Source organism: Streptomyces sp. NPDC001401 (assembly GCF_042895385.1).
Lineage (GTDB): Bacteria > Actinomycetota > Actinomycetes > Streptomycetales > Streptomycetaceae > Streptomyces.
This window is the reverse complement of sequence record NZ_JBIAWI010000016.1, coordinates 55964-109382: the sequence shown is the minus strand read 5'-3', so window position 1 is coordinate 109382 and position 53419 is coordinate 55964. Positions and strand designations below refer to the sequence as shown.

The following is a 53419-nucleotide window of genomic DNA, read 5'->3' as shown; positions in this document are numbered from 1 at the left end:
GGAGTGGCCGGCCAGCCCCGGGCCCTCGCCGTCCCACTTCAGGCCCGCGCACCACAGCTCGCGGCCCTCCTCGAAGGCGTGGATGTCGGTGCCGATGCCGACCTGGGGCAGCGGCGGAAGCGGCTCAGAAGCCATCGTTCAGCCTCCTGCGGGCCAGGACCGCCTCCGCCAGGACCAGGTCCAGCGGGCGCGTGACCTTGAAGGCCTCCTCGTGGCCGGGTACGACCACGACCTGCAGGCCCAGCTGCTCGATCATGCTGGCGTCGTCGGTGACGTCGTCGGTCACCGTCTCGTGGGCGCGGATCAGCGTGGCCCGGTCGAAGCCCTGCGGAGTCTGTACGGCGCGGAGGCGGGCCCGCTCCGGGGTGGCCACCACCGGCTCCGGCTCGCCCGGTGTCCGAGCCGGCTCGACCTCCTTGACGGTGTCGGCAAGGGGCAGCGCGGGCACGACGGCCGGTGCTCCCTCCCGTACCGCCTCGATCACCGCGTCCACCGTGTCCACCGGAACCAGCGGCCGTGCGGCGTCGTGCACCAGCACGATGTCGTAGTCGGGCGGCAGCGCGTCGAGGCCGAGCTTCACGGACTCCTGGCGCGAATCGCCGCCCGGGACGACGAGAAAGTCGGTCCGCTCGGGCAGCGCATGTGCGTCGAGAAGCGACTTGACCTCGGGCGCGCCGTCGGGCGGCGCCACGACGACAACCAGCGAGACCGCGCGGGACGCGGCCATCGCACGCACCGCATGGATGAGCATGGGGGTGCCGCCCAGCGCGCGGAGCGCCTTGGGGGCGCCCGGACCGAGGCGTACGCCCCGTCCGGCGGCCGGAATCACGGCAGCCGTCCGGGTTGCCGCGGGCGAAGGGCGCGAATCGTCAGACATCGGTTCCTGTCAGGTTTGTGTGCTGGCCTTGCGTGGGTATGGCCTGGGAAGTGCCGGGCGCGACGCCTTGACCGGACCCTTCCGTGACACCGGTCGAGCCAGCAGCCCGGGCCCGGCACGCCAAGCAAGGGGTCCCAACCACCCCTGGCAGTGACGACGTACGCAAGGCGCGCCTGTATACGAACATGCCGCAGCGCCCGGCGACAGGAAATACGTCATCGGGCACCGCGGCATTTCAATGTACTGAGTGCTGAAGCGGGCTTTCGCCTGCGACAGGTTTCAGGACGCGAGAACCTCGTCGAGCAGGGCCTCGGCCTTGTCCTCGTTCGTGTTCTCCGCGAGGGCGAGCTCGCTCACCAGGATCTGGCGGGCCTTGGCGAGCATGCGCTTCTCACCGGCGGACAGTCCGCGCTCACGCTCACGACGCCACAGGTCACGCACCACTTCCGCGACCTTGATGACATCGCCGGAGGCGAGCTTCTCCAGGTTTGCCTTGTAACGACGGGACCAGTTCGTGGGCTCCTCGGCATACGGCGCGCGCAGCACCTCGAAGACCCGGTCCAGCCCGTCCTGACCGACCACATCACGTACGCCGACGAACTCCGCATTGTCCGCTGGCACACGTACCGTCAGGTCACCCTGGGCGACCTTCAGCACCAAGTAGGTCTTGTCCACGCCTTTGATCTGGCGAGTTTCGATGGCCTCGATCAGCGCGGCCCCGTGATGGGGATAGACCACGGTGTCGCCAACCTTGAACGTCATGTGACAGGTACCCCTTCCGTGGCTATCCAGGGTAACACGGAAACCGCGGGTTCTGAATGGCGTTTTCGCAGGTCAGGGCATATCTCGGGGCTTGACAACAGCAACAGGAACGTGCTTCGCGGCCCGAGCGGAAGAAGGTATTCGCAGGTCGGAGCGGCTCTCCGGGGGAGGTGAAACGCGTACGTTACACACATCCGGAGGCCTCTCCAAGAGGACGAACGTCCCCATATGTCCGGTTCCAAGTGTGCGACTTCCGCTACTCCGTTCGGTGCCGGGAGTCGCTTCCGCGTCGATTCCGGAATTGATCACAGGCACCCGACTACGTGGCCTGTTGTTCCGCCGCGTGATCAATTCCGGGGCGATCGCGCATTCCTTCACGGAAATTTTGCGCACCGCCGGACGGGGTATGCCGGAGGGACTTATGTGAATGGCGGACGGGCGTGGGCCACCCCGTGTGGAGCACCCCCTGGTGGGCCATGCCGGGGCCAGAGGGAGGGTCGGGTGCGGTGACTCGGGAACGGCTCGGTAACCTAAGGCCGCTGACAGACACTTAGGGCGGCTTTATGAGTCGCCACGCTCGAGTCAAGGAGTTGCCGCCGCCGTGAGCAGCAGCCTTCGACGCGGCGCACTCGCCGCCGCCGCCATCGCGTTCTCGATCGCCTCGCTCGCCGCGTGCGGTGCGGGCGGCGATGCCCAGACGTTGGAGGTCAAGCCGGACAACGCGGCGGCCAAGGTCGGGTACCTCAAGGTCCAGAACGTCCTCATCATCACGCAGCCCGACCTGGAGTCGACGGGTCCCGCCGCGATCTCCGCGACCCTCTTCAACAACGGCGCCACAGCCCAGACGCTGGACTCGATCACGCTGCCCGGCACCGGCAAGACCGCCGAGCTCAAGCCCGCCAAGGGCAGCGGACCGCTGACCGTCCCGGCCCACGGCTCCCTGGTGATCGGCGGCACGGGCAACGCCTCGGCCTCCCTGGCCAGCGGCCGCGACGCCATCCAGGACGGCAACGCGCAGAAGATCACCTTCACCTTCAGCGAGACCGGCGCGGTGAGCCTGCGCGCCTTCGTGGTCCCGTCCGACAGCTACTTCAAGAAGTGGGGTCCGAGCGAGGTCCCGACGGGCGCCCCCGCCACCAGCCCCACCCCGTCCAAGAGCGCGACGACGTCCCCGAACCCGTCCACCTCGGCGTCGAAGCCGTCCACCTCGGCCACCCCGACCGACGCGGCCTCCGCGAGCGTGTCGGCGTCGAAGTCGGCCGCCGGTCACTGAGCAGTCCGTACGACGCACGACGAAGGGCGGGACCTCCTGGAGAGGTCCCGCCCTTCGTCGTAAGGCCTGGTGGACGGCCTACGGCTCGAACTTGTAGCCCAGGCCCCGCACCGTCACCAGATACCTGGGCGCGCCCGGGTCCGGCTCGATCTTGGCGCGCAGGCGCTTGACGTGGACGTCGAGGGTCTTGGTGTCGCCCACGTAGTCGGCGCCCCAGACGCGGTCGATGAGCTGCATACGGGTCAGTACGCGGCCCGCGTTGCGCAGGAGCATCTCCAGGAGGTCGAACTCCTTGAGCGGGAGGTCGACCTTGGAGCCGGAGACCGTGACCACATGGCGGTCCACGTCCATGCGGACCGGGCCGGCCTCCAGCGCGGCCGGGGTGACCTCCTCGGGCTCGCCGCGGCGGCGCAGGACGGCGCGGATGCGGGCGACCAGCTCGCGCGAGGAGAACGGCTTGGTGACATAGTCATCGGCTCCTATTTCCAGGCCGACCACCTTGTCGATCTCGCTGTCCTTGGCGGTCACCATGATGACGGGGACATTGGAGCGGCCGCGCAGCTGGCGGCAGACTTCGGTGCCCGGCAGGCCGGGCAGCATCAGGTCGAGGAGGACGAGGTCGGCGCCGTTGCGCTCGAACTCGTCGAGTCCGTCGGGCCCGGTGGTCGCGACGGCGACCTCGAAGCCCTCTTTGCGGAGCATGTACGACAGGGCGTCGGAGAAGGACTCCTCGTCCTCGACGACGAGCACACGGGTCACGGAAGGACCTCCGGGGCGGGAAGCGGTTCGTACGGGGATGACTGGGGGGTGCTTTGGCCGGCCTCGTCGTCGAGATCGTCCAGGTCGGGGTGTTGGTGCGCGCGGTCGCGGGCAACCCCCGCCTCCGGCAGCCTCAGGGTGAAAGTGGAGCCCTGACCCTCGGAGCTCCACACCGTGACCTCCCCGCCGTGCGAGGCGGCCACGTGCTTGACGATCGCGAGTCCCAGGCCCGTGCCGCCGGTGGCACGGGAGCGGGCGGGGTCGACGCGATAGAAGCGCTCGAAGATGCGCTCCTTGTCCTTGTCGGAGATGCCGATGCCCTGATCGGTCACGGCGACCTCGATGTGGTCTCCGCCGGGCGCGGTCACCCGGCGGGCGGCTATGCCCACACGGGTTCGGGCGGGCGAGTAGTTGACGGCGTTCTCGACAAGGTTGCCCAGGGCGGCGGCCAGCTGACCCCGGTTCCCCCAGACGTGCAGGTCGGCGGTGCCGCCGGCGGCCATGGTGATCTGCTTGGTGCCGGCCTGGTGCCGGCAGCGGTCGATGGCCTCGGCGACCAGTTCGTCCACGCGGACGGGTTCGGCGTCCTCGAGGGGGTCGTCGTTCTGGACCCTGGACAGGTCGATGAGCTCCTGCACCAGGTTGGTGAGCCGCGTGGCCTCGATCTGCATACGGCCGGCGAAGCGCTCCACCGCCTCCGGGTCGTCCGAGGCGTCCATGACGGCCTCGGAGAGGAGGGAGAGAGCGCCGACGGGTGTCTTCAGCTCGTGGCTCACGTTCGCGACGAAGTCGCGCCGGACCGCCTCGATGCGGCGGGCCTCGGTGAGGTCCTCGACCAGCAGCAACACCAGCCGGGAGCCGAGGGGGGCGACGCGCGCGGAGACGGCGAGTGCCTCGCCCCGCCCGGTCCCCCGCCGTGGCAGATCCAGCTCCACCTGGCGTATCTCCCCGTCCCGCCGTGTGTCCCGGGCCATCTGGAGCATCGGTTCCACGGAGAGCCTGCCGCCGCGGACCAGGCCCAGGGCGTACGCCGCCGAGCTGGCCTTGACGACCGCGTCGGCCTCGTCGAGGACGACGGCCGAGGAGCGGAGCACGGACAGGACGGTGTCCACGCCCGGCGGAAGCACCGGGTCCGTGTGCAGGGAGGTGCGGGTCGGGCGCTTCTGCTCCCGCTCGCTCCAGCGGAACGCCAGCATGGCGATCACGCCGGTGAGCACCCCGGCGATCGCTGCCGCTGCGGCGACCGCCGCGTTCACGTCCATGCAAACAGGTTAGGCATGGGGTACGACATCCCCACAGCCGTCGAGGTGCGACCTCGAACACTCGTCGCCCAGAGTTCACCTAGGAGCTAGGGATGGTTCATTTGTGGTGACGGAAACCGACGCGTACAGGCCGGATCGTGGGAGCGTGGGGTGCGAAGCGCCGGTTTTTGGACGACGGATTTTGGACGACTGACGCACGGGCCCCTGCCCCCGGCAGCCCCGAAGAACACGTAAGAGAGGGATCCCTGATGCGGGACGCGTACCACGAGGAACTGGATTCGATCGGCGACGGTCTGGTGGAGATGGCCCGGCTGGTCGGGTCGGCGATCGGGCGCGCCACGACCGCCATCCTCGACTCCGACCTCAAGCTGGCCGAGAACGTCATCGAGGCCGACAAGAGGGTCGACGAGCTCCAGCACGACCTCGAGGCCCGGGCCATAGCCCTGCTGGCCCGCCAGCAGCCGGTGGCCACGGATCTCCGTATCGTCGTCACCTCGCTCCGTATGTCGGCCGACCTGGAGCGTTCGGGCGACCTGGCCCAGCACGTCGCGAAGCTCGCCCGGCTCCGCTTTCCGGAGCGCGCGATCCCGCACGACCTGCACGCGACCATCCTCGAGATGGGCCAGCTCGCGCAGCGCCTGATGGCGAAGGCGGCCGAGGTGATCATCACGAAGGACGTCGACCTGGCGCTCCAGCTGGAGCAGGACGACGACGAGATGGACCTGCTGCACCGCACCCTCTTCCAGCACCTGCTGGACGACCGCTGGCAGCACGGCATCGAGACGGCGGTGGACGTCACCCTCCTCGGCCGCTACTACGAGCGGTACGCCGACCACGCGGTGGCGGTCGCCAAGCGCGTGGTGTTCCTGGTGACGGGTGAGCACGCGGACGAGCTGCAGGCCGACATCCAGCCGGAGATCCAGCCGGTGGCCGGGGGCGACGGGGCGTAGGGCCAAAGGGCATCGAGGGGGCGTAAAGCCTGAGACCGGGGCGTGTGGGCGCCACAGTGCGCCGTTGATGCGCCCGGCGGGGCGGGCATCCAATGGGCAAAGGCACCAGCCCTCAGGCCTCCAGGAGGACCCATGGCCGAAGCCCCCACCACGCCCGACCCGACGCAGGAGCGCGAGACGGACCAGCCCGCCGAGATCAAGAGCCTCCCGCTCTTCGGCGCGTGCGGCTGCGGCTCGGGCTGCGGCTGCGGGTGCCAGTCGGGCAATCCCTGTCAGTGCGGTTGACGGCGTACGACGCCGGTCCATCAAGGCGGTCAGCCGGTCTGTTACGGCGGTGAAGGGTCCCGGTGATTGTGCCGGGACCCTTCGTCATGGGTGGGGGTGCCGGATGTTGCCGCGGTCGACCCGGACGCCGTACGAGCGCAGCATGGAAGCAGTGGGAGCAAAAGAGTCGGCATCGGAAGGAGGTGCGATGCCATGGCGCAGTTCATGGACGTACACCACGGGATGAAAGGCATCACGGCCGACCAGCTGCAACAGGCCCATCAGGCCGACCTCGCCATAGAGAAGGACGAGGGCGTCCACTTCGAAAAGGCCTGGGCCGACCCCGAGTCCGGCACGGTCTACTGCCTCTCGGAGGCCCCCTCGGCAGAGGCGGTCCAGCGCATCCACGAGCGGACGGGGCACAAGGCGGACGAGGTGCATCCGGTGCCGCTGTCCGTCTGACGCAGCACGTCAGCTTCGAAATACGAAATATTCGAACGGCCCTCTGCCTGCGGGAGTACGCGGGCAGGGGGCCTGGCTCATTGGTGTCTCATCGGCCTCTCATTGCCCCTTCTCGACGAACATGCCGATCAGGCCGCGGGCGGTGTTGCCGTCGGAGTCGATCCCTTGCACCTCGACGCCTTCGAAGGTGGCGGCCTCGGCGCTGCGGGGGAACATGGCCTGCTCGTACTCGGCGAGTGCGGCCTCGGTGTCGTCGGGGTGCGCAGCGAGGGCCTTGCCGAGTTCGGCGCCGTCGAGCATGGCGAGGTTGGCGCCTTCGCCGTTGGGGGTCGCGAGATGGGCGGCGTCGCCGAGCAGGGTCACCCCCCGCACCCGCTCCCACCGGTGCCCGATCGGCAGGGTGTAGTGGGGGCGCAGCACCGGCGCGGTGTGGCTGTCGGTGATCAGCGCGGTGAGTTCCGGTGCCCAGCCCTCGAACTCCGCCGCGATCCGCGCGGTCGCCGCGGCGGCATCGGTGAAGTCGATGGCGGCGAACCAGTCCAGCGGCCTGGCCAGCGCCAGGTACGTGTGCAGGGTGTCGCCGCTCTCCCGGTGGGCGAAGATCTCCTTGCCCGGCGAGGGCGCGATCATCATCCCGCCGCCGACCGCCTTCGCGGAGGCAGGGTGCCGGGTGTCGGCGTCGAACAGGTAGGTCTCGACGAACGACGTGCCGGCGTACGAGGGCACCGCGTCGGAGAGCAGCGGCCGAACCCGTGACCACGCACCGTCCGCGCCGACCAGCAGGCCCGTGACGACGGTGGTGCCGTCGGCGAAGCCCACCTCGTGGCGCCCCTCGCCGAGGGCACGGACGTCGGCGACCTTGTGTCCCCACCGGACGGTGCCGGCCGGGAGCGAGTCGATCAGCATCTGCCGCAGCTCGCCGCGCATCGCCTCGGGGCGTCCGCCCGTGCCGTCGTCGGCCTTGTCGAGCAGCACGGTCCCGTCCGGTTCGAGGACCCGCATCGCCTCGCGGCCCTCCAGGACTATGGCGCGGAACTCGTCCATCAGACCGGCCGCCTGGAGGGCGAGCTGCCCGTTGTAGTCGTGAATGTCGAGCATCCCGCCCTGCGCGCGCGCCGACGGGGAGGGCTCCGCCTCGTAGACGGTGGCCGGGATGCCGTGAACGTGCAGAACGCGGGCCAGTGTGAGCCCGCCGAGTCCGGCGCCGATGATCGTGACGGGAGTGTGCATGGTGGCTCCTTCGGGATCGGGCCGCCCGGTGAGCTCCGGTCGGCCGTGCCTCGAAAGCTGTCAGCCCCCGCCGACGAGCCACCTACATCCGCCCGACAGCCACCGACAGCCCATCGACAGCCGCCGACATCCGACCGACAGCCCGCCGGATGTCCACAGGGCCGAGCCCGTGCCGCAACTGATCCCGGATTCACGGGTGTTCGCCGCAGAGGCCGTCAAGAGCTGAGGTCCGCACGCCCGTTGCGTCGGCTGTGAAAATCGCTGTCGGATGGTGGGACTGCGGTGATAGATAGTCACAGTGACAACGACACTTGAGTTCGCCGTTCTGCTGCGACTGATCGACGAACGATCGACCGCCTTCCGCGCCGCGGTCGCCTCCGCACCCAGCCTCGACGTGCAGGTGCCGACCTGCCCCGAGTGGACGCTGTTCGATCTGGCGCAGCACATCGGCGAGGGGCGCCGCGACTGGGCCGCCACCGTCGCCGCAGGGCCTGCTCCGGCCAAGTCCGCAGCGGAGGGCGCCCCGGCCGCGCCTCGGGAGCGCGAGGCCCTGCTGGCCTGGTTGGCGGAGTCCACGGAGCAACTGGTGGACGCATTGCGGAAGGCCGGCCCGGATCGCGGTTGCTGGACGTGGTGGGGGACGTCGCAGTCGCCGCAGACCTCCGGTGCCGTAGCTCGGCACCAGCTCCAGCAGATGGCGGTGCACACGTACGACGCCCAGATCACCGTAGGTGCCCCGCAGCCGCTGCCGGACGAGGTGGCGCTCGACGGTGTCGACGAGTTCCTGTTCACCTGCGTCGCAACGACAAGTGCCTGGCCGCACAAGCCCGCTGCCGTCGACTTCCACGCCTCCGAGGGCCGCTCCTGGCGCCTCTCGCTCTCCGCCGACGGCGCACGGACCGCTCGCCTCCCCGCGCCCGGCACGATGCCCGCTGCCGACGCCTCCCTCCGCCTCCGAGGCACGGCCGATCAGCTGGTCCTCGCCCTGTACGGCCGTATTCCGGCGGACTCCCTGAAGCTCGACGGCGACCGAGAACTCTTCGACCTGCTTGAGGCCTGGGAGCCGGAGGGCTAAACCCATGAGGCCCCTGCCTACGGGAAACCCGCAGGCAGGGGCCTTGACAGGTACGGCTTACTTCTTCTTGCCCTGGTTCTTGACCGCCTCGATCGCCGCCGCAGCCGCCTCCGGGTCGAGGTACTTGCCGCCCTTCGTCACCGGCTTGAAGTCGGCGTCGAGCTCGTAGTACAGGGGGATGCCCGTCGGGATGTTCAGGCCCGCGATGTCCGCGTCCGAGATGCCGTCCAGGTGCTTGACCAGGGCGCGGAGGCTGTTGCCGTGGGCCGCGACCAGGACCGTGCGGCCCGCGAGGAGGTCCGGGACGATGCCGTCGTACCAGTACGGGAGCATGCGGACGACGACGTCCTTCAGGCACTCCGTGCGCGGCCGCAGCTCCGGGGGGATGGAGGCGTAGCGCGGGTCGCCGGACTGGGAGAACTCCGTGCCGTCCTCGAGGGGCGGGGGCGGGGTGTCGTACGAGCGGCGCCACAGCATGAACTGCTCCTCGCCGAACTCGGCGAGGGTCTGCGCCTTGTCCTTGCCCTGGAGGGCGCCGTAGTGGCGCTCGTTCAGGCGCCAGCTGCGGTGGACCGGGATCCAGTGGCGGTCCGCGGACTCCAGCGCGAGCTGCGCGGTGCGGATCGCGCGCTTCTGGAGGGACGTGTGGACCACGTCGGGGAGGAGGTCGGCGTCCTTGAGGAGCTCACCGCCGCGGACTGCCTCCTTCTCGCCCTTCTCGTTCAGGTTCACGTCCACCCAGCCGGTGAACAGGTTCTTCGCGTTCCACTCGCTCTCGCCGTGGCGGAGGAGGATCAGCTTGTACGGTGCGTCGGCCATGTCCCAGAGCGTAATCCACGCATTCGGGCCACAGGGTGCCCGCCCAGCAGGCGGACAGTTGACGGCATCTGTTAATTGAGTGGTCGGGGACGTCGGCCCGTGCGTAAGTTGTGCTTGCTGTCTGCGCCACTTACGTCCATGGGGGATTTCGATGTCAGTCGTCGGTCTGAGACGCGCCACCCGGGAGACCGTCTCCGGACTGCCCCGCGAGTTCTGGTGGCTGTGGACCAGCACCCTCGTCAACCGGCTCGGGGCTTTTGTTGCCACTTTCATGGCTTTGTACCTGACGGTCGACCGCGGGTACTCCGCCTCCTACGCCGGTCTCGTCGCGTCGCTGCACGGGCTCGGCGGAGTCGTGTCCTCGCTGGGTGCCGGCGTGATGACCGATCGGCTCGGACGGCGGCCCACCCTGCTGATCGCCCAGTCGTCCACCGCTGTTTCCGTCGCCCTGCTCGGGTTTGTGCACGACCCAGTCGCCATCGCCGCTGTCGCGTTCCTCGTGGGCATGGCGTCCAACGCCTCCCGGCCCGCCGTCCAGGCGATGATGGCCGACATCGTGCGGCCCGAGGACCGGGTGCGGGCGTTCTCCCTCAACTACTGGGCCATCAACCTCGGGTTCGCCGTCTCCTCCATGGCCGCCGGGTTCATCGCCGAGTTCAGCTATCTCGCCGGGTTTCTGATCGAGGCCGGGATGACGGCCGTCTGCGCGGTCGTCGTCTTTCTGAAGCTGCCGGAATCCCGGCCGGCCGCCAGTACTGCCAAGGGGGCGAGGGAGGACATCGGCCTCGGCGCCGTCGTCCGCGACAAGCGGTACATGGGTGTCGTCGGGCTGTCGTTCCTGGTCGCCCTCGTCTTTCAGCAGGGGTCCGTCGGGTTGCCCGTCGCCATGGGGCAGGCCGGGTACACGCCCGCCGACTACGGCATGGCCATCGCCGTCAACGGTGTTCTGATCGTTGCGCTGCAGATCCCCGTCACCCGGTTCATCGAGCGTCGGGATCCCAGGCGGCTGCTCGTGGTCTCGTCCCTGCTGGCCGGGTACGGCTTCGGGCTCACCGCATTCGCCGGGTCGGTCGGCGTCTTCGCGCTCACCGTGTGCGTGTGGACTCTGGGCGAGATGGTCAACGCTCCGACGCAGACGGGGTTGGTCGTTCGGCTGTCGCCCGTGCACGGGCGTGGGCGGTACCAGGGTGTGTACACCTTGTCCTGGTCTCTCGCCGCGCTTGTTGCCCCGCTGATGTCCGGCCTCGTCATCGACCGGTTCGGGGCCGAGTGGCTGTGGGGGCTGTGCGCGGTCGTCGGCACGGTGGCGGCTTTCGGATACGGCGCCCTCATGCGGCGGCTTCCCGCGGCGGAGCCCGCGGCAGCGGTTCCGGCCGCCGCCGGAGCGGAGGTCGGGGCGGGCTGAGGGGTGTCTGCCGCGTAAAGATTCCCGCCCCGCACCGAGAGCGTCACGGTGCGGGGCGGGGAACGAAAGCGTGGCCCGGCGGTCAGCGGCCGGTGGCCCAGTCGAAAGTGCCCCCGGCCTTGCCGAAACCAGTTGCGCCCGAGTCGAAATCGGCCTTGCCATGAGAGGCGGGCCCGAAATCGCCACTGTCGTTGCCCATGACGTTGCCCACGTCGCTGGTGGGCACGTCGTCGTTGTTGTCGGCGATGGCCTGGGCCGCGCCTCCGAACAGAACGGTCCCGGCCAGAGCGATGGCGGCCAGCACGGTAGGTGCACGCATGAGCGTCTCCTTCGGTAGGTGTGTGCTTGCCGGAGGTATGCCGCCCAGCCCCCGTGCGAGAAGCACTGCCGTGCACACATGCACCCGAATGCGGCGCACATGGCGCCACCCGCGTTGGAGTCGCAGGAGACACGACCGAGCCCCCCACCTGTGGTTCTCCACCGGTAGAGGGCTCGTTGCCGTGGCTGTCGATCGGTGCCGGCGGTCAGGTCGCCGACCGGGCGATCAGAAGCTGGCGTTCAGGCCGACCTGGTGCGGAAGGGCGCCGAGGGTGCCGCCCAGGCTGCCCAGGGCCGTCGCCTTGAGCGAGTCGAGCTCGGCCAGGGCGTCCGCGCTGCTGAGCGTGGTGGAGCCGGCGGTGAGGGAGATCTGCGGGCTCAGGCCGCCGGAGACGTTGTCGAGCTCGGCGTCGGAGATCTCGAGGGTCTGAACCTGGGGAGCGGAGTTCATGGTGAAACTGCCCTTCGCATGGATGTGCCAGAGGGGGAGCGGCCCCGCGGGGGACAGAAGGCGGGGCTCGGTGCGCAGGATCAAACCACGGAGCGTGTCCGGCATCCAGTGCACAGGCCCCCGCAGCAGGGCCTTTGAAACGGTCTGCCACCGAACCGTGTGGGCATGCACACCAATTGGGGGCAGCTTCTCTACAGCAACCGCTGCACAGGAAGCCGACAGGTATTGCCCCGGCCGCTCCGAACTGGACAACTCCGCACCAACAGAACCCACTCGCGTCACGGTTGCGCATTCACTGTGCAGATTCGGTCACGGATGCATCCGCGCACCCTTCAGTACCTTGTCCACCGCGTTCTTCGGCCCGTAGACCGCCATCCCCACCAGATCCAGCTCCCCCGTCCCCACGGCCCGTACCGCCGCCCGGTTGTCGCGGTCATTGCCCGTGGTGAACAGGTCGGACGTGAAGACCGACCGCGGGAGGGCGCGGGACAGCGCCCGGCCGTGGGCCGCCGTCAGCGTCTCCTTGGTGCCCTGGAAGACCAGTACCGGCTGGCGGAACATCGGCAGGTACTGGACGCCGTCCGCGTCCTCGTACGGCTCGCCGATCACCTCGGGAACCGTCGCCCCCAGCCCGCTGACCAGGAACGCGGTCACGTTCAGCCGCTGCCAGGGCTCCAGGTCCTCCCGCAGCAGGACGGCGATCTTGGTGTCGAAACGGATGGGTTCAGTACTCGTGCTGCTCATGCACCGAGACTGCCGACCGTCGTAGCACCCCGTCTTGTACGTTCTTTGCATGGCCGCTCAGCGCCCCCAGCAGGAGGTCTCCGCCTGGCGCCCCCGGATACCCGGCGTCGTGGAGGTCTTCCACGCGCACTTCACCGAGTACGCCTACCCGATGCACGTCCACGAGGCGTGGACGCTGCTCATCGTGGACGACGGGGCCGTGCGGTACGACCTCGACCGGCATGAGCACGGGACGCCGCTCGACACGGTCACCCTTCTTCCGCCGCACGTCCCGCACAACGGGTCCCCCGCCACGCCGCACGGCTTTCGCAAGCGGGTCCTCTATCTCGACGGAACGCAGCTGCCCGACGGACTCATCGGGGCCGCCGTCGACCGGCCCGATCTGCGCGATCCCGCGCTGCGGCTGCGGGTCGGCCAGTTGCACACCGCGCTCGCGCACGCCGGGGACGAGCTGGAGGCCGAGAGCAGGCTGATGTTCATCGGCCGGCGGCTGCGTGCCCATCTGCGGCCACGCACCACCGCCGACGTCCCCCGTACGGATCCCGCCCTCGCCCGGCGTCTGCGCGAACTCCTCGACGAGCGTGTCGTCGACGGTCTCACCCTCGACGAGGCCGCCGGGCTCGTCCATGCCCATCCCGCGCATCTGGTACGGGCGTTCAGCACGGCATACGGCATCGCGCCGCACCAGTACCTGAACTCCCGCCGTGTCGACCGCGCCCGACGGCTCCTCCTCGACGGCCGGTCGCCGGGCGAGGTCGCGTCCGCCACCGGGTTCTTCGACCAGTCCCATCTCACCCGGCATTTCCGGAAGTTGGTGGGGGTGACGCCGGGGCGGTATGCGCGGACGGGGCGCAACTGATCACCGTACGGCGGCCCCGACTCCTCCCTCGGACGGCCTTTCCTCGCCCCCGCCGCCCCTACCCGTCCCATCCCCCAGGGGCTCCGCCCCTTCGACCCCGCCGGGGGCTCCGCCCCTGACCCCACCGGGGCTCCGCCCCGTACCACGATCGGTCTGAACGGCCTCGTCCTCAAACGCCGGACGGGCTGAAAGACACGGACCCACCCATGACGCGGTTGCCATATGTACACGGATGGTTACAGGCACTTACCGTGGTCCGGAGCAGCCAGTCTCGCCGATGGGGGGCACGGTGATATTGACAGGTGCAGCGATAAGGGGATCGGTGGCCGACGGGAGTTTGGCCATAGAACCGTTCGACGATCGTCACATAAACCCGAACAGCTACAACGTGCACCTATCAGAGAGGTTACTCCAGCGGGACGAATGGAGTCCCGACTCAGAATTCCGTACGATCACGATACCGCCTCATGGTCACCTTCTCCGTCCTCATACACTCTGCCTGGGCTCAACCGTGGAACGCTTTGGCGGAAACGGACACGTGACCTGCCTCATCAGCCGTTCCTCCGTGGGCCGCCTCGGCCTCTTCGTACAGCTCAACGCCGACATGGGGAACATCGGAGCCATTCACGCCTGGACGCTGGAGTTATACGCGGTCCAGCCTATTGTCCTCTATCCATTCATGCGGGTGGCCCAAGTCATGTTCTGGCATCCGACCGGCGACCGGGACCTGTACCAAGGCGAGTACGCGAACCATGACGCACCCCGGCCATGCCGTTACTCGGCCAGGGGCATGGTCGCAGAAAACAGCGGAGAACCGGTGGGCCAGCCGTGATACTCACCGGTAGTGAAATACGTCGACAGGTTGAGAAGGGGCGCATCACGATCGACCCCTTCGATGATCGGCAACTCAATCCAAACAGCTACAACTTCCGACTCGGGGACACGCTCAAGGTATACACCAACTACGTCCTCGACCCACGGATCCCGCAAGACACGGAAGACATACCGCTGAGATCCGCCGGACACATTCTCGCGTCCGATCGAATTCATCTCGGCCACACCGCGGAAATCATGGGAAGCGAACACTATGTACCGATCATCAAGGGCCGGTCCTCCTCGGCCAGACTGGGGCTCTTCGTCCATGTGACAGCCGATCTGATCGACATCGGCTCCATCGGGCAACTCACCTTGCAACTCTTCGCGGTACAGCCGGTCAGGGTCTATCCCGGAATGCTCATCGGTCAGGTCACCTTCTGGGTGCCCGAGGGCCCCATCGACCTGTACGAGGGAAAATATCAGGGCAGCAGAGGACCCGTTCCCTCGCTGATCCACCGCGATTTCACGCCCCTATCCAATGGCGCAGGAGACGAACATGTCGAATGACCGCGCCCTGCCGCCCATGTTCGACGCCGTACACGGGCCGATAGAACTCTCCGACCCCAGACTCTTCCGGAGCGAGGACATACTTCCCATCCTGCTGGAGTCTCCCGAACTCCAGCGACTCCGCCACCTTCAGCAACTGCCATTCGGTTCGTACGCCTTCCCGTCAGCCAATCACACACGATTCGCCCACGCCATCGGCACGGCACACTCGGCCCTGAAGGTACTGCGACAACTGCATCGGAACCAGTTCTTCGACAGCGCAGCGATCAGTGCTCTGCGGACCAGTCTGAAAGAACTGTCCAAGAAACACAGGAGCGATACCGACTTCATTTGCTCGGTCGGCGAGCACATAGTCATAAGCGGGCTGCTGCAGGATATTGGCGAACTCCCCTTCAAGGCCGCCACAGATTTATTCTTCCAAGCCGACACCTCCGTCGTGGGCAGAGTCTTGGAGGACCTTGACATCAGTGGTCACGACCTCGGACACAAAGATATCTTCACCCTGCACGGCGTGATCGATCTGTTCGGGAACCGAGGCGAACTGGCGGATCGTTTCGACATCGACCTGATCGCGCATTTGATCACTGGAATCCGGATCGGCGACATCGTTCCCAGCGCGCCGCTGGCGGCACTCCGCAACATCCTGGACGGAGTGGTGGACGCCGACCGCTTGGACTATGTCCACCGCGACGCCCACCACACAATCGGCGTCGGGAGCCTGACCTCGATGGGGCAGGTGGTCAGCTCCATCATCACCTATGACGAAGACGGACCGATCTTCGACGAGAAGGGCCCCGTCTCGAACTTCCTCATGCTGCGGGCGATACTCCGCTCCCAGGTCTACTCCGCACCCGAAAGCCGTTTCCGGTTCACGCTATTGGCCGTCGTTCTCTCCTATTTTCTCCGCCGACAGCCCAAGTTGATGGAGAAGATATTCGATGCTCCCGACGGCTCACTGACGGCCAACGGGTTCAACCGCCTGGACGACGAGTTTTTCCTGTCGGCGCTCATGGATTTTCGCAGCCGCCGGGAGTCGGAACGGCTTCCATTCGGGGTCCGGCACGCCATGGAGCTCATGGACGCGCCAGGAATGGACTACCAGTACTACTGGGCCGAACGACCGCAGATGCCCAGCGCCGGGTCAGTGGCCAAACTGCGTTCCGATTTCTACGTCGACACATACTGGGACCAGGAGAAACACACCCTGTACAAGCAGGGGTCCGTGCGCGTCCGAGCGGAACCGTACAGACTCTTGGGCGGCACCATTCCACTGGAACGGGCCGGCGGCCACGTCAGTCAGTTCTTCGAGGAGTTGTGGAACTCGCCCATACAGCGCAACATCCTGCTCTTCGTCCCTCGGAATCGGATGAACTGGATCGCCGAGCAGCAGAGCGAGCCGGAGACGCGGGCCGCCTTGTACCATGCGGCGGTCGTGCGAGATGCCGAGACCAGGCTGTCCACCGTCACCGATGACACGCGCACGGTACAAGGGTTCACGGGGCCCGCGGTATTCATCTCGTTCTGCTGGGACGACATAGCCACCATGCAGGCGGTTCTGCGCCTCCTCTACGACCGTAGGCGCCGCTATTTCGCGTTTGTCAAGGAGTTCCACGGGCTGGGGGTCGGGCCCAACGAGAACGGAGCGTCGTACGCCGGCCAGTCGGATGCCGCCATCCTGCTCTTCTCCCGCAACTACCTGAGGAATTTCCAGGACCGGAACGGCGCCATCGCCGCCGAGTTGCACGCCCTGGCGCGCAGGCTGAAATCGACCCACATCGTTTCGTTGACCCTCGATCCGCTGGACTCCTTCACCGAGGACGTCCAGAACGGACCCTGGTCACTGCTGGGCTTCCAGGAACCGCCGTTTCTCGGCCAACCGCTGCGCGGCGCCACACAGGAGGTCATCGAGGCCGCTCTGGTTGAAGCACTCAAGTTCATCGACAGGAATGTGACGAGCCAATGAGGACAGAGCAAAGAGGAGAGACCATAAGCCAGTGGGGCGAGAAGCGGCTGGTCCGCGATCTCATCCGCCCGCTGTTCAACCCCCAGGCAGATCCTCACGGTGTGGGCGACGACTGCGCCGTCTACGTCCCCCCACCGAACCGAGCGGCGCTGCTGAGCACCGACCGCGTTCCCGCCGACCTCATCGCCTTCGCCCACGGCCTGATCGACTACCGGGGATTCGGTGCGCACCTCGCCGCACTCAACATCAGCGATGTTGCCGCCTGCAGAGGTGAGCCCGTACTTCTGCTCCTGAACACCGCACTGCCGGCGCACATGCGCGTCGCGGACTTTCGGAGCCTGTGCGAGGGCGTCCTGGACGTGGCCCGCCCCCTGAGCTGCCGAGTGAAGGGCGGCGACATGAGCTCGAGCCCCGAACTCAGCTGCTCCGCAACCATCGTGGGCATCTGTCCGAAGGATCAGGTGCTGTTACGCAGGGGTGCCAAGGTGGGGGACATCGTCTTCGCATCACGTCCAGCAGGCATGACGCCGACGGCATTCCACGTGTTGGCGGGGAAGCCCGGAGCGGATGAGGTACCCGCTGAGATCCGGTCAGAGCTGTACGAACTGCTCCGCTACCGGCCGCCCATGGTGGAACTCGGCCGAGCACTGGCGACCAGCGGTTACTGCACCTCCTGTATGGACCAAACGGATGGGCTCGGTCAGACGCTGTGGGAGCTGGCCGAAGCCAGTGACGTCCGCTTCGACATCGACCCGACGGCGATGCACATACCTGATGCGGTTCTGCACGTAGCCCGGGCCGCTGGTGTCGACGCCTGCCAACTGGCACTCGGACCGGGGCACGACTTCTCGTTGGTCGGTACCTTGCGTGCCGACACCCCCGACGGTGTCCTGAGCGCGCTGCGCGAGCACGGCCTCCACCCGATTGGGGCAGTGACGTACGGGAACGGGATCTGGTTGTCCACGCCGGACGGGCCGCCGACGGCGTTCGTTCCCGAGGGATGGAACTACTTCACAGACACTGAGCGTTCGCTCACCGAGCCACTGAAGAGGGACTGAAACGTGCAGACCTGCCATGGCACAACGGAAGAGCGGATGTGCGCTCCGGCCCTCGTCCTGGACATCGACGGAGTACTGGTACATGTACGGGGGCAGAACCGGGGGACCGCCTGGTATGCCCGCCTGCGGGAAGACCTCGGGATCGATCCACAGCAACTGCACGACGAGTTCTTCAGGAAGAAGTGGTCGCAGATTGTCTCCGGTCAGGCCGATCTGCGGGAGGAACTTGCCTCCTCCCTGCAGCGGATTCGTCCTTCGGTGTCCGTCGACGAGCTGACGACGTACTGGTTTCGCAATCACTCCGAGGTTGATCACGAGGTGCTTGACGCCATCACCGAATGGGCGGACCGCACGCACGGAAGGCTGTTCCTGGCCACCAACCAGGAGAAGTACCGCGCCGATTACCTGTGGCACAACCTAGGGCTTCAGCGCTACTTCACGTCCATCTTCTACTCGGCCGACATGGGGCTGACCAAGTCGGAAGTCGAGTTCTTCCAACAGGTCGGGCACCTGATCGCAGGCGCCGACTGGCGCCGGGCCGACATTCTCTTCTTCGACGACGACACGCGGAACGTCGAGGTCGCGGTGCGCGCGGGCTGGACGGCCCGCCTCTTCACTGACGTGCCTGCGCTGCGCCGGGTACTCGGTCGATGGCCGTCTCCTGACCTGCGCGCACCAGCGGGGTCATCAGCGTCGGGTGACGGCCGGGGCGCTGCACGCCTGAGCTGATGGCCGTTCCCCACCCCGGACGGAAGGCACGTCAGGAGGTCATCGGATCAGCCACCGCTGTGCCTCATGAAGATTGCCCGGCCGGACCGCGTCCGTCGTGGGATACAGCTCCAGTCGCGCATGCAGATCCCCGGTGAAGTCGGGCACGTCGATCTGGTCGGACTCCGTGACCTCGTTGACGCCGACCGTCGCGGAGTACGGGGCCAGGGCGTCGATCTTCACCAGGCCTGCCCTGCCGTTGGTCACGCGGATGTTCCAGTGGGTGAAGCGGGCGCCGTAGAGGGGGCCCGCGTTCGCGTCGCCGCCGTGGCGGCCGTTGTTGTTGACGGTGATGTCGGTGCGGACGTTCGCGAAGGGCAGGCCGCGGTGGGAGTCGAAGGTGCCCATCTGCATCTCTCCGCGCGACCAGACGTTGTGGGACGACAGACCCTCGACATTGATGCCGTGCAGCTGCGTCCCCTCCGGAGCCGGGACCGTGCGCTGTTCGATCGTGAAGTCCTCGATCAGGTTGTCGTGCGAGCCCTCGCGGCAGAAGTAGGGATGGTGTTCGCCGCGGCCGCCGACCCTGGTGCGGCGCAGGGTGCAGGAGGACGCGGCCACCAGGCCGAAGCCGTTGTCCACGTCGCGGACCGTGACGTCGTCCACCCAGCAGTCGTACGCACATTGGAGTACGACCCCGTTGTAGCCCTTGTCGAGGAGGTGCGGGGACTGCGGGGTCGGGATCGCCCGGAGGGTGAGGCCCTCGACGCCGGAGCCGGTCAACTCACGTACGTGTGTGGTGAATTGGGGGTTCCATTCCGGACGCAGGTCCAGCGGGAGCGGGCGTTCGAGCGTGACGGCATGGCCGTGGACGTGTGCGATGCGGACGGGCCACTCGTAGGGGACGTACGACAGCAGTTTGGTCTTGTCCTCCCAGTAGTACGCCGCCGGGCCGGGGCCGCCTCCCGACATGTGCTGCAGGAGGGTGTGGGCCGGGTCGTCGGCGATGCGGAGGAGGACCAGGGCTCCCGGGCGAAGGCGGGAGGGGTCCGGGACGTTCACCGTCCAGGCGCCCTGCCGCGCGGGCTCGACGGGCGTCAGGGTCTCCCATTCGTCCCGTTTGTTGCCGGTCCAGCCCTCGAAGGGCCAGGCCTTCGCCCTGATGGCCGCGACGAGTGAGTCCCAACGGGCCGTGGGCGCCAGCCAGACCAGAGCGCCCGCCCATGACCAGGCCGACTTGGTGCCGCCGTAGCGGGAGCCGTACGCGCCGATCAGCTCGGTGAGGTTCTTCGTCGCACAGAGGGTCGTACGGCCGCTGCCCGCGCCCCGCAGCACGACGTTGTCGTGTCCGATCCGGATCACGTCGTCGATGCGGAAGGTGCCGGGCGGGATGGTGACCGTGCCGCCGCCGGCCCTTCCGGCGGCGGCGACGGCACGGTTGATCGCGGGGGCGCAGTCGGTCGAGCCGTCCGCCACTGCGCCGTAGTCGCGTACGTCGGCCACGGCGGGGCGGCGGGGGAAGCGCGCCGCCCCGCGCAGGCAGCCGGCCCGGCCGACGTACGGGATCTGCGGGTGCGTGAAGGGGGTGCGGGTGAACTCCCGCCAGAGGGACGGGACTTCGGAGGTGGCTGCCCGTGCCGTACCGGTCGCCGCGCCGACCGCCACGGCCGTGGCGCCGCCGAGCAGGGCCCGTCTGGTGAGGTGCGGATTGCCCATGGCCGTGCGTCCTTCCATATCGGATTTCATGGATGTGAACGACGTTCAGATGTGCGTTGGCCGTGAGCATGCCACTGCTCGGTCGGGCAGGGAAGGGGTCAGGAAAGGGAAGGGGTCAGGAAGAGGTCAGGAGGGGTCAGTCGGTGGGGCGTTGAGTCAGATGCGTGAACGCATCCAGGTTTCGCGTCGACTCCCCCCGCGCCACCCGCCACTCGTACTCCTTGCGGATCGCGGACGCGAAGCCGAGTTCCAGGAGTGTGTTGAAGCTGCCGTCCGCCGCTTCGAGGACCTGGCCGAGGAGGCGGTCGATCTCGTCGGGGGTGACGGCGGAGAGGGGGAGCTTGCCTGCGACATAGACGTCGCCCAGCTGGTCGACCGCGTAACTCACGCCGTACAGCTTGAGATTGCGTTCCAGGAGCCAGCGGTGGACGCCGGACTCGTTCTCGTCGGGGTGGCGGATGACGAAGGCGTTGAGGGAGAGGGAGTGGCGGCCGACGAGGAGGGAGACGGTCGTCTTCAGCTTGCGGGTGCCGGGGAGCTGTACGACGTAGTTGCCGGGAGCGGGGCTCTCCCATTCGAGCTCGGCGTCCTTCAGGACATCCTCGACGACCTGGGCCGCCTGCGCTGCCTTGTCTCCATCAGCCATGGTGGGAGCGTACGCGACGCCGGTGCGACTGGATCGCGGCCGTGTAGACGTCCGCCGTCGCGGCGGCCGCGGTGTCCCAGCCGAAGGACTGCGCGTGCCGGGCGGCGGCCGCGCCCATGCGGGACGGGAGCGTCGGGTCGTCGGCGAAATCGCTCAGTACGCGCGCGTAGTCGGCGGGATTGTGTCCTCGTACGAGGAAACCGGTCTGTTCGTCGCGCACGGCCACCGGCAGTCCGCCGACCGAGGCCGCGAGCACCGGTGTGCCCGCTGCCTGCGCCTCGATGGCGACCAGGCCGAAGGACTCGCTGTAGGACGGCATGACGAGGACCGAGGCGGCCCGGAACCAGTCCGCGAGCTGGTCCTGGCCGACCGGCGGGCGGAAGCGGACGACGTCCGCGATGCCCAGGCGGGACGCCAGTTTCTGCAGGCCCTCGGGCTTGGCGAGGCCGCTGCCGCTGGGGCCGCCGACGATCGGGACGACGATGCGGGAGCGCAGCTCGGGGCGCTCGTCGAGGAGGACGGCGACCGCGCGCAGGAGGATGTCCGGGGCCTTCAGGGGCTGGATGCGGCCCGCGAAGAGGGGGATCAGGGCGTCCTGCGGGAGGTCGAGGCGGGCCCGGGCCGCGGCGCGGCCGTCGGCGGGGCGGAATCGATCGAGGTTGACGCCGGGGTGGACGACGGCGACCTTGCCGGGGTCGGCGGAGTAGTGCCGTACGAGTTCGTCGGCCTCTTCGGAGGTGTTGGCGATGAGGCGGTCTGCCGCTTCGACGATCTGGGTCTCGCCGATGACACGGGCGGCGGGTTCGGGGCTGTCGCCGTCGGCCAGGTTGGCGTTCTTGACCTTGGCCATGGTGTGCATGGCGTGGACCAGGGGGACGCCCCAGCGCTGGGCGGCGAGCCAGCCGACGTGGCCGGAGAGCCAGTAGTGGGAGTGGACCAGGTCGTAGTAGCCGGGGCGGTGGCCCGCCCAGGCCTGCATCACGCCGTGCGTGAAGGCGCACAGCTGGGCCGGGAGCTCCTCCTTGGCCAGGCCCTCGTACGGGCCCGCGTCGACGTGGCGGACGAGGACGCCCGGGGACAGCTCGACGGTCGGAGGGAGGGCGGCCGCGGTCGCGCGCGTGAAGATCTCGACCTCGATGTTGATCGCGGCGAGGCGCTGCGCGAGCTCCACGATGTATACGTTCATGCCGCCGGCGTCGCCCGTGCCGGGCTGGTGGAGCGGTGAGGTGTGCACGGAGAGCATGGCGACGCGGCGGGGGCGGCGGTGGAGCCTGAGCCGCGGGGGCGTTGCCTGGGAGCGTCGCCCGAGCCTGCTGACGTACTGGCTCACGTGGCGTTCCTCCTTGTGCGGGCATGCCTGGGGGAGGGTGTGGGGCGCCCTCCAAGGGGGTGCAACATCGGAGGGGCTGGTTCCCATTCCGGGGGCGGTGATTTTTGCCTCGGCATTACCGTTTATCGCTCAACCGTTCGGGGGGTGGGTGGGTTGGCGATGCCTGCGGCGCATCCGCGGGTTCGGTGGGGGTGCGTGTAGCGCCTGCGGTGGGTTGTGGGTCGGGGCCGCGCCGGGGGGTGTCCGTCCTCGGTCGGGCGGTGCTGTCCGGTGGGGTTGTGCCCGGCGGTGGACGCCCGCCGCTGCGGGCGGACACCCCCCGACACGTCCCCTTCCCGCCGTGGGCGACTGCTGCCTGCATCCGGCCGAGGAGTGCGATCAGGCACATCTACGGCGTGCACAGCTGTGCCGGCACGCCGCATACCCTCGTAGGCATGATGTCCCGCGCCACGACCCGGCCCGTGGGAACCGTGACGCGCGGGACCACCAACCCCAACCGGCTGCGTCGCATGGACCGCTGGATCGCGGCCACGCACGGCGCCGAGCTGCGGCGCGCTGTGGATCCCGTCGCCGTCGACCTCGGCTACGGTGCCGCACCCTGGACCGCCGTCGAGTTGCTCACCCGGCTGCGCGTGGCAGCGCCCCGCACGTGCGTGGTCGGGGTCGAGATCGAACCGGCGCGGGTGACGGCGGCGAAGCCGTACGAGCGTGACGGGCTCGTCTTCCGGCACGGCGGGTTCGAGATCCCGATCCCCCGGCGGCCGCTGCTGGTGCGGGCCGCCAATGTCCTGCGCCAGTACGACGAGGCCGAGGTCACCGGGGTGTGGCAGCGGCTGTGCGCGCGCCTGGCCCCGGCGACGGAGTCCTCGCGTGGCGGGCTGCTGGTCGAGGGGACCTGCGACGAGATCGGGCGGCGGCATGTGTGGGTCGCGCTCGGTCCGGAGGGGCCGCGGACGGTGACTTTTGCGACGCGGCTCGGCTCGTTGGAGCGGCCGTCGGACCTTGCCGAGCGGCTGCCGAAGGCGCTCATCCACCGCAATGTTCCCGGCGAACCCGTGCACGCCTTCCTGCGCGACTTCGACCGCGCCTGGTCCGCCGCCGCGCCCTACGCCTCGTACGGCGCCCGTCAGCGCTGGATCCGTGCGGTGCGGGATCTGACGGCCGACTGGCCGGTGACGGACGGGGCCGGGCGGTGGCGGCAGGGTGAAGTGACGGTGGCATGGGGGGCGTTGGCGCCCCGCGGCTGACCGGCCCCCACGCCTGACCTGCGGGGAACGATCTCCCTGAGTCGTTCGTCACAAAGGCGGGGAGATCGCGTACGGCGAGGGGAAGGGGGGAAATCCGACTTGCGTGCACCTCTGTCGCTCTGCGCGTCGGCGTGGCACGATCCCCCAGGCATCGTAAGTTACTGACGGTAAATCAGGTTTGGGGGAAGGGTATGGGTACGGGCAAGCGCGGCCTGATCGCGACGGCCGTGACCGTGGTCTGCGCGGTCACCGTGCTGGCGGCGCCGGGCACGGCGTTCGCGAACGCCGGCCGGACGCCCTCCCCAAGCACATCTCCCTCCTCGAGCACATCCGCCTCCGCCTCCACGACTCCCGCGCCAAGCAAGGACCTTGAGGCGATCCGCGAGAAGCTCGACCGGCTCTATCACGACGCGGCGGTCGCCACGGACTCGTACAACGCGGCCGAGGAGAAGGCCCAGCAGCAGTCCGCCGCGATCGTCGACCTGGCGAAGAAGATCGTCAAGGGACAGCAGAAGCTGGACGAGTTGAAGAAGCGGGCCGGCGCCGCGGCCGCCGCCCAGTACCGCACCGGCGGACTGCCCGACGAGGCCCAACTGCTGCTCAGCAGCAACCCGCAGCAGTTCCTCGACGGCGCGGGCCGGGTGCTGCAGGGCGAGCGCGCGACCAAGGGTCTGATCACGGAAATGACCCGCACCCAGCAGGACTTGAAGCAGTACGCCGCGGACGCCGCCGACCAGTGGAAGAAGCTGGAGGCGGGGCGCAAGGCGAAGGACGCCGCCCGCAAGAAGATCAAGAAGCAGATCGCGGCCGCCGAGAAGCTCGAGGGCCGGCTGGAGAAGAAGGAGAAGGAGCGCCTCGCCAAGCTGGAGCAGGAGGCCGCTCTCAAGGCGCAGACCGCCTGGCTCGACTCCGGAATTCTGGACGAAATCAATGGAAAAGCGTCCGAACAGGGCAAGAGGGCGGTCGAGTTCGCCACGGCCCAGATCGGAAAGCCGTACGAATGGGGCGCCGAGGGCCCGAAAACGTACGACTGCTCGGGGCTGACCTCACAGGCCTGGGCGGATGCGGGGCACGCCATCCCGCGCACCTCGCAGGAGCAGTGGAAGCAGCTCAAGCACGTCGACATCAAGGACATGCGGCCCGGCGACCTCATCATCTACTTCGACGACGCCAGCCATGTCGGGATGTACATCGGCGACGGCGCGATCGTGCACGCCCCGCGGCCCGGGCGGACGGTGACGATCACCGGCGCGGGGTCGATGCCGATCCTCGCAGTGGTGCGGCCGGACGCATAGGCGCAGGGAGAACAGGCGCAGAGCGCGGGGCGGGCCGGATGCGTACGGGCAGTTGGTCGGGCCGTGCCTGTGAGAGCCCGGTCACGTGACCCACTGCACGCCGAACACCCCGGCAAACCCACAGCGGACGTGACGTTCGTCATTCCTGCCCCACGCCCCTCCTGTCCAACTGCGGTACGGATCGCGGCATATGACACTGGCGCCTCTCCAAGCGGCGTGGCTTACGCCATTCCTTTACGGCGCCGGCACCCGCTATGGTCCCCGTCGGTGGATCGAGATCTCTCGCTCCGCGTGCCCTCGGGGGGAGGGAAGGAAGTCAACAAGATGCCCGTACCCATACCGCGGCAGAGAGCGATCCCGGCCGCGGAGAGTGGTCAGGCGCAGGCCGCGCAGCGAGGCGGCACCTCCACGGACCAGACCCCGCGCAAGGAAGCCACGGTCGACAACAACGCCGCCACCACCACAAACCTCACGCTGCTGCTGATCGAGGACGATCCCGGCGGCGCCACCGTCGTACCCGAACTGCAGGACTCGGCCGGCCGTCCGCTCCGTGTCCGCACCGCCCGCAACCTCACCGAGGCCGCGCGGCTGCTGACCGACGACGTCCACTGCATCCTGCTGGACCTCGCGCTGCCGGCCCCGGGCCGCAGCGATGACGAGGACGAGCTCGCCGTGCTCAAGCACGTACTGGAGCTCGCGCCCCGGCACGCCGTCCTCGCGCTCACCGCGTCCGGCGACGCCGAGCGAGGTGCGGAGGCGGTACGGGTCGGCGCCCAGGACTACCTCTTCCGGGACGAACTGGACGCCCGGCTGCTGAGCCGTGCGATCCGCTACGCCGTGGAGAGGAAACGTTCCGACACGGCCGAGCGACGGCTCGCCGAGGGGCGGGTGCGGGCGCAGGAGAACCGCCGTCTGGAGCGGGGGCTGCTGCCCACGCCGCTGCTGGAGGGGTCGTCGCTGCGGTTCGCCGCGCGGTATCGGCCGGGCCGGTCGCGGGCGCTGCTCGGGGGTGACTTCTACGACGTCGTACGGACGCCGGACGGCACCGTGCACGCCATGATCGGCGACGTCTGCGGGCACGGCCCGGACGAGGCGGCGCTCGGCGTGGAGCTGCGGATCGCCTGGCGCGCGCTCACCCTGGCGGGGCTGTGCGGTGACGAGCTGCTCGGGACGCTGCAGCAGGTGCTGGAGCACGAGCGGTCCGACGACGAGATCTTCGCGACGCTCTGCACGGTGGACATTTCGCCGGACGGGCGGCGGGCCGGGCTGTGTCTGGCCGGGCATCCGTCGCCGCTGGTCGCCCGGCCCGGGCGGACGGCCGAGCTGCTGCCGTACGAGAACAACGGGCCCGCTCTTGGGCTGCTGCCTGGTGCGCGGTGGCCGCGGATGCAGGTGGAGCTGGGGCGGGAGTGGAGCCTGATGCTCTACACCGACGGGCTGATCGAGGGCCGGATCGGTTCGGGGCTGGAGCGGCTCGGGCAGGACGGGATGGTTGAGATGGTGCGGCGGCAGCTGGCCGCTGGGCTGCGCGGGGAGGCGTTGTTGCGGGCAGCTGTGAACGAGGTTCGTGAGCTCAATGGTGGGGAGCTGACGGATGACGTTGCAGTGCTGCTCTTGGATCGCGGGGCCTGAGCGGGAATCCGCCGTTGCGGGGTCTGTCGTGTGCCGACTGCTGGTCCGTTGTGGCTGGTCGCGCCCACGCGGCGGAGCCGCAAATTGATACAGCCCCGCGCCCCTAGCCGGCGGTGCCCTTAGCGGCGGCTACTAGCGGCCGCCGTTGTAAGGGCCGTACGGGCCGTCGCTGCTTGAGCCTCTGCGGTTGCGGCCGCCGCCCGGGAGGCCCTTCAGGGCCGGGCGGACGTCGACCATGTAGACGATGGTGGCGACGAGGCCAATGACGGGCAGGAACGACAGGATGGGGAAGAGCACGTTCACCACGAAGGCGATGGCGAGGATGATCAGCCAGAACGGCTTGGTCTGCTTGCCGGCCGCGCGGTAGCCGTCCTCTCGGCGGATGGCGGCGTCGATCAGTGCAAAGCCGCTGAAAAGGATCAGGGCCATGCTCAGCAGCCACATGAACCCTGCGAATCCCTGCATCAGCACTACGTCCACCACCAGACTCGGCTTGTTCCTACGCGGCCACCGTACCCGTTCTCGAACACCGGCTACCCGCACAACGGGCCGGGCGCTCCAGGAGTGCCCGACCCGTTACCGATCACCCGTCCGTGTTACTTCGCGGGCGGCGTCGTCTTCTTGGCGGTGGTGGTCTTGCGGGCCGGCGCCTTCTTGGCGGCGGGCTTCTTCGCGGGGGCGGCCGTGGCCTCGGCCGGCTTGGCGGCCTCTTCCTTGACCTCGACCGGCTCGGGCTTCGGCTCGACGGTGGCGGCCAGCTCCTCGATCTCGTCGGCCGCCTCGCCGCGCCAGGTCTTCACGGCCTGCTCGCCGTGCTCGGCGACCTTCTCGTAGGTCTCGCGAGCCTTGACGGCGTACTCGGCGGCGACGCCGACACCGCGCAGCGCGAAGTCCTGGGCGGACTCGCCGAACTTCTTCAGGTCGGCATCGATGGTGGCGCCGAGCTTCTTGATGTCACCGTCGACGGTCGCCAGGAACTCGGTGACCTTGGCCTGGAGGGACTCCTGGGTCTCCTTGACCTTGGCCCCGGCCTCCTTGGCGCGTGCCTGGGCCTTCTCCTGGACGGCCTTCGGGTCGGTGCTGCGGACGGCCTCGAAACGGGCCGGGGCCTCGGCGCGCAGCTGCTCCACGATGCCGGGCACCTTCTTGGCCTGCTGAAGAGCCAGGTCGGCGGTGCCTGCGGCGAAGTAGAGCGGCGTCGGGTCGCTGAGGGTCTTGCGGAGGTCGTCGGTGATGGCCATGGTGATGGTCCTCCCGGGTCGCTTGCAGCTGAGGGTTTTGGGTACCGCGGTCAGTAGGCCGGGCTTGTGCACGTGCTGCTCATGTCAGCCGGCCGTCTGCTGCGGGTCGTTCGGGTTGTTCGGGTCCTGCGGTGCGGCCTCGTTGCCGCCGGACGTGCGGGGGCGGCGCGTGGCGGACCTGCGTCCGCCGGCCGTGCGGGTCTTGCGGGTGCGGCGCTCGCCGGTCTGCTCGCCGTCGCCCTTGCGGGTGCGGCGTATCGCGGTGTCGTCCTCCTCGACGTCCTGGACATCCGGGACGTCCTGGGCCTGAGGTGTACCCGGGCCGGGCGCGGCGGTCAGGACCACCGCGCTGGCCTCCGGGGCCTCCTCGGTCGTCTCGTCCGCCGTGCCGGCGATCCCGAACCCGTTCTCCTTGCGGAAGGACTCGTAGATCTGGAGCAGCACCTGCTTCTGCCGCTCGTTCAGCGTGGGATCGGCGAGGATGACGGCGCGCGTCTCCACCTCGTCCCGGTCCCGCTCGGCGTCGAGGATGCCGGCGCGCACGTACAGCGTCTCGGCGGAGATCCGCAGCGCCTTGGCGACCTGCTGCAACACCTCCGCGCTCGGCTTGCGCAGCCCGCGCTCGATCTGGCTCAGATACGGATTGGACACCCCGGCGGCGTCGGCGAGCTGCCTGAGCGACAGCTGCGCGGTGCGCCGCTGTTCACGCAGGTACTCGCCGAGATTGCCGACGTTGAGCGATGCCATGCCTCCACCTTGCACCATCCTCGCTAACTATTGCAAGCAGACGCTTGCAATAGTGCGCCACACCACTCGGGCGGGTGCAGCGGGACGGCTGCGGACCGGCAGCGGGCCTACCTGGCGAGTTCGGCCGGTGCGTCCAGCCGGGTCAGCTTGCGCGGATTTCTCACCACGTAGATCCGGGTGACGCGGCCGTTCTCCACCGTGAGGCTCACCGTGGACGGTTCGCCGTCGAAGTCGATACGGCCGGCAGGCGCGCCGTTGAGCCATACGGTCGTCGTCCTGAGTGCGGCCACCTTCCGCTTCGCGCCCGCGAGCAGCTTGGCCACCACGTCGGCCCCGTGGATCGGAGCCAGAGCTGCGGCCACCACCCCGCCGCCATCGGTGATCATGACCACGTCCGGCGCCATGATCTCCAGGAGCTCCTGCAGCTGCCCGGTCCGCAAGGCCGCCAGGAAGCGTTCCACCACGGCCTGCTGCTCCGACCGGCTCACCTGCACCCGCGGCCGCCTGGCCGCCACGTGCTCGCGGGCCCGCCGTGCGATCTGCCGTACCGCGGCCGCGGACTTGCCCGTCGCCCCGGCGATCTCGCCGTACGGCATCTCGAAGACCTCGCGCAGCACGAACACCGCCCGCTCCGTCGGCCCGAGCGTTTCGAGGACGGTCAGCATCGCGATCGAGACGCTCTCCGCGAGTTCGACGTCCTCGGCGACGTCCGGGCTGGTCAGCAGCGGCTCGGGGAGCCACTCGCCGACGTACTCCTCGCGGCTGCGTGACAGCGTCCGCAGGCGGTTGAGCGCCTGTCGGGTCACGGTCCGGACGAGGTAGGCCCTAGGGTCGCGCACCTGCGCGTGGTCGACGTCGGCCCACCGCAGCCAGGACTCCTGCAGCACGTCCTCCGCGTCGGCCGCCGACCCGAGCATCTCGTAGGCGACCGTGAACAGCAGACGGCGATGGGCGACGAAGGGATCCTCGGTCATGCCGTGGTCACTTCTCCGGGCGTGCCGGGACGCGCGGCCAGCGGAATCTCGCAGGCGGCGGAGAAGCCCTGCGAGGTGACCCCGAGTGCCGTGTTGTTCCTGGTCGCGTAGTTGGCGAAGGCTGGGGGTACCTCCCACGCCCTTCAGGCAGTGGGGGAGAATCCGGTGAGCTCGACCAGCGCCGCCGTGCCGAGCCGGTCCAGCAGAGACGCGGACAACTCGTCGGTGACGGTCGGCGGCGTGTTCGTCATGGCCTCGGCGTACTCCATCACGTCACGCTCCAGCGGTGTGAACACCTCCGACTCGCGCCAGCGCGGCACCTGGCTCGCCTTGTTCAGGTCCAGATTCTTGTTCTGCGCCTGGAAGTAGCCGATGTCGAGGCACCAACTGCAGCCGACCTGCGCCGCCACGGCCATGTGCGCGAACGACTTCAGGCTCGCGTCGGCCGCATCCCACGCGTTCACCCTGCCCCCCATCTCCTGGCCTGCCTCGGCGACCTCGGGGTTGTGCCAGGTCGCCGCCAGGGGTTCGGGCACGGCACCGAACTGCTCGATCATGCTCTCGGTGAGCTCGGGGGTGAGCTCGGCCTTCGGAACGCGGAGCGCCATGGTGTTCTCCCAGTACGTTGGCGTGTTTGCCATGAAGACACCGCCGGTCCCGTCAATGTGACAGCCACTCCTCCAGTACGGCGAAGTCCGCGTCGGTGAGCCCGTACCGGTGATCGACCCGGTGCAGCAGGGCGGGCGCCGGATGGTGTGCGGCGACCCAGGTGCGGTCGGCGGCGGTGATCTCGTCGTCGACCCAGACGAAGGGGCGGCCGTCCGCCCAGGCCACGAGGGGCCGGGTCTTCCAGTGCAGAGGAGTCGGCGGCTCGTCCTCGTCCGGCCAGTCCACCGACGGCAGCGCAGGCAGGCCGAGCCAGGGCGCGACGCACACGTTCGCGTCGTCGTCCATCCAGGTCGTCGCCCACACCAGCTCGCAGTCCAGCGCCACGAGCCGTGCGCCGAGCGCGGGATCGATGCGGTTCAGCAGCGGCTGGGCTGCGGCCGCCGCCTGCGGCAGCGCGAAGCGCGGCTCGTACGACGGGTACGGGTGCGCCGAGCCGAACGGGATCAGCGTTCCGTCGATGTCGAGGAAGAGCAGCATCAGCCTTCGAACCCCTGCTCCGCCAGGATCTTGTCGATGCGCGCCCGGTGTGCCGTCTCCCAGGCGTCCAGCGACTCGTCGGCCTCCTTCGCGAGCTTGGCCCGTGCTGCCGTGAGCACCTCGTCGCGGCGGGCGGCGGGTACGGCGACGACGCCCTCCTCGTCGGCCACGACGATGTCGCCGGCCTCGACCCGTACGCCGCCGCACGTCACCGGCTCGCCCAGCGGTCGTACGACCGACTTGGCGCCCGGGATCGGGATGACGCCCCGGGCGAACACCGGGAACCGTGCCTCCCGCACCTCGGCGAGATCGCGGATCAGCCCGTCCAGTACGAAGGCCGTGACGCCCCGCCGCTGGGCGACGGCGCAGACGTTGCCGCCCGCGAGCGCCCAGTCCAGGTCTCCGGACTCCACGACGACGACCGATCCGGGCTCGGCGCGGTGGATGGCCGCGTGCAGCATCAGGTTGTCGCCGGGAGGGCAGCTGACGGTGAAGGCCGGTCCGGCCACCCGCCCGTGCGGCCCCCACAGGGGGCGGATCCCGATGTCCATGACCTGTCCGCGGCCCAGCAGGTCCGCGAGGGTGGTCGTGGGGATGGTCCGGAAGTCGGTGGCGTCAGTCATACGTCGGACGTTATCGTCCGGAACATGACTGCCGGGTCGGCCTTGTGCCGTGAGCGAGTTGGGTGCCCGGCCTCTGAGTGAGGCCCCGGCGGGCCAGGAGCCCGCCTCTTTCTCTGCGCCTTCCCCATCGAGATCGAGATCGACATCGACGGAAACCAGCGACAGAGAAAGAAGAAAAAGAAGAGAATGCCCAACGATTTCAATCAACCGGTCATCGACGAGTTCCGGGCCAACAGGGGCCGTCTGACCGGCTACTTCGAAGACGCCCGGCTGCTGCTCCTGACCACCACGGGCGCCCGCACCGGCACCCCGCACACCACCCCCGTCGGATACCTCCCCGACGACGACGGCCGCGTCCTGGTCATCGCCTCGGCGGCCGGCTCGCCCAAACACCCGGACTGGTACCGCAACCTGCTCGCCGACCCCCAAGTCACCGTCGAGAGCGGCGCGTTCACCTACGAGGCGCGGGCCGTCGTGCTGGCGGGCGAGGAGCGGGACCGTGCCTGGGCGCGGGCGGTGGAGGCCGACGCGGGCTGGGCGGCGTACCAGGAGAAGACCGAACGGATCATCCCGGTGGTCGCCCTGCACGCGATCACGAACGGCGGCCCGGGGAAGATCAACGCCTCCTCGCCGGGCGAGGCGATCAAGGTGGTCCACGACGCCTTCCGCCGTGAACTCGCCCTGATCCGCAAGGAGATGGCGGCCGGAAACGGAACCCTCGGCGCCCAGCTGCGCGTCAACTGCCTGACCTTCTGCCAGGGCCTGCACAACCACCACACCGGCGAGGACACGATGATGTTCCCGTTCCTCGCCGACCGCCACCCGCGGGCCGCCCCGGCGCTGCGGCGCCTGCGCGAGGAGCACGAGCAGATCGCGGCCGTGGTGGCGGATCTGCGCCGGGCCGTGACCGCCGAGGCCTCGGACCCGGCCGCCGCCCGCGCCGAGGTCGAGCGGCTGACGTTCGACCTCGAGGCCCATCTGACGTACGAGGAAGAGGAGTTGATCCCGCTCCTCGACGCCGGCGCCTGACCGACGGGCGGCCGCTGCCGTTCCCGTGCAGAACGCTAGAACGGCAGCGGCCGCCCGTGCACCACCTCCAGCCGCGACACCGCCCGGGTCAGCACGACGTACAGCCGGTGCAGCCCGCGTGCCTCCGCCTCCGCGATCGTCGCGGGCTCGACGGCGACGACGTGGTCGTACTCGAGCCCCTTGACGAGAGTCGCCGCTACGACGGTCACGCGAGCGCCCAGCGCGTCCGGTCCGGCGGTCGGGATCCCGGCCGCGCCGAGCGCCTCCCGCACCCGCTCCACGTCGGCGTCGGCGGCGACCACCCCGACCGACCCCTCATGACCGAGCGCATCGCGTACGGCGTCCACGACCGCACCCGGCAGATCGGCCCCCGCCTCCCGCACCCTCAACTCGCCGTCCCTGCGCAGGGATCGGCCCGCCGGCACGTCGACGTCCAGTCGCTCCAGCAGCCGGTTGGCGAGTGTGACGACGGCCCGGGGCACCCGGAACCCGGTCGTCAGCGGCACCACGGCCGCGTCCGGCTTCCCCAGGTGCCGCAGGACCGTGTCCCAGGACCGCGCCGCCCAGGGCGTGGTCCCCTGCGCCAGGTCGCCGAGGACGGTGAGGGACCCGAAGGACGCGCGCCGCGCGATGGCCCGGCACTCCATCGGGGAGAGGTCCTGCGCCTCGTCGACGACGACATGGCCGTACCCCTCGGGATGCTCGACCAGCCCGGAGACCTCGTCGAGGAGGACGAGATCGGCCGCCGACCAGCGGGCCGACTTCCACGACCGCGGCGGCTTGGCCCAGAGCAGCGCCCGCTGCTCGTCCGCGTCCAGCAGCCCGTCGGCGGCCGTCGCCAACACCCGGTCTTCGGTGAGGAGTTGAGCGACGACCTCCTCCGGCCGCACCCGCGGCCACACGGTGTCGACGTACGCCTCGACCGCCCGCGCCCGCGAGATCTTCTGCACCCAGGCGTTCGACTGCGGCCCGGCTCTCCGCTCGGCCTGCGCCTGAATGCACCGCACGACCCGCATCCGCACCCGCTCGCGCCCGATCCCGTACGGCGGCTCCTCACGCCGTACGCCCTCGACGATCCGCACCAGCTCGCCGGCCCCGACCCGCCACCGGTACGAACCGTCGTCCAAGGAAAGGGAGTCGACCCCGTCGCTGCTCACATGCGCATACAGCGCCCGGCGCAGCACCTCCGCCATCCGGGCGTCGTGCTTGACGAGGGCGGCCCGCTCGCTGTCGATGCCCCTGACCGGGTACGCGGCGATCTCCTCCTGCAGGGTCGACTGCCGTACACCGGTCTCGCCGAGGGCCGGAAGCACCTGGGAGATGTAGGAGAGGAAGGTCCGGTTGGGTCCGAGGATGAGCAGACCGCCGCGCTTGATGCGCTGCGGGTGGGTGTAGAGGAGGTAGGCGGCCCGGTGCAGCCCGACGGCGGTCTTGCCGGTGCCGGGAGCGCCCTGCACGCACAGGGAAACGCCGAGGTCCCCTCGTACGAGATCGTCCTGCTCGGGCTGGATGGTCGCCGCGATGTCCCGCATCGGCCCGACCCGGGGCCGCTCGATCTCACGCGCGACGATATCGCTGACCTGCGACTCTCCCCGGCCGAGATACTCGTCCTCGAGCCCGGTGAGGTCGGCGGAGTCGCCGAGACTGCCCGGCGCCCACCCGAACCGCCGCCGCACGGCGACACCCTGCGGATCGCCGGCGCTCGCCTGGTAGAAGGCGCGGGAGACGGGGGCGCGCCAGTCGACCACGAGGGGCGGGGCGGCGGGGTGCTCGCTGATCCGGAGCCGCCCGAGGTGCAGTGCTTGATCAGCGGCCTCCGGCCGCGGGCCCTGCCCCGCGTGGCCACCGAGGCCCTCCGCGAAGTCCAACCGCCCGAAGAACAGCGGCCCTTCGGGCAGTTCGCGCATCTGCTTGGCCCGGCTGCGCAGCCGGTACCCGAGCACTTCGGCGTCGGCACCGGAGGCGGAGACGTCCTCGCCGGTGACGACGTGTTCCTGGGCGCCGTCGACCATGGCGGCGAGGACGGTGCGGCAGCGGTCGTGGTGGGTGCGTTCGTGGTGGAGGGCGTCCTGGAGGGCAGGGTCGGATGACGTCATACCGGCGAGCATACCGAAATGATGTAACCGAGTTAAATTTTTTACCTTGTCTCTACTGTGTCAGCTGGGGCAGTCCCGCCGCGAGCTGCGCAAACGCTCGCTCGGCAGCGGCCACGGCATCGGGCTTCACGTCCGCGACCCGCTCCCCTGCCGCGATCCGCCGCCAGTTCTCCAGCGCGAGGATCCGCTGTACGGCGATGATCTGCCCAGCCGCCAGCCGGGCCTCCAGATCGCCGCCGAGGGCTTCGGCGAGCGCGAGCTCGGAGCGCTCGAGGTGGGTGTGGGCGCGAGCGACCAGGGCAGGGGATCCGTACAGCAGGCGGTGAAAGGCCATGACCTCGGGATGGTCGTTGAGCCCGGTGACCGGATCGCACCGCTCGAGGCCGCCGAGGAAGGTGCGCCGCAGGGCATCGAGCGGCGCGGCCTGACCGGCCACGACGCGTGCAGCCTCGTCCTCGTGATCGGCGATCCGGTACAGGACGAGGTCCTCCTTGGCCGGAAAGTAGCGGAAGAGAGTCGGCTTGGAGATATCCGCCGCGGCAGCGACCTCGGCGACCGAGACGGCGTCGAACCCCTTCTCCATGAACAGCCGGATGGCGACCTCGGACACGCGCTCGTACATCTTCTGCTTCTTGCGCTCACGCAGGCCGATCTCAGTCATGCCCTGAGCGTACGCACTGCGCGCCGACGCGGAGGCGGTCGATCACGGTGCCGTATGCCGCCGCCACTGCGGCACCGGCGCGAGCGCCCACAGGTCGTCGAAGTGCTTGTTCCAGGTAGCAACGGCCTCTTCGGCGGCAGCAGCACCTTCCGGGGACCACACGTTGAGGTCGGTCCTGTAGCCCTTGGGATCGAAGTACTCGTTGCCCATGTAGTGCATCCGCGCGGACAGGTCGTACAGGCCGTGGAGAACCTGCTTGCGGTTGAAGATGCAGATCTTGTCACGCGGAATGCCGGGGTAGAGACGGTACTCGCACTCGACGACCATCCGGCCGGTTCCGGTGAGCCGCTCCGCCAGATCGGAGAGCATGTCGTCGTACTCGCTGCACCGCTGCTCGACCCGCCTGCGGAAGGTTTCCTCGTCCTCGGGCTTCCCTTCGGCGTCGACCTTGGAGGGCACGAGCATCGGCAGCCCGAAGTCCGGCACCATCATGCGGATCGAGACCCTCCGGGTGGCGCCCTGGTTGTCGAAGAGATCCTCAAGGCGGTGGTAGAGGGCGTTGTACAGGGTCTCGCCCGTATAGCCGAGAAAGCTGATCTCGACCTTCCGGGCGTGGAAGGCCTCACTGACGAAGCTGCCGAGCTCAGTGGAGTTCACGAGAGCGCGAGCCGGAGCCCTGACGGACGATCTCAGTTCCTTCACCTGGTCGTACAGCACGTACCCGACCAGGCTCAGCAGCGCGCCGACGAGGTACACCTTCCCTTCCAGCGCATCGCCGACCGGCTTGACGAACTGCCCGATCAGCCCGGTGGCGAAGATTCCGAGCAACAGGACCCGGGTCACCACGGGTTCCCAGCGCTCCTGTTGACGCCTGAGCCGCCGCCCCAGCCCCGCGTCCGGTTCCGTCCCCCGTTCCGGCACGACTCCCCCCTTCGGGGATGTCATGGTCCCCTCATGCATGGTCCCCTCATGCAAGGGCGCGGGCAAGATAGGGGTTCGCGGCCTTGCGGACCGGCAGGCCCAGCGATCCGGTGGCTGCCGCGAGGGTTATCGCGTACGAGTCCACGGCCCGCCGGACGTTGGGGGCGTCCAGGCTCGCTCCGGTCACCAGGCGGTCGAGGTCCACATACGCGGACCGCACAATCTCGATCCAGCGATAGACATGCCAGTCCTTCGCCCAGTCGACGGTGTACTCGGAAGGCAGCCGCCGCTGCCAGCGGCGGAACATCCGGTCACGGATCTCCGGCCGGGTCGGAGTGAGGTGCATGTGCCGGACGAGGTCGTAGAGGGGATCGCCGACCATCGCCATCTCCCAGTCGATGATCGTCAGCGCCAGGTCATCGTCACGGCGGACGAGGTTCCAAGGGTTCAGGTCGCCATGCAACAGGGCAGGTGCCCGATGGCTGACCGTGTGGCGCGCCAGGATCTGCGCCAGCAGGTCGGCACTGGGCAGCCCGAGAACACGGGCCAGCTGCTGCGATTCCTTCGGCAACTCCCGTACCAGGGACACCAGCTGATCGCTCAGCCAGCTGTAGAACCGCCCCTGGCCCGCGAGCGGGTCGACCTGAAGGTAGTCGACCTTCGTCAGCGCACAGAGCTGATCGACAAGCCTGTCCGCCTCACGCGGCAGCAGACCGTACACCGGGTGGTCGGGCGGCCTGTAGGCATGACCGGGCCCGGCGTAGGTGTGGATGGCGAAGCGGGCCCCGTCATGGCTCCAGCCCAGCGCCAGGATCTTGGGGGCCGCCACCTCGACACCCGACTTCTCGATGGCACCCAGTACCGCGTGCTCACTGAGAAAGCCCCGCTCACGCCGACGCACACCGGTCACGACACGTCTCACGAGGACGCAGGAGTCTACATTCGGCACGCTCACCACCGTGTTGACGTGCGCGGTCCCCTTGAACACCCTGCTGCCGGACGCCGCGACCTCCGCCCGAAGCGCGTCACTCACGGCCTGCTCGGGGAAGTCGGGTCGCTCAAGAACCCGCTCGTCACGGTGCCAGTTGGCGCCCATGGCGTACAGACCCAGGCCACCGCCGGGGCGGGGGGCCCGCCACCGGAAGAGGATCTGCTCGATCGCGCGCTCGCTCGGCACCTTCGCCAGTCGCAGTGGCTCCGCCGCGGCCTCCAGGGCGCGCCGCACCGCCTGCGTCGCGGCGTCCAGGCCCTTCTGGTCGATCGGGCCCTGCAGGGTCTGTGCCGCGCGCATCACGTCGGGATAGACGGACTGCGCGCGCTCGAAGGCGACGTAGTGACGCAGGTCCTTCATCGCACCGTTCACGGCGACGGGGCGGACCTGCTCCATGGCGTCCGCCCACGCATGCACGACCTCGTCCCACTGGTGGGCCGGGTACTGCATCCGGACCAGGTGCGTCGCGAGATCGTGCAGGGGATCGCCGTAGGTGGCCAACTCCCAGTCCACGCAGATGAGAGGCGAGCCGCCGGCGTACGACATGATCAGGTTGTCGCGGTGCAGGTCCGCGTGGAGCAGGCTGTAGGGACGCGCCGCCATGGCCGGTACCCGCTCGGCCAGTCGGCTCAGGGCGTCCTCCGGGATGCCGAGCGCCGCGAACAGGGCTCCGAAACCAGGCCAGTTGGGCTCCCTGATCTGAGAGTTGGCCAGCTTCGCAAGCGTCTGCAGGAAGCCCTGGCTGTCCGTGTGGTCGTTGGGCCAGATCGACGGCAGTGGCGGCAGGTCCGCCAGGCGCACCTGTGTCATCCTCGCGAGCAGGCCTGCCAACGCCTTCATCAGAAGGGTGTCGACGGGCTTCCCGTTCCCGCAGACACTCGAAAGGGGTACGCCTTCCACGTAACTGTGAATGGCGAATCCGTCCCCCTGGAACAGACATTCCGGCACATTGGGCAGGACACCCCTAATGGCCCGGAGGATCTCCGCCTCGTTCTCCCAGGTTCTGATCACTACGGGAAGCGCCTCGGCACGCCGAATACGCACGGTGACAGAAGTCCAGAGATCACGATTCAGCAACCGAGCAACGGGCGCGGTCAACGGCAACACGTAGTTCTGGTTATGAAAGCCATTGCTCGCCCGTCCTGACGTCCCCGCACTCGCCACGAACGCCTGGTAGATGTCAGCGGACCGCCCCCCGTTGACGTGCGTCCCGGCAGTGACGACAGGGACAGGCTGTGCACCCACTGACCCTCCGGGGCATTGGCTCGACAGGTGGCAAAACAGCTGCGCTAACCGCAGAGTGATACACGAAACGGCCAGAATCACAGTCGAGCGGTCACAACGGGTGGTTTGCCACTCTTCTGCACCTGGCCGCTCGAGACTGGCGTAATTTTTGCCATCTCGTACGCATGAGCCGGAGCTGTTGTTCACCGGAGATGGCGGGCATGCTAGCGCATTGCCGTGTCAGCGAAATATCGGCGACCCGAGCATCTCGTCACGCTGCGTGACCATCACTCGGGCACGGCAAGCCGATCCCACACCGAGTCGAACCAGGCCTGCATGCTGTCCACGAACACCGAGCCGGGCGAGTCGGGATCGGCGTCCTTCACGTGATGGGTCAGCACGGTACCCAGCCCCAGGACATCGAGAGCCGAGACGACTTCGCCGGAATCCAGCTCCATCTGACGCTCGATCACTTCGTACATGCCGTGCAGGACTTCGACACCATTGAGCAGATAGAGCTTGAAAGCCGGGATGAGCGGTACGTGGCGGATCTGCACATCGACATCGTCGACCAACTTCTCCGTCTTCAGGTCCTTCAGCAGCCCGCGCAGTGAGTCCGTGTGCCGCTGCGTGATGGCGTGCAGCCGCTGCCCCAGGCGGGGGTCGTCCTTGTCGTCACTGACCCGCGGATAGGGAAGGGGCAGCGACTTGTCGGGCAGCAGCATGCGCAGAGCGATCCGCTCCGGCGTGATCAAACGGCCGTGAATGCGCTCCGCCTGAAGGCGGATGTGCGCGTCCAGCGACTCGGACGTCAACGTGTAGACGTCCAGGGTGACTTCGGGCTGCTCGAACGCCTCGCTGATGAGCGGTCCCAGGGTCATACCGCGCGGCGTCCTGCTGGCCTTGGGTGTCGACGACTGTATGCGCTGCGTCTTGATGACGCGCGATCCACTGCCCTGCCGCGACTCGATCCAGCCCTCACTGACCAACTCCCGCAGCGCCCGCTGGACCGTGTCCCGGGAGACGCCGAACTCCTCGGCGAGATCACGCTGCGAGGGAAGGAAGGAACCTCGCGCGTACGTACCGTCGGTCATACGGGCCCGCAGCTCGTCGGACACCCGCTGGAACTCCCTGCCGCCGCCGTCTGTGCTCTGCTGACCGTCCACACCTGGAACCTACCGCTCCCAGTCCACTTACACACCACTTCCAGTCAACCGAACAGCCAGATTGGTACGGCTGGTTAAGGGATCAGAGAGGAGGGGCAGACCAATCTCAGGCCATCCAGTCCAATTGGGCGGCTAGTTGATAGGTCGACCGAAAGTGGATGGGAGGTGGGGGGAATGTTCCTGTTCCAGGTGTGCTGGGGACTCGCCCAACTGGTCCTGGGCATGCGAGCGCAGTCGCGCTTGGGTGTGGTCGGCGTGCTGCTCCTGTTGGTGATCGGCGCGGCTGTCCGGGCGCGACGCACCGGGCTCGCGGTGACGGCCGCCGTCATGTTCACGCTGCTGATGACTCACGCCTGATCTCTGAGCAGCTTCAGGAGCAACTCGAGCGACGCCACAACGGTCGTGGCGCCCGCGTCGCGCAACTGTTTCTCCTTGGCTTCGTTACGCGCGTAGCCGAGGAAGGGAACGCCCGCCTCGCGGGCCGCCTCGCAGTCGGTGGGGGTGTCGCCGATGAACAGGGCGCCGGTGGGGGCTACGCCCATGGCTGTCAGGGCGCGGTTGAGATAGTGGGGGTGGGGCTTGAGGTACTGGAGGTCGTGGGTGCGGCCGTAGATGTGCGGCAGGAAGCAGTCGAGCAGGCCACGGCTGGTCAGGTAGGCGTGGACCACCTTCGGGGAGTTGTTCGTGGCTATCGCCAACCGTGCGCCGACCGCCTTCCAGGTGCGGATCAGCGGGTCGGCGTACGGGGTCGGCTGGGCCTTGGGGACCGCCCGCAGTTCTTCCTGGGTGAGACGTTCCTCCACTTCCAGCACCAGGTCGCTGGCAGGGTGCCGGTGGTCGACCGCGCGCAGCACCGCATGGGGGTCCTCGGTGTCCCGCTCGTCCTCCGTGAGGAGATCGTGCAGCCCTCGCCCTTTGAGCCAGTCCACCAGGTCGGCAGCCACCCGCTCCGCCGAGTGCCCGGCGAACAGCCGGCAGATCGGTCCGTCGAAGTCCCAGAGCACGACGCGGGCGTGCCCGATCAGCTCCTGCAGTCGCTCGGTCTGTGCCGCCATCGGTTCAGTCTGCGCCGTATCTGAAGTCACTAGGAGAGTGTCAGGTCCGTCGTGATGGTTTCCCAGAGGGCGTCGAACCACTTCTGGGATTCCTCCACGAAGGCGGCGTCCCGGTGGCCGGCCCTTTTGACGAAGGAGAAGAGGACGGACGCGGAGCCGAGGGCGTCGTACATCTCCAGGGTCTGGCTCTGCCACTCCTCCGCCCGCTTGGTGGGGATGTAGTAGCCGATCAGGGCCTCCTCCCCGTTGAGCATGTACAGCTTCACCGGAGGGGTGAAGGGGAGAGCGCGGAAGGTGACCTGTACGTCGATGCCGTGAGTGGACACCATGGCCTGCAGATTGTGGCGGAGCACCCGCGCCTGCGCGTCGCGCATCGACAGCCATCGCTGGTGGACCATGTCGTCGTCGTCGCTGCCCTCGACCAGCACGGGAAAGGCGAGGTTGATCTCGCGGCTCGGCAGCAGGATGCGGAAGGTGATCGACTCGGGCCGTATGCGGCCTTCGTGGATCATGCGAACCGGCTCGCTGAGGGCCAGCAGCAGTGTCTCGGACGTATGGCACACCACGTCGACGCACACTCGCTTCGCCGAGAACGCCTCCGTCAGCCGCGGCGCCAGCCCCACCATCGTCGGCTGCGGCTCGCCCCGAGCGGGGGCCGGCGGCTCGGCGATCCGCGGTGGGCTTCCCTTGCTCACATTGCTGAGCAACCCGTCTTCCTGGAGGGCGCGCAGGGCCTGGCGGACGGCGCCGCGCTCCACACCGAACTCGTCCGCCAGTTCGGCCTGGGTGGGCAGGCGGTCTCCGGCCTTGAGGTCGCCGTTGTTGATCCGTTCCCGCAGGATGTCGGCGATCTCCTGGGGCGAGAGCCTTCTGCTGCCGTTCACTGCCACGTTCTCCTGGGTCACGACCAAACGCTACAACTCGGATCCATCTACCGGGAGTTGTTTGTGACTTGTTTATGACTAGGTACCAAGTGGGGATAACTTAGTTGAAGTTGGTTGCCAACTTGGTCCAGTTGGCGGAAGTTTTGCTTCCTCGGATCCGCCTCACCCCCCACGCACCGTCCCGCCCGCGAAGCCTGAAGGGGGAACCACCATGCCCGTCCTCGCCCTCCTCTCCGCCGTCTTCGTCGTCGGCATCGAGCAGACCGTCCAGTGGAAGTACGGCGCCACCGGCATCATCGGCCTGCTGCTGCTCACCATAGGCATCAAGGCGAAGAACCCGGCCGTCAGCTCCATCGGGGCCGTCCTGCTCGCCCTGCTGGTCGCGGGGCCCGCTCTATGAGCGGAAGGCTTCCTGCGGCCTGGTCAGCGGCCGCCTCGGCCACTGTGGGAGACGTCAGCTCGTGAGCACCAGCTCCGAACTGATCGTCTCCCACAGTGCGTTGAACCACAGATGCGACTGCTCGACGAAGGTGGTGTCGCGCAGGCCCGGGCCCTGTTCGAAGGCGAACAGCATCGACTGGGTGCCCTCGGCGTCGTACATCTCCAGGTGTTCGTGGTCGATCTCCTCCTCGCGCCGCGTGAGCGTGTAGTACGCGAAGAGCGCCTCCGCGCCGTTGAGCAGGTACAGCTTCACGGGCGGAGTGAAGGGCAGGGCGCGGAAGGTGATGTTGACATCGATGCCGTGCGTGGCGCGCAGGGCCAGCAGGTTGTGCTGGAGCACCTGGCCCTGGGCGTTGCGATTGGCCAGCCAGCGGCGCTGCAGCCGGTCGTCGGCGGTTGGGTCCACGGGTGCCGGGAAGGCCAGGTCGATGTCGCGGCTGGGCAGCAGCACGCGGACGTCCAGCTTGGCCGGTTTCAGCTGTCCCGCGTGGATCCGGCGCAGCGGTTCGCCGATGGCGAGGGTCAGCGAGATGGCGGTCAGGCAGAGGGCGTCTATCTCCACGTGATGGGCGGCGAAGGCGTCCGCTATGCGCGGAGCCAGGGCCACCATGGTCGGCAGCGGTGGGGCTCCGGGGCCGGTCAGGGCCTTGGTCAGGCCCAGGTCGGGGGCTACGGTCGCGGGAGCGCCCTTCGACACGTTGGTCAGCAGGTGCTCCGACTGCAGGATGCGCAGGGCCTGGCGTACCGCGCCGCGTTCGACGCCGAACTCGTCGGCCAGTTTCGCCTGCGTGGGCATGCGTTGACCCGCTTGGAGCTCGCCCGACCTGATGCGGGAGCGCAGCTCGTCTGCCACATCTCGATGCGACGTCTGTGACGCCTGTGGCCGCTGTGACCTCTTCCGCCCATTGACGGAGGCGTGTTTCGGGTCCACGACCAAACACTACAACTTCCCGCCATCTTTGGGCAGTTCCCGGGAAGGTGGTTATAAGCCGCTTCCAAGCGGAGATAAGTACAGAGAAGTTGGTCGCCAACTTCAGCAACATGGTCAAACTTCAGGAGGGTTGGCCGCAGCCAGGGGTCCGCCTCCCCGTCCCGAAGGAGGGACCGTCATGCCGCTCATCGCCCTCGCCGTCGCCGCCCTCGCCGTCGGATTCGAAAACCTCGTCCAGTGGAAGTACGGGCCGATGGGCATCATCGCCTTCGCCGTACTGTCCATCGGCATCAAGGCCAGGAACACCACGATCAGCGGCATCGGAGCGGTCATCCTCGTGATGCTGCTCGCCCAGTCCGGCTGAGCCCAGTCCGGCCGAGCCCGACGGGTTCGGCCGGCCCCAGGATCCGGCTGGCCGGGCTCCCTTCCGGAGGGGAGCCGGGAGCCCGGTCAGTCTGCACCAAGCACAGCCACAACTGAACAGCCCGACCAGCACAGCCACAACTGAACAGCTTCACCGGCACCGTCACAACTGAACAGCTGCATCAGCACAGCCACAACTGAAGAGCACGATCAGTGAAAAGCACGGCCACAACTGAAGAGCACAGCTACGGATGAGCCATCAGTCGTCGTCGGAAGGAAGGGGGTTCAGAACATGTCCGGGCACCAAGGCCGCCTGGACGTACGCAGCAGGGCGTCGGCCACTCGGGCGGCGCCCGCTCGTTCTTCCCGCACCCGGCCCAGCGCCGCCAGCCGTACGACCGACTCGTCGCCCAGCCACAGGCGTGCCAACTCCGCCGTGTCCAGGGTGAGTTCGGCGCTCTGTGTGGTCGGCCTGCAGGACGCTCCCTGCGGCGACGCCTCCAGCCGGTAGCGGCCGCCCGCCAGGCCGGCGCGGTCGACGACCTCCAGCACCAGGGAGCCCGTGCCCTCGTACGTCCGCGACTCCAGCGCCCGTACGACATCCAGGATCCGCACCCACAGCCAGTCCGCGGCGGTGGTGATGCGGGCGGCCCTCGGGTCGGGGAGGAGGAGGGGGAGCAGGTCGTCGGGGGCCCGCACGCCGGTCTTGACCTGGGTGACCCAGTCGATGGAGCACAGGTAGCTCCACAGGGCGCGCTCGGCGGCCGGGGTCGCCGCGATCAGGCCCCGCACGGTGGCCGTGTCCAGCGGCTGCTTGGCGTCGCCCCACTTGTCGTCGACCTCGTACGCGACCAGGCCCTCGACCTCGCCGTCCGCCGCGCGGTACAGGGCGAAGAACGGCTCGGTCCACTTCGGGTCGACCCGTACGAGGCCTGTGTGGATCTGCCACCAGCGGTTGTCGCGGCTGACGGCGCCGGGGTTGGCGCGGCGGACACGGTCGTGGAGTTCGGGGCCGAGTTTGCGTACGTCCTCGGCGTCCACGATGTCGATACGGCCGCCGTCGTCCGGGCCGGACCAGCGGGGGTCGAGGCCTGTGCGCGGGACGTCCACGGTCCACTCGGCGGCCGAGGTGGCGGGGCCGAAGCCGTAGCGGCCGTAGATCGGGTACTCGGCGGCGATCAGGGTGGCCACGGTGTCGCCGCGCTCCTTGGCGGTCGCGAGGTCCCGGGTCATCATGCGGGTGAGCAGGCCGCGGCGGCGGTGGGTGGCGGTTACCGTGACGGCGGAGACGGCGTTGGCGGCGACGAAGGTGCCACCGACTGCGGTGACCTCCTGGGGGAAGGAGCGGAACGTCGCCACGCAGCGGGTTCCGTCGAAGGCGCCGAGGTGGCGGTTCGGCTCGAACTGGGGGCGGCGGGCTTCGATCTCGGCTTCCGAGATCACCGGCTGCTGCACGAAACCGACCTTCACGGCACGAAGCCATTCGGGGTACTCGGCCTCGGTGATCGGGCGGATGTCGATGTCGGAGCGCGCCAGGGTCATGGGATCACGGTAGGTGCAGCGTGGGGAGGGTGTCGCGCGGATTTTCCTCGCCCCCGCCGCCCCTACCCGTCCCATCCCCAGGGGCTCCCGCCCCTTCGACCCCACCGGGGCTCCGCCCCGGACCCCGATCGGCCTGAACGGCCTCGTCCTCAAACGCCGGACGGGCTGAAAGACACGAACCGGCGCCCCGAGAGCACGCCCCTCGGGTGGGCGGGAATCGGAAAGGCGACGTCGGCCTCGAACGCCGGACGGGCTGAGGGACCATGGCCGACGCCTGGGCGGCCTTTGCGGAGTCCGGTGCGGTACCGCGCCCCGTAAGGGGCGCGGGGAACTGCGCGACCAGCCCCCACCGGCCCGCGCGTGGGTGGAGGACCGGCACGGCACCGAGCGGCGTCCGGAGGTTGTGTCCCAGCCCTCACGTCAGCAGGTCGTCGACCTGTGCCTCGCCCTCGCGGTAGCGGCGGGCGATCTCGCCGCTGCAGTTGTCCGTGGTGCGTTGCAGGCGCTGGCGTCTGAGGGAGACCTGCTGCTCGTAGCGGACGAGTCGGCCCATCGCGGTGTTGAGTTCCAGGTCGGTGCGGGCGGCCAGGTCGGAGAGTTCGACCTCGGCGAGCATGTCCGCGGCCAGTCGGCCGTACTCCTCGTTGTACGGCGTGCCCAGCGTCACGTGGCGGGCGGAGGAGCGGTGGCGGGCCGGGGCGTCCGTGAGGATCTCGGAGAGCCGCTCGACCACGGAGCCGGCGCCCGTCGGCGACCGCCGTGCCAGCTCCGCGCGCAGGATGTCGATACGGCCCTGCAGCAGCCGCCGTACATAGCTGAGGTCGGCCTCCTCGCGCTGGGTGTCCCGGCGCAGGGTGCGCAGTTCGGCCAGGCTCAGCACCGCCAGGTCGTGCTCGGGCGGACCGGCGGGCAGTTGCGGGCCACCGGGGCTGTCCCCGCTGTCCGGGCTGTCTGGGCTGTCCGTGCGCTGCACGGGCGGCCGCAGGCGCGCCCGTTCTCCCGTACGGATCAGCGAGACAACCCCCGGAGGCTGCCCAGTACTCGGTGTGCTCATGTGCCTCAACCGTCCCCTCGACCGGCGTGTGGAAGCATCGTGCCACCCCAAGTGGCCGCTATGTGACCGAGTGCCCCCGATCGGCCCCAGATGGGGGGTTAAGGATCAAAAAGAAGTCCCCCTCAGACTCCCCTCGGGCACCTCGGGCACCTCAGGCACCTTTTGAGGCCTCCTGCTGCCTGTTTCCGGGCGCACGGCATGATGGCTTCATGCGTGCAGTGGTGCAGAGAGTGGACGGCGCGAGCGTCGTCGTCGACGGCGAGACCGTCGGGGAGATCATCGGCGAGGGGCTGTGCGTCCTCGTCGGGGTGACGCACGAGGACACGAAGGAGAAGGCGGCCCAACTCGCCCGCAAACTCTGGTCGATCCGCATGCTGCAGGACGAGAAGTCCTGCAGTGATGTCGATGCGCCGCTGCTGGTCATCAGCCAGTTCACCCTGTACGGGGATGCACGCAAGGGGCGCCGGCCCACCTGGAACGCCGCCGCCCCCGGCGATGTCGCCGAGCCCCTCGTCGACGAGGTCGTCGCCCAGCTGCGGAGCCTCGGCGCGACGGTGGAGACGGGGCGTTTCGGCGCCCGGATGCGCGTCTCGCTGACGAACGACGGGCCGTTCACCGTGCTCGTGGAGATCTAGCCCCGCAGCCTCGGCAGAGACCTACGGTTCCACGACAGTCTCCTGCGCCGCCGCCGTGTCCCCCGCCACCAGCCGCGCGTCCACCGGCACGTTCCGCTTCACCAGGGCCAGTGCGACCGGGCCCAGCTCGTGGTGGCGTACGGATGTCGTGATGAAGCCGATCTTGCGGCCGTCGGGGTCCTCTTCGGCGAGGCGGATCTCCGTGCCGGGGGTGGGGAGATGCACTTCGCTGCCGTCCAGATGCAGGAACACCAGGCGGCGGGGCGGCTTCCCCAGGTTCTGCACCCGCGCCACCGTCTCCTGGCCCCGGTAGCAGCCCTTCTGCAGATGCACCGCCGTGCTGATCCAGCCCAGCTCGTGCGGGATGGTGCGGTGGTCGGTCTCGAAGCCCAGGCGCGGGCGGTGGTGTTCGACGCGGAGGGCCTCGTAGGCCAGGATTCCGGCCGGAGGGCCGGCCTTCTCCGCGTACGACTCGAGGTCCGAGCGCGGGAGGAACAGGTCGCGGCCGTACGGCGTCTCGCGTACCACGACGTCTTCCGGCACCTCGGCGATCGAACCGGCCGGCAGGTGGACGACCGCGAACTCGGCCGTGCGGTCGGCGACTTCGACCTTGTAGAAGAACTTCATCGACTCCAGGTACGCGATCAGCGCGTCCTGGGTCCCCGGCTCGACATGGGCCCACACCGTCTCGCCGTCGTCGACCAGATAGAGCGCGTGCTCGATGTGGCCGTGCGCGGAGAGGATCAGCGCCTCGGTGGCCTGGCCGGCCGGGAGGTCGCTGACATGCTGGCTGAGCAGCAGGTGCAGCCAGCTCAGGCGGTCCTCGCCGGTGACGGTGACGACCCCGCGGTGCGAGAGGTCGACGAAGCCGGTGCCGTCGGCGAGGGCGCGCTGTTCACGGAACAGTTCGCCGTAGTGGGCGGCGACGCCTTCGTCCACGCCCTCGGCGGGGACGGCGCCGGGCAGGGACAGGAGGGGGCTCTTCATGGGCACAAGCCTACGACTCGGTAGTTGAAGTCTTCAGAGTGCAGTCCCGGCATCTGCCGAAGATCGCGAAGTGCTTCATGTCCGTCTCGAAGCCGAACTCCCGCCGCAGCTTCGCGGTGAACTCGGCGGCCACCGACACATCGGCCTCGATCACGTTCTGGCAGTCCCGGCAGACCAGGTGGATGTGGTGGTGGCGGTCCGCGAGATGGTACGTCGGCGCGCCGTGCCCGAGGTGGGCATGGCTGACCAGTCCCAGCTCCTCCAGCAGTTCCAGCGTCCGGTAGACCGTGGAAATGTTGACCCCCGACGCCGTCTTCTTCACTTCCGTGAGGATGTCGTCGGGGGTCGCATGCTCCAGGGCGTCCACGGCTTCGAGCACGAGTTGCCGCTGCGGCGTCAGCCGGTAGCCGCGCTGCCTGAGGTCGCTCTTCCAGTCGGTGCTCACCACACCGAAGAGTCTAGAACTACTTGTACTTGTCAGAACTACTTGAAAAATGCAATGCCGTCGTCCGGCATGTCGTCCGGCAGGGCCTTGGCCCAGCGCTCGACGTCCTCCGGGGTGACGACCTTCTTCAGGTGCGCCGACATGTAGGGGCGCAGCTCGACCTCGGGGGTCTGCTTCTCGCCGACCCACATGAGGTCGCTCTTGACGTAGCCGTAGAGGCGCTTGCCGCCGCTGTACGGGCCGGAGGCGGCCGTGCGGGCGACCGCGTCCGTGACCAGGTCGATCTGCGGCTTCTGCTTCGCCATCTCGCCGTACCAGATCTCGACGACGCCGTCGTCGCGGACCATCGTCACCTCGACCCTGCGGTCGGCGTCGATGCGCCAGAAGCCGTGCTCGGTCTCCAGCGGGCGGACCTTGTTGCCGTCGTTGTCCAGCACCCAGGTGCGGGACTGGTACTCCAGGAAGTCCCGGCCGTCATGGCTGAAAGTGACCTCCTGCCCGAAGTTGCACTTCTCGGCACCGGGGAAGTCGTGCACGCCCGCGCCCGCCCAGCTGCCGAGCAGGAAGGCGAGGGGGACGAGGTCCTTGTGGAGGTCGGACGGGATCTCGATCATGGGGTCGGCAGTTCCTTGATGGGGGTCAGCGCTGGCCCTGGTACAGCTTCTTCACGGTCAGCCCGGCGAAGGCGAGGACGCCGACGCAGACCAGGACCAGCAGGGTTTCGAAGAAGATCTCCACGACGTGCTCCTTGTTGAGCGCAGGTGCGGGTACGTACACAGGGCCGGGCCCAAGCTTACGCGGCCGGGGCCCGGCCCTCCGTGTGAGGTACGCCCGTGCGGGGTCAGCCCAGCAGCTGCCCCTGCAGGGTCACCGTCTGCTGGAACGGCACGGCCTTCGCCCCGCCCTTCCTCTCCTGCACGACCAGGGCGAGGACGTCACCGGCGGACAGGTAGGCCTGCCGGGTCTGTTCGGCGCCGTACGGCTTCGTCTCGACGTACGCCGAGTACGTGATGTTCGCGGGCTTGGCGGCCGACGGGAAGTCGCCGTCGAAGACGGACGCGCCGGCACCGCGCAGCTGGTAGCCCGGCTCTGCGACCTTGGCGATGTCGGCGGAGAACATCTTGTCCACGACGGCCGCGGTGCCGAACTGCAGCAGGTAGACACGCGTGTGCGTGCCGTCCGCGGTGGTGAAGCCACGGGCCGCGATGTGCCGCAGACCGTGGTCGACGAGCTTCTTCCCCAACCCGGTGCGCTCGGAGGAGTCCCCGTACTGGGCCAGGAAGTCCTTCGTCGCGAGCCACCCGTCGTCCCCGCGCAGCTTCTTGTCCTCGACCGCACCCTTGGGTGCGGGCAGGACGAGTGCGCGCAGGTCGGCGTAGTGGGCGCCGGCGTCGTTGGCCTCGGCGAAGGGCTCCGGGCTGCCGGACGGCAGCGGCGGCTTGGTGAGCGTCGGGTAGCCCCAGCGCCCGTCCGACTGCGTCGCCAGTCCCGGCACGTCCGTCCGGTCCATCGCCGCGATGCCGTACGCGGTGCCCGCACCGGCCGCCGCGAACACGACGACGGCGGCGGTCCAGCGCAGTACGGCACGCAGGACCCGGCGGTCCTTCACCGGGGGCGCTGCCTGGAGGGGCGGCGGTGCGTCGGGCATGGGCGGCGGCGCCACGAAAGCCTGCTGCTCGGTCTGCCCGGTCTGCTCCGCCTGTTGCGGCTGCTGCGTCTGCTCGGTCATACGGCCTCCCCCGGCTCGGCGATGCGGTCGAGCTGATCCTTCAGGAGCTGCGCGACTCCCTTGGCGTCGATCGGCCCGACGCCGTCCGCGGTGACGGTGACCTGGACGTCTCCCGCGTAGGCGGAGCAGTACATCGAGTCCAGGTCCTCGTTGTCGCTGTCCTTGGGCGACAGGAAGCACGCGGCGTCCTTGTAGCCCTTGATCTCCGGGCCCTTGCGGAAGATGTGCAGGGAGCCGAAGAACTCCTTCTGCGAGGTCGCGAGGTTGCGGACGACGGACCGGCTCTCCATCTGGGACAGCACGACGTGCACGGCGAGGGCCTCGTCCGTGAAGAACCCGGCGCCGGCCGCCCTGACGTAGCTGCGCATCGCCATGCCCTTGATGTGCTGCTTGTCGATCAGCTTCTCCAGCTGCCTGCGCTCGCTGCGCGGCAGATCGCGCAGCGACTCCTTGCGCAGGGCGGTGGCCTGGGCGGCGCCGAACTGCGCGTCGGAGGCGAACTCCCCGAGATCCGGGCCACGCTTCCACCCGTTGCTGTACGCCACGAGCACACCGGACAGCCCCTTCGCGGAGTCCGCCTTCTTGTCCTTCTCGTCCCGCTCCTTGGGGAACTTCCAGACCGGGGCACCCGCATCACGGTCGGCGCCGTTCACGGTGACGACGGTGTATCCGACGCCTGCCACGACGGCGACGGCGAGCAGGGCGGATGCGGCGACGGCGGCGACACGGCCACGCCGGGGGCGCTTCTTTGCGGGCGGGGTGGGCAGTGCCGCCGTGTCGGGCGCAGCGGTCACGCCGGCCTGCACGGGGGCAACGGGCTGCGCAGGGGCAACGGGCTGCGCAGGGGCAACCGACTCCGATTCGGTCGGCCCGCCGGCCTCGGTCGGCTCTGTCGGCCCGTTCAGGTTCTCGGTCACAGCCGCTCCATCTGCCGCTCGGCCAGGTCCATGATCTTCGACTTGGGGATCGGCTTGGTGTCGTAGATCCAGACCTCCAGGGCGACGTCACCGCGGTAGGCGTGCGCCTCCGCGCTGTACAGCGGCACGTAGCCGGCCTCGGTCTCCGGACGGTTGTGGACATAGGCCGTTCCGCTGCTGGTACCCGGGATGGTCCAGCTGTCGGTGCGGGGCTCGCGGTCGGCCCAGTACTGGCCGTCGTCGCTGGCGTCGGCCGCCTCGACGTTCTCCTCCTGGCGGTACTGGATCAGCCGGATCTCCACGGTCTGGTTGCCGGCCTCCCAGCCGGTGACGGCCGCGCGGCGGAACTCGTCCTCGATGAGGCTGTTGAACATGGTGCCCGGCTTCTTGAACGAGTCGGCGTACTCGGTCAGCCCCATCCAGCCGTCGTCGGCCAGCCAGTCCGCCGCCTTCGCGCCGCTCGGCTTCTTCAGCAGCAGCTTGCGCAGGTCGCCGTCGACCCTTACCTGACGGTCCTGGGCGGCGGACAGCGGCTCCGGAGCCTTGCCCTTCGACTGGGACAGCGCCGTCTGGGACAGCGAGGGCAGCTTCGTCGGCTCTCGGTCGGCCTGGACGAGATAACCGGTGCAGGAGCCGGCGACGACGCCCAGGGCCGCGGCGGCGGCGATGAGCAGGGCGGTGCGGCCGCGGCGCCGGGGCGCGACAGACATGTCCGGCGCAACCTCCGCAAGCTCCGCAACCGGCGCTTCGGGCACCTCTTCGGGTACTTCCAAGACGTCCCCCCACAGAACGTGAAGCGCGCATTCCGTACGCGCGCTCACAGGAGACCCATGGCCGGCACCCCTGGTTGTACGGGCGTTGATTACGATTCGGCCATGGCGAAGAAGCTCGTGATCAAGGTGACGGCGGGGGCCGATGCGCCCGAGCGGTGCTCGCAGGCGTTCACGGTGGCGGCAGTGGCCGTGGCCAGCGGCGTCGACGTCTCCCTGTGGCTGACCGGCGAGTCGGCATGGTTCGCCCTGCCGGGACGCGCCGCCGAGTTCGAACTGCCGCACGCGGCCCCGCTGCCCGACCTGCTCGACGCGATCCTCGCGGCGGGCCGGGTCACCCTGTGCACGCAGTGCGCGGCCCGCCGGGACATCACGCAGAAGGACGTCATCGAGGGCGTACGGATCGCGGGCGCGCAGGTCTTCGTGCAGGAGGCGCTGGAGGACGAGACGCAGGCGCTCGTCTACTGAGACGCCGAAACGTAGAGACGCCGAGTCGCTAGGACCTCGGGCGCTTCTTGCCGTCCAGCTCGTCCCACCACTCGTCGGACTTCGGATCGCCGGACGGGTCGTCCCACCAGCGGTCGTCCGGGCCCCGGCGGTTGGCGACCATCGCGGCGACCGGGGGGATGACCATCGCCACCACACACATCCCGACCGCAACCGGGACCGACCAGATGCGTACGACTCCCCAGGCCAGGACGAACAGCGTGATGCAGGTGCCCATCATGGCGAAATACACGTGACGGCGACGTGCCAGCATGCTTCCAGAGTAGGCCCGTACATGCCGAAGGGCCGCGCCCCGGGCCTCCGGGGCCGAAACGGTCGCCGACACACAGGCCCACCGCCGAAGGCCGACGGACGGAGTCCGGCGCAGCGCTCCGAAGCCTGCGCAGCAGTGCGAGAAGCGCATCAAGGAGGGGCCATGCCGAAGGGCCGCGCCCCGAAGGGTGCGGCCCTTGGTCGATCAGGTCGTCAGACCGCGATCGCCACCTCCGCGAGGCCACCCTGCTGGGCGACGACCGTGCGGTCCGCGGTGGCGCCGGGGACGAGGGCGCGGACGGTCCAGGTGCCCTCGGCGGCGTAGAAGCGGAACTGTCCGGTGGCGGAGGTCGGGACCTCCGCGGTGAACTCACCGGTCGAGTCCAGGAGACGGACGTAACCGACGACGGGCTCGCCGTCCTTCGTCACCTGGCCCTGGATGGTGGTCTCACCGGGCTTGATCGTCGAGGCGTCGGGGCCGCCGGCCTTCGCTCCACACATGTCTTTCTCCAAGAGGGGTCTGACCGGAGGAAGGCCGGTCGGGATTTGCGGGTTTGTTCGCTGACTACGAGGTCTTACTTGTTGGCGCCGAGCTCGATCGGGACACCGACGAGGCTGCCGTACTCGGTCCACGAGCCGTCGTAGTTCTTGACGTTCTCGACACCGAGCAGCTCGTGCAGGACGAACCAGGTCAGGGCCGAGCGCTCACCGATGCGGCAGTAGGCGATGGTGTCCTTGGCCAGGTCGACGTTCTCCTCGGCGTAGAGCTCCTTGAGCTCGTCGTCCGACTTGAAGGTGCCGTCGTCGTTGGCGTTCTTGGACCACGGGATGTTGCGCGCGGAAGGGACGTGACCCGGACGCTGCGACTGCTCCTGCGGCAGGTGCGCGGGGGCGAGAAGCTTGCCCGAGAACTCGTCGGGCGAGCGGACGTCGACCAGGTTCTGCGAACCGATGGCCGCCACGACCTCGTCGCGGAAGGCACGGATCGAGGTGTCCTGCGACTTGGCCTTGTACTCGGTCGCGGCGCGCTCCGGGACCTCCTCGACCAGCTCGCGGGCGTCCAGCTCCCACTTCTTGCGGCCGCCGTCGAGGAGCTTGACGTTGTCGTGGCCGTACAGCTTGAAGTACCAGTAGGCGTACGACGCGAACCAGTTGTTGTTGCCGCCGTACAGGATCACCAGCGTGTCGTTGGCGATGCCCTTCGACGACAGGAGCTTCTCGAAGCCCTCCTGGTCGACGAAGTCGCGGCGGACCGGGTCCTGCAGGTCCTTGGTCCAGTCGATGCGGATCGCGTTCTTGATGTGGTTCTTCTCGTAGGCGGACGTGTCCTCGTCCACCTCCACGATCGCGATCGCGGGGTTGTCCAGGTTTTCCTGGACCCAGTCGGCGTCTACGAGGACGTCGCTGCGGCTCATGCTCTTTCTCCTCCGGGGCAGTTGCGGCGGGGCGTGCGAGTGCGAGGGGTGCGGGTTGCCTCCGGCGGTGGAGCCGGGGTCGCGCACGGGTGCCCTGAGCAGGGCGTGGGGATGCGGAGGTCTGCGCCGTCCGCTCAGAAGGTGCGACAGAGCATGGCGGCGACACGGCACAGGTCTACTGCCCG

General features: G+C 68.8%; 60 protein-coding genes and 1 pseudogene (2 of these 61 cut by a window edge). 21 read left to right on the top strand and 40 right to left on the bottom strand.

Annotation, left to right across the window (positions count from 1 at the left end; translation table 11 throughout):
* From ispF to ACFY10_RS39645, 3 genes are all read right to left on the bottom strand, one after another.
* On the bottom strand, window positions 1-135 hold the start of the coding sequence (gene ispF / locus ACFY10_RS39655) for a 2-C-methyl-D-erythritol 2,4-cyclodiphosphate synthase (RefSeq protein WP_390670143.1). The gene continues 363 nt to the left of window position 1, outside the view; the window shows 135 of its 498 coding nt (coding positions 1-135); its start codon is at window positions 133-135; its stop codon lies off the left edge, out of view.
* Window positions 125-877: a 2-C-methyl-D-erythritol 4-phosphate cytidylyltransferase gene (gene ispD, locus ACFY10_RS39650; RefSeq protein ID WP_390670142.1), complete on the bottom strand. Its 753-nt coding sequence runs from the start codon at window positions 875-877 to the stop codon at window positions 125-127. The genes ispF and ispD overlap by 11 nt, the downstream gene beginning before the upstream one ends.
* Window positions 878-1156: 279 nt before the next feature.
* Window positions 1157-1639, bottom strand: a complete 483-nt coding sequence (locus ACFY10_RS39645) for a CarD family transcriptional regulator (RefSeq protein ID WP_003953493.1) — start codon at window positions 1637-1639, stop codon at window positions 1157-1159.
* A 601-nt stretch (window positions 1640-2240) separates the two neighbouring features.
* On the opposite strand from ACFY10_RS39645, the gene ACFY10_RS39640 reads away from it, so the two are divergent.
* On the top strand, window positions 2241-2912 hold the full coding sequence (locus ACFY10_RS39640; RefSeq protein WP_390670140.1) for a DUF461 domain-containing protein: 672 nt from the start codon (window positions 2241-2243) through the stop codon (window positions 2910-2912).
* 78 nt (window positions 2913-2990) lie between these two features.
* Here the strand turns inward: ACFY10_RS39640 and ACFY10_RS39635 are convergent, their stop codons facing one another.
* Window positions 2991-3671 (bottom strand): response regulator transcription factor, encoded by a 681-nt coding sequence (locus ACFY10_RS39635; protein ID WP_015659563.1) that lies wholly within the window; start codon window positions 3669-3671, stop codon window positions 2991-2993.
* Window positions 3668-4933 carry a sensor histidine kinase gene (locus ACFY10_RS39630; protein WP_390670139.1) on the bottom strand — a complete coding sequence of 422 codons (1266 nt, stop codon included), beginning with the start codon at window positions 4931-4933 and terminating at the stop codon, window positions 3668-3670. Before ACFY10_RS39630 ends, ACFY10_RS39635 begins: the two co-directional genes overlap by 4 nt.
* A gap of 248 nt (window positions 4934-5181) precedes the next feature.
* Here ACFY10_RS39630 and phoU point away from each other — a divergent pair, with 248 nt between their 5' ends.
* The 3 genes from phoU to ACFY10_RS39615 all read left to right on the top strand — a co-directional run bounded on the left by phoU (window position 5182) and on the right by ACFY10_RS39615 (window position 6609).
* Entirely contained in the window at window positions 5182-5883 is a 702-nt protein-coding gene (gene phoU, locus ACFY10_RS39625) for a phosphate signaling complex protein PhoU (protein WP_390670138.1), read from the top strand.
* Between the two features lie 132 nt (window positions 5884-6015).
* A complete protein-coding gene (locus tag ACFY10_RS39620; RefSeq protein WP_185124092.1) occupies window positions 6016-6168 on the top strand; it encodes a hypothetical protein in 153 nt (50 codons plus the stop codon).
* 192 nt (window positions 6169-6360) lie between these two features.
* Entirely contained in the window at window positions 6361-6609 is a 249-nt protein-coding gene (locus ACFY10_RS39615) for an SCO4226 family nickel-binding protein (RefSeq protein WP_390670137.1), read from the top strand.
* Window positions 6610-6708: 99 nt separating this feature from the next.
* On the opposite strand, the gene ACFY10_RS39610 is transcribed toward ACFY10_RS39615, so the two are convergent.
* Window positions 6709-7839, bottom strand: a complete 1131-nt coding sequence (locus ACFY10_RS39610) for an FAD-dependent oxidoreductase (RefSeq protein WP_390670136.1) — start codon at window positions 7837-7839, stop codon at window positions 6709-6711.
* Window positions 7840-8137: 298 nt separating this feature from the next.
* Between ACFY10_RS39610 and ACFY10_RS39605 the strand changes: the two genes are divergently transcribed.
* Window positions 8138-8914, top strand: a complete 777-nt coding sequence (locus ACFY10_RS39605) for a maleylpyruvate isomerase family mycothiol-dependent enzyme (protein ID WP_390670135.1) — start codon at window positions 8138-8140, stop codon at window positions 8912-8914.
* 57 nt (window positions 8915-8971) lie between these two features.
* On the opposite strand, the gene ACFY10_RS39600 is transcribed toward ACFY10_RS39605, so the two are convergent.
* Window positions 8972-9733 (bottom strand): phosphoglyceromutase, encoded by a 762-nt coding sequence (locus ACFY10_RS39600; RefSeq protein ID WP_390670134.1) that lies wholly within the window; start codon window positions 9731-9733, stop codon window positions 8972-8974.
* Between the two features lie 151 nt (window positions 9734-9884).
* On the opposite strand from ACFY10_RS39600, the gene ACFY10_RS39595 reads away from it, so the two are divergent.
* A complete protein-coding gene (locus ACFY10_RS39595) occupies window positions 9885-11138 on the top strand; it encodes an MDR family MFS transporter (protein WP_390670133.1) in 1254 nt (417 codons plus the stop codon).
* Window positions 11139-11220: 82 nt separating this feature from the next.
* Here the strand turns inward: ACFY10_RS39595 and ACFY10_RS39590 are convergent, their stop codons facing one another.
* The 3 genes from ACFY10_RS39590 to ACFY10_RS39580 form a co-directional block, all read right to left on the bottom strand.
* Window positions 11221-11457 (bottom strand): hypothetical protein, encoded by a 237-nt coding sequence (locus tag ACFY10_RS39590; RefSeq protein ID WP_390670132.1) that lies wholly within the window; start codon window positions 11455-11457, stop codon window positions 11221-11223.
* A 225-nt stretch (window positions 11458-11682) separates the two neighbouring features.
* A complete protein-coding gene (locus tag ACFY10_RS39585; protein ID WP_390670274.1) occupies window positions 11683-11907 on the bottom strand; it encodes a hypothetical protein in 225 nt (74 codons plus the stop codon).
* A 309-nt stretch (window positions 11908-12216) separates the two neighbouring features.
* A complete protein-coding gene (locus ACFY10_RS39580; protein WP_390670131.1) occupies window positions 12217-12651 on the bottom strand; it encodes a DUF2000 family protein in 435 nt (144 codons plus the stop codon).
* Between the two features lie 49 nt (window positions 12652-12700).
* Between ACFY10_RS39580 and ACFY10_RS39575 the strand changes: the two genes are divergently transcribed.
* From ACFY10_RS39575 to ACFY10_RS39550, 6 genes are all read left to right on the top strand, one after another.
* Window positions 12701-13510 (top strand): AraC family transcriptional regulator, encoded by an 810-nt coding sequence (locus ACFY10_RS39575; protein ID WP_390670129.1) that lies wholly within the window; start codon window positions 12701-12703, stop codon window positions 13508-13510.
* 232 nt (window positions 13511-13742) lie between these two features.
* Window positions 13743-14342, top strand: coding sequence for a deoxycytidine deaminase (locus tag ACFY10_RS39570; RefSeq protein ID WP_390670128.1), 600 nt, complete (start codon window positions 13743-13745; stop codon window positions 14340-14342).
* Window positions 14339-14893, top strand: coding sequence for a dCTP deaminase (dcd, locus tag ACFY10_RS39565; RefSeq protein WP_390670127.1), 555 nt, complete (start codon window positions 14339-14341; stop codon window positions 14891-14893). Before ACFY10_RS39570 ends, dcd begins: the two co-directional genes overlap by 4 nt.
* A complete protein-coding gene (locus tag ACFY10_RS39560) occupies window positions 14883-16856 on the top strand; it encodes a hypothetical protein (RefSeq protein ID WP_390670126.1) in 1974 nt (657 codons plus the stop codon). Before dcd ends, ACFY10_RS39560 begins: the two co-directional genes overlap by 11 nt.
* Window positions 16853-17914: a thiamine-monophosphate kinase gene (locus ACFY10_RS39555; RefSeq protein WP_390670125.1), complete on the top strand. Its 1062-nt coding sequence runs from the start codon at window positions 16853-16855 to the stop codon at window positions 17912-17914. Before ACFY10_RS39560 ends, ACFY10_RS39555 begins: the two co-directional genes overlap by 4 nt.
* A 3-nt stretch (window positions 17915-17917) precedes the next feature.
* Window positions 17918-18643 carry an HAD family hydrolase gene (locus tag ACFY10_RS39550; protein WP_390670124.1) on the top strand — a complete coding sequence of 242 codons (726 nt, stop codon included), beginning with the start codon at window positions 17918-17920 and terminating at the stop codon, window positions 18641-18643.
* A 39-nt stretch (window positions 18644-18682) separates the two neighbouring features.
* On the opposite strand, the gene ACFY10_RS39545 is transcribed toward ACFY10_RS39550, so the two are convergent.
* From ACFY10_RS39545 to mshA, 3 genes are all read right to left on the bottom strand, one after another.
* Window positions 18683-20338 carry a glycosyl hydrolase family 28-related protein gene (locus ACFY10_RS39545; protein ID WP_390670123.1) on the bottom strand — a complete coding sequence of 552 codons (1656 nt, stop codon included), beginning with the start codon at window positions 20336-20338 and terminating at the stop codon, window positions 18683-18685.
* A gap of 136 nt (window positions 20339-20474) precedes the next feature.
* Window positions 20475-20984 carry a YbjN domain-containing protein gene (locus ACFY10_RS39540; RefSeq protein ID WP_390670122.1) on the bottom strand — a complete coding sequence of 170 codons (510 nt, stop codon included), beginning with the start codon at window positions 20982-20984 and terminating at the stop codon, window positions 20475-20477.
* Window positions 20977-22314 (bottom strand): D-inositol-3-phosphate glycosyltransferase, encoded by a 1338-nt coding sequence (mshA, locus tag ACFY10_RS39535; protein ID WP_390670121.1) that lies wholly within the window; start codon window positions 22312-22314, stop codon window positions 20977-20979. The genes ACFY10_RS39540 and mshA overlap by 8 nt, the downstream gene beginning before the upstream one ends.
* 434 nt (window positions 22315-22748) lie before the next feature.
* Between mshA and ACFY10_RS39530 the strand changes: the two genes are divergently transcribed.
* The 3 genes from ACFY10_RS39530 (at window position 22749) to ACFY10_RS39520 (ending at window position 26488) form a co-directional block, all read left to right on the top strand.
* On the top strand, window positions 22749-23561 hold the full coding sequence (locus tag ACFY10_RS39530) for a class I SAM-dependent methyltransferase (RefSeq protein ID WP_390670120.1): 813 nt from the start codon (window positions 22749-22751) through the stop codon (window positions 23559-23561).
* A gap of 191 nt (window positions 23562-23752) precedes the next feature.
* Window positions 23753-24856 (top strand): NlpC/P60 family protein, encoded by a 1104-nt coding sequence (locus ACFY10_RS39525; RefSeq protein WP_390670119.1) that lies wholly within the window; start codon window positions 23753-23755, stop codon window positions 24854-24856.
* A gap of 324 nt (window positions 24857-25180) precedes the next feature.
* Window positions 25181-26488, top strand: a complete 1308-nt coding sequence (locus ACFY10_RS39520; RefSeq protein WP_390670118.1) for a PP2C family protein-serine/threonine phosphatase — start codon at window positions 25181-25183, stop codon at window positions 26486-26488.
* Window positions 26489-26620: 132 nt separating this feature from the next.
* On the opposite strand, the gene ACFY10_RS39515 is transcribed toward ACFY10_RS39520, so the two are convergent.
* From ACFY10_RS39515 to ACFY10_RS39485, 7 genes and pseudogenes are all read right to left on the bottom strand, one after another.
* A complete protein-coding gene (locus ACFY10_RS39515; RefSeq protein ID WP_390670273.1) occupies window positions 26621-26953 on the bottom strand; it encodes a DUF2516 family protein in 333 nt (110 codons plus the stop codon).
* Between the two features lie 131 nt (window positions 26954-27084).
* Complete coding sequence (locus ACFY10_RS39510; RefSeq protein WP_390670117.1) at window positions 27085-27729, bottom strand: hypothetical protein; 645 nt, start codon at window positions 27727-27729, stop codon at window positions 27085-27087.
* 84 nt (window positions 27730-27813) lie between these two features.
* Window positions 27814-28476 carry a helix-turn-helix domain-containing protein gene (locus ACFY10_RS39505; RefSeq protein WP_390670116.1) on the bottom strand — a complete coding sequence of 221 codons (663 nt, stop codon included), beginning with the start codon at window positions 28474-28476 and terminating at the stop codon, window positions 27814-27816.
* 107 nt (window positions 28477-28583) lie between these two features.
* A complete protein-coding gene (locus ACFY10_RS39500) occupies window positions 28584-29450 on the bottom strand; it encodes an RNA polymerase sigma-70 factor (protein WP_390670115.1) in 867 nt (288 codons plus the stop codon).
* Window positions 29447-30058 (bottom strand): annotated as a pseudogene (locus ACFY10_RS39495) (carboxymuconolactone decarboxylase family protein). The gene ACFY10_RS39500 and the pseudogene ACFY10_RS39495 overlap by 4 nt, the downstream one beginning before the upstream one ends.
* 52 nt (window positions 30059-30110) lie before the next feature.
* Window positions 30111-30596 (bottom strand): HAD domain-containing protein, encoded by a 486-nt coding sequence (locus ACFY10_RS39490; protein ID WP_390670114.1) that lies wholly within the window; start codon window positions 30594-30596, stop codon window positions 30111-30113.
* Complete coding sequence (locus ACFY10_RS39485; RefSeq protein WP_390670113.1) at window positions 30596-31219, bottom strand: RraA family protein; 624 nt, start codon at window positions 31217-31219, stop codon at window positions 30596-30598. Before ACFY10_RS39485 ends, ACFY10_RS39490 begins: the two co-directional genes overlap by 1 nt.
* Before the next feature lie 186 nt (window positions 31220-31405).
* Between ACFY10_RS39485 and ACFY10_RS39480 the strand changes: the two genes are divergently transcribed.
* Window positions 31406-32248, top strand: coding sequence for a nitroreductase/quinone reductase family protein (locus tag ACFY10_RS39480; RefSeq protein ID WP_390670112.1), 843 nt, complete (start codon window positions 31406-31408; stop codon window positions 32246-32248).
* 35 nt (window positions 32249-32283) lie between these two features.
* On the opposite strand, the gene ACFY10_RS39475 is transcribed toward ACFY10_RS39480, so the two are convergent.
* The 5 genes from ACFY10_RS39475 to ACFY10_RS39455 form a co-directional block, all read right to left on the bottom strand.
* Window positions 32284-34344, bottom strand: a complete 2061-nt coding sequence (locus tag ACFY10_RS39475) for a HelD family protein (protein ID WP_390670111.1) — start codon at window positions 34342-34344, stop codon at window positions 32284-32286.
* Between the two features lie 52 nt (window positions 34345-34396).
* Window positions 34397-35005, bottom strand: coding sequence for a TetR family transcriptional regulator (locus tag ACFY10_RS39470; RefSeq protein WP_390670110.1), 609 nt, complete (start codon window positions 35003-35005; stop codon window positions 34397-34399).
* 42 nt (window positions 35006-35047) lie between these two features.
* Window positions 35048-35950: a hypothetical protein gene (locus ACFY10_RS39465; RefSeq protein WP_390670109.1), complete on the bottom strand. Its 903-nt coding sequence runs from the start codon at window positions 35948-35950 to the stop codon at window positions 35048-35050.
* A gap of 22 nt (window positions 35951-35972) precedes the next feature.
* Entirely contained in the window at window positions 35973-38162 is a 2190-nt protein-coding gene (locus ACFY10_RS39460) for an aminoglycoside phosphotransferase family protein (protein WP_390670108.1), read from the bottom strand.
* 266 nt (window positions 38163-38428) lie between these two features.
* Window positions 38429-39307: a GntR family transcriptional regulator gene (locus ACFY10_RS39455; protein ID WP_390670107.1), complete on the bottom strand. Its 879-nt coding sequence runs from the start codon at window positions 39305-39307 to the stop codon at window positions 38429-38431.
* A gap of 174 nt (window positions 39308-39481) precedes the next feature.
* On the opposite strand from ACFY10_RS39455, the gene ACFY10_RS39450 reads away from it, so the two are divergent.
* Complete coding sequence (locus tag ACFY10_RS39450) at window positions 39482-39664, top strand: hypothetical protein (RefSeq protein WP_390670106.1); 183 nt, start codon at window positions 39482-39484, stop codon at window positions 39662-39664.
* Here ACFY10_RS39450 and ACFY10_RS39445 read toward each other — a convergent pair.
* Window positions 39655-40362, bottom strand: a complete 708-nt coding sequence (locus tag ACFY10_RS39445; protein WP_390670105.1) for an HAD family hydrolase — start codon at window positions 40360-40362, stop codon at window positions 39655-39657. The genes ACFY10_RS39450 and ACFY10_RS39445 overlap by 10 nt on opposite strands.
* Before the next feature lie 29 nt (window positions 40363-40391).
* On the bottom strand, window positions 40392-41273 hold the full coding sequence (locus ACFY10_RS39440; RefSeq protein ID WP_390670104.1) for a FadR/GntR family transcriptional regulator: 882 nt from the start codon (window positions 41271-41273) through the stop codon (window positions 40392-40394).
* Between the two features lie 184 nt (window positions 41274-41457).
* On the opposite strand from ACFY10_RS39440, the gene ACFY10_RS39435 reads away from it, so the two are divergent.
* Complete coding sequence (locus ACFY10_RS39435) at window positions 41458-41646, top strand: hypothetical protein (protein WP_390670103.1); 189 nt, start codon at window positions 41458-41460, stop codon at window positions 41644-41646.
* Between the two features lie 54 nt (window positions 41647-41700).
* On the opposite strand, the gene ACFY10_RS39430 is transcribed toward ACFY10_RS39435, so the two are convergent.
* Window positions 41701-42624, bottom strand: coding sequence for a winged helix-turn-helix domain-containing protein (locus tag ACFY10_RS39430; RefSeq protein WP_390670102.1), 924 nt, complete (start codon window positions 42622-42624; stop codon window positions 41701-41703).
* Window positions 42625-42796: 172 nt separating this feature from the next.
* On the opposite strand from ACFY10_RS39430, the gene ACFY10_RS39425 reads away from it, so the two are divergent.
* A complete protein-coding gene (locus tag ACFY10_RS39425; RefSeq protein WP_390670101.1) occupies window positions 42797-42982 on the top strand; it encodes a hypothetical protein in 186 nt (61 codons plus the stop codon).
* 284 nt (window positions 42983-43266) lie between these two features.
* Here ACFY10_RS39425 and ACFY10_RS39420 read toward each other — a convergent pair whose 3' ends face one another.
* Window positions 43267-44523 carry a GNAT family N-acetyltransferase gene (locus tag ACFY10_RS39420; RefSeq protein WP_390670100.1) on the bottom strand — a complete coding sequence of 419 codons (1257 nt, stop codon included), beginning with the start codon at window positions 44521-44523 and terminating at the stop codon, window positions 43267-43269.
* Between the two features lie 415 nt (window positions 44524-44938).
* Entirely contained in the window at window positions 44939-45577 is a 639-nt protein-coding gene (locus ACFY10_RS39415) for an aerial mycelium formation protein (RefSeq protein WP_390670099.1), read from the bottom strand.
* 209 nt (window positions 45578-45786) lie between these two features.
* Between ACFY10_RS39415 and dtd the strand changes: the two genes are divergently transcribed.
* Window positions 45787-46212: a D-aminoacyl-tRNA deacylase gene (dtd, locus tag ACFY10_RS39410; RefSeq protein WP_390670098.1), complete on the top strand. Its 426-nt coding sequence runs from the start codon at window positions 45787-45789 to the stop codon at window positions 46210-46212.
* A gap of 21 nt (window positions 46213-46233) precedes the next feature.
* Here dtd and ACFY10_RS39405 read toward each other — a convergent pair whose 3' ends face one another.
* The 6 genes from ACFY10_RS39405 to ACFY10_RS39380 all read right to left on the bottom strand — a co-directional run bounded on the left by ACFY10_RS39405 (window position 46234) and on the right by ACFY10_RS39380 (window position 51000).
* Window positions 46234-47199: a YgfZ/GcvT domain-containing protein gene (locus ACFY10_RS39405; RefSeq protein ID WP_390670097.1), complete on the bottom strand. Its 966-nt coding sequence runs from the start codon at window positions 47197-47199 to the stop codon at window positions 46234-46236.
* A 10-nt stretch (window positions 47200-47209) separates the two neighbouring features.
* Window positions 47210-47647, bottom strand: coding sequence for a Fur family transcriptional regulator (locus tag ACFY10_RS39400; RefSeq protein ID WP_390670096.1), 438 nt, complete (start codon window positions 47645-47647; stop codon window positions 47210-47212).
* Window positions 47648-47682: 35 nt separating this feature from the next.
* On the bottom strand, window positions 47683-48258 hold the full coding sequence (locus ACFY10_RS39395) for an FABP family protein (protein WP_390670095.1): 576 nt from the start codon (window positions 48256-48258) through the stop codon (window positions 47683-47685).
* 227 nt (window positions 48259-48485) lie between these two features.
* Window positions 48486-49373, bottom strand: a complete 888-nt coding sequence (locus ACFY10_RS39390) for a hypothetical protein (protein ID WP_390670094.1) — start codon at window positions 49371-49373, stop codon at window positions 48486-48488.
* Complete coding sequence (locus tag ACFY10_RS39385; RefSeq protein ID WP_390670093.1) at window positions 49370-50290, bottom strand: hypothetical protein; 921 nt, start codon at window positions 50288-50290, stop codon at window positions 49370-49372. The genes ACFY10_RS39390 and ACFY10_RS39385 overlap by 4 nt, the downstream gene beginning before the upstream one ends.
* Window positions 50287-51000 (bottom strand): hypothetical protein, encoded by a 714-nt coding sequence (locus ACFY10_RS39380; RefSeq protein ID WP_390670091.1) that lies wholly within the window; start codon window positions 50998-51000, stop codon window positions 50287-50289. The genes ACFY10_RS39385 and ACFY10_RS39380 overlap by 4 nt, the downstream gene beginning before the upstream one ends.
* Before the next feature lie 165 nt (window positions 51001-51165).
* Here ACFY10_RS39380 and ACFY10_RS39375 point away from each other — a divergent pair, with 165 nt between their 5' ends.
* A complete protein-coding gene (locus ACFY10_RS39375; RefSeq protein WP_390670090.1) occupies window positions 51166-51528 on the top strand; it encodes a DsrE family protein in 363 nt (120 codons plus the stop codon).
* 28 nt (window positions 51529-51556) lie between these two features.
* Here ACFY10_RS39375 and ACFY10_RS39370 read toward each other — a convergent pair whose 3' ends face one another.
* The 4 genes from ACFY10_RS39370 to ACFY10_RS39355 all read right to left on the bottom strand — a co-directional run.
* Entirely contained in the window at window positions 51557-51820 is a 264-nt protein-coding gene (locus ACFY10_RS39370; protein ID WP_115907338.1) for a DUF3099 domain-containing protein, read from the bottom strand.
* 212 nt (window positions 51821-52032) lie between these two features.
* Window positions 52033-52320: a DUF1416 domain-containing protein gene (locus ACFY10_RS39365; RefSeq protein ID WP_003991226.1), complete on the bottom strand. Its 288-nt coding sequence runs from the start codon at window positions 52318-52320 to the stop codon at window positions 52033-52035.
* Window positions 52321-52394: 74 nt separating this feature from the next.
* Entirely contained in the window at window positions 52395-53234 is an 840-nt protein-coding gene (locus tag ACFY10_RS39360; protein WP_390670089.1) for a sulfurtransferase, read from the bottom strand.
* A 134-nt stretch (window positions 53235-53368) separates the two neighbouring features.
* Window positions 53369-53419: the 3' portion of a putative leader peptide gene (locus ACFY10_RS39355; RefSeq protein WP_350310325.1), read on the bottom strand. The gene runs 30 nt beyond the window's last position; only the last 51 of its 81 coding nucleotides appear in the window; its start codon lies off the right edge, out of view; the stop codon is at window positions 53369-53371.

Excerpts from the sequence above, each read along its gene's own strand:
- ACFY10_RS39575 (WP_390670129.1), top strand. The coding sequence starts at position 12,701 with ATGGCCGCTCAGCGCCCCCAGCAGGAGGTCTCCGCCTGGCGCCCCCGG.
- ACFY10_RS39445 (WP_390670105.1), bottom strand. The coding sequence starts at position 40,362 with ATGGCGGCACAGACCGAGCGACTGCAGGAGCTGATCGGGCACGCCCGC.
- ACFY10_RS39405 (WP_390670097.1), bottom strand. The coding sequence starts at position 47,199 with ATGAAGAGCCCCCTCCTGTCCCTGCCCGGCGCCGTCCCCGCCGAGGGC.
- ACFY10_RS39510 (WP_390670117.1), bottom strand. The coding sequence starts at position 27,729 with ATGGCCATCACCGACGACCTCCGCAAGACCCTCAGCGACCCGACGCCG.
- ACFY10_RS39450 (WP_390670106.1), top strand. The coding sequence starts at position 39,482 with ATGTTCCTGTTCCAGGTGTGCTGGGGACTCGCCCAACTGGTCCTGGGC.
- ACFY10_RS39540 (WP_390670122.1), bottom strand. The coding sequence starts at position 20,984 with ATGGCTGATGGAGACAAGGCAGCGCAGGCGGCCCAGGTCGTCGAGGAT.
- ACFY10_RS39645 (WP_003953493.1), bottom strand. The coding sequence starts at position 1,639 with ATGACGTTCAAGGTTGGCGACACCGTGGTCTATCCCCATCACGGGGCC.
- ACFY10_RS39610 (WP_390670136.1), bottom strand. The coding sequence starts at position 7,839 with ATGCACACTCCCGTCACGATCATCGGCGCCGGACTCGGCGGGCTCACA.
- ACFY10_RS39560 (WP_390670126.1), top strand. The coding sequence starts at position 14,883 with ATGTCGAATGACCGCGCCCTGCCGCCCATGTTCGACGCCGTACACGGG.
- ACFY10_RS39380 (WP_390670091.1), bottom strand. The coding sequence starts at position 51,000 with ATGTCTGTCGCGCCCCGGCGCCGCGGCCGCACCGCCCTGCTCATCGCC.
- ACFY10_RS39465 (WP_390670109.1), bottom strand. The coding sequence starts at position 35,950 with ATGACATCCCCGAAGGGGGGAGTCGTGCCGGAACGGGGGACGGAACCG.
- ACFY10_RS39595 (WP_390670133.1), top strand. The coding sequence starts at position 9,885 with ATGTCAGTCGTCGGTCTGAGACGCGCCACCCGGGAGACCGTCTCCGGA.
- ACFY10_RS39365 (WP_003991226.1), bottom strand. The coding sequence starts at position 52,320 with ATGTGTGGAGCGAAGGCCGGCGGCCCCGACGCCTCGACGATCAAGCCC.
- ACFY10_RS39520 (WP_390670118.1), top strand. The coding sequence starts at position 25,181 with ATGCCCGTACCCATACCGCGGCAGAGAGCGATCCCGGCCGCGGAGAGT.
- phoU (WP_390670138.1), top strand. The coding sequence starts at position 5,182 with ATGCGGGACGCGTACCACGAGGAACTGGATTCGATCGGCGACGGTCTG.
- ACFY10_RS39545 (WP_390670123.1), bottom strand. The coding sequence starts at position 20,338 with ATGGGCAATCCGCACCTCACCAGACGGGCCCTGCTCGGCGGCGCCACG.
- ACFY10_RS39425 (WP_390670101.1), top strand. The coding sequence starts at position 42,797 with ATGCCGCTCATCGCCCTCGCCGTCGCCGCCCTCGCCGTCGGATTCGAA.
- ACFY10_RS39630 (WP_390670139.1), bottom strand. The coding sequence starts at position 4,933 with ATGGACGTGAACGCGGCGGTCGCCGCAGCGGCAGCGATCGCCGGGGTG.
- ACFY10_RS39555 (WP_390670125.1), top strand. The coding sequence starts at position 16,853 with ATGAGGACAGAGCAAAGAGGAGAGACCATAAGCCAGTGGGGCGAGAAG.
- ACFY10_RS39590 (WP_390670132.1), bottom strand. The coding sequence starts at position 11,457 with ATGCGTGCACCTACCGTGCTGGCCGCCATCGCTCTGGCCGGGACCGTT.
- ACFY10_RS39475 (WP_390670111.1), bottom strand. The coding sequence starts at position 34,344 with ATGACGTCATCCGACCCTGCCCTCCAGGACGCCCTCCACCACGAACGC.
- ACFY10_RS39395 (WP_390670095.1), bottom strand. The coding sequence starts at position 48,258 with ATGATCGAGATCCCGTCCGACCTCCACAAGGACCTCGTCCCCCTCGCC.
- ACFY10_RS39480 (WP_390670112.1), top strand. The coding sequence starts at position 31,406 with ATGCCCAACGATTTCAATCAACCGGTCATCGACGAGTTCCGGGCCAAC.
- ACFY10_RS39615 (WP_390670137.1), top strand. The coding sequence starts at position 6,361 with ATGGCGCAGTTCATGGACGTACACCACGGGATGAAAGGCATCACGGCC.
- ACFY10_RS39515 (WP_390670273.1), bottom strand. The coding sequence starts at position 26,953 with ATGCAGGGATTCGCAGGGTTCATGTGGCTGCTGAGCATGGCCCTGATC.
- ACFY10_RS39585 (WP_390670274.1), bottom strand. The coding sequence starts at position 11,907 with ATGAACTCCGCTCCCCAGGTTCAGACCCTCGAGATCTCCGACGCCGAG.
- ACFY10_RS39600 (WP_390670134.1), bottom strand. The coding sequence starts at position 9,733 with ATGGCCGACGCACCGTACAAGCTGATCCTCCTCCGCCACGGCGAGAGC.
- ACFY10_RS39415 (WP_390670099.1), bottom strand. The coding sequence starts at position 45,577 with ATGAGCACACCGAGTACTGGGCAGCCTCCGGGGGTTGTCTCGCTGATC.
- ACFY10_RS39360 (WP_390670089.1), bottom strand. The coding sequence starts at position 53,234 with ATGAGCCGCAGCGACGTCCTCGTAGACGCCGACTGGGTCCAGGAAAAC.
- ACFY10_RS39420 (WP_390670100.1), bottom strand. The coding sequence starts at position 44,523 with ATGACCCTGGCGCGCTCCGACATCGACATCCGCCCGATCACCGAGGCC.
- ACFY10_RS39435 (WP_390670103.1), top strand. The coding sequence starts at position 41,458 with ATGCCCGTCCTCGCCCTCCTCTCCGCCGTCTTCGTCGTCGGCATCGAG.
- dtd (WP_390670098.1), top strand. The coding sequence starts at position 45,787 with ATGCGTGCAGTGGTGCAGAGAGTGGACGGCGCGAGCGTCGTCGTCGAC.
- ispD (WP_390670142.1), bottom strand. The coding sequence starts at position 877 with ATGTCTGACGATTCGCGCCCTTCGCCCGCGGCAACCCGGACGGCTGCC.
- ACFY10_RS39390 (WP_390670094.1), bottom strand. The coding sequence starts at position 49,373 with ATGACCGAGCAGACGCAGCAGCCGCAACAGGCGGAGCAGACCGGGCAG.
- ACFY10_RS39485 (WP_390670113.1), bottom strand. The coding sequence starts at position 31,219 with ATGACTGACGCCACCGACTTCCGGACCATCCCCACGACCACCCTCGCG.
- ACFY10_RS39370 (WP_115907338.1), bottom strand. The coding sequence starts at position 51,820 with ATGCTGGCACGTCGCCGTCACGTGTATTTCGCCATGATGGGCACCTGC.
- ACFY10_RS39490 (WP_390670114.1), bottom strand. The coding sequence starts at position 30,596 with ATGCTGCTCTTCCTCGACATCGACGGAACGCTGATCCCGTTCGGCTCG.
- ACFY10_RS39525 (WP_390670119.1), top strand. The coding sequence starts at position 23,753 with ATGGGTACGGGCAAGCGCGGCCTGATCGCGACGGCCGTGACCGTGGTC.
- ACFY10_RS39375 (WP_390670090.1), top strand. The coding sequence starts at position 51,166 with ATGGCGAAGAAGCTCGTGATCAAGGTGACGGCGGGGGCCGATGCGCCC.
- ACFY10_RS39500 (WP_390670115.1), bottom strand. The coding sequence starts at position 29,450 with ATGACCGAGGATCCCTTCGTCGCCCATCGCCGTCTGCTGTTCACGGTC.
- ACFY10_RS39470 (WP_390670110.1), bottom strand. The coding sequence starts at position 35,005 with ATGACTGAGATCGGCCTGCGTGAGCGCAAGAAGCAGAAGATGTACGAG.
- ACFY10_RS39530 (WP_390670120.1), top strand. The coding sequence starts at position 22,749 with ATGATGTCCCGCGCCACGACCCGGCCCGTGGGAACCGTGACGCGCGGG.
- ACFY10_RS39620 (WP_185124092.1), top strand. The coding sequence starts at position 6,016 with ATGGCCGAAGCCCCCACCACGCCCGACCCGACGCAGGAGCGCGAGACG.
- ACFY10_RS39580 (WP_390670131.1), bottom strand. The coding sequence starts at position 12,651 with ATGAGCAGCACGAGTACTGAACCCATCCGTTTCGACACCAAGATCGCC.
- ACFY10_RS39570 (WP_390670128.1), top strand. The coding sequence starts at position 13,743 with ATGGTTACAGGCACTTACCGTGGTCCGGAGCAGCCAGTCTCGCCGATG.
- ACFY10_RS39505 (WP_390670116.1), bottom strand. The coding sequence starts at position 28,476 with ATGGCATCGCTCAACGTCGGCAATCTCGGCGAGTACCTGCGTGAACAG.